Below are 57,671 nucleotides of genomic sequence, written 5' to 3'. Positions count from 1 at the left end.
TATAAACCAGAAGAAAGGATTTGGGAAATTAAGGTTACTGGATTTGAGTTAATGGAAAATATGTGGAAACGTTCAGATACTACTTGGTTCAGAAAAGATTTCTTTTTATCAGACGTGCAATTGGGCCTAGAAAAAGCTGGTTTTAAAGAGATTAGTTATTACAAGCTCAAAGATTTTGGATCTGACGATAATAGTATGGCTTGCTTTGTTTGTCGAAAGAAAGCAATATAAGGTGCAATTTAAAATGTAGAGATGAGATATATACCTTCAAATAAATAATAGGGTTACACATATATAAAATTAGATTGTTATGAATTGGACTGTTAGATAGTTCATACCCAATCTAATACGAAAGCTTTAGGATGGATACAGGTGCAAATCATGGATCAAAAATACTCTAATTTATCACCCGCTAAAAAAGCCCTTCTAGAAAAATGGAAGGGAGGAAGGTTTCAAGTCGATACTATTCCAAAACGTCAAGTTTCTAAGAATATTCCTTTATCTTTCTCCCAACAAAGATTATGGTTTATTGACCAACTTTATCACGGGAGTTATTTTTATAATATTCCTATTGCTTTTCATATCAAAGGACAGTTAAATATTATAGTCCTTCAACAAAGTTTGAATGAAATCCTCAACCGTCACGAAGTTTGGCGCACAAATTTTACACTTGTAAATGGAGAGCCAGTACAGAATATTGTGCGCCAACTAAATTGGGATTTACCCATTATTAATTTCGAGCATTTGTCTGGTAAAGATTGGGAATCAGAGGTTAAAGAACTTGCAATAGAAGAAGCAACAAAACCCTTTAATTTAGCTTCATGTCTTTTAGTCAGAGCCGCTTTAGTACGCTTAAGTGAAGAGGAACACGTTTTGCTTGTTACCATGCACCACATTATCACCGATGGATGGTCTTGTGGTGTGTTCCTGCGGGAGTTGTCAACACTGTACGCTGCTTTCTCTACAAATCAGCCCTCTCCCTTACCTGAACTCCCCATTCAGTATGCAGATTTTACCATTTGGCAGCGCGATCGCATCCAAGGTGAATTCCTCGCAACCCAATTAAATTATTGGAAACAACAACTCAAGGGTGAGTTACCTGTACTCCAATTACCCACAGACCGTCCGCGACCTAACGTTACTACTTTTACTGGTGCTAAACAGTACTTTACATTCTCCACAGTTTTAACTAATGCACTCAGACAATTAAGCCAGCAAGCAGACACAACTTTATTTATGAGTTTGCTGGCAGCATTTAACATATTATTATATCGTTACACAGACCAAGAAGATATCTTAATTGGTTCTCCAATTGCCAACCGCAACCGCGCAGAATTAGAAGGGATGCTAGGTTTATTTGTTAATACTTTAGTGTTACGTAATAAGCTTAGTGGTAATCCCAGTTTTTGCGAATTTTTACATCGAGTGCGTGAAGTGACTCTCGATGCTTATGCACATCAGGATTTGCCTTTTGAGATGCTTGTAGAAGAACTACAACCCGAACGCGACTTAAGTAGAAATCCACTTTATGAGGTTATGTTTGTCCTACAAAATACTCCAACGTCTGTGGAACAAGTGTCTGGATTAACTTTGCGTACTTTAGACTTTGACAGTGGTACAGCTCAACTAGATATTTTCCTATCTATGTCTGAATCTGAAGAGGGATTAACAGGATGTTTGGAGTACAATACGGATATTTTTGATTCAACAACAATTACCCAATTTATCAACAACTTTGAGACCCTATTGGAAAATATCGTTGCAAATCCAGAGCAACATCTCAGTGAATTGTCTCTACTAACTCCTTCTGAGCAAGAGCAACTATTATTTAAGTTTAATCAAACTCGTACAGATTATCCCCAAAATGCATCTCTGCATAAATTATTTGAGCAGCAAGTTGAACTCACACCTGACTCTTTAGCACTAATTAGCGAGTCAGAGCAATTAACTTATCGTCAACTTAACCATAGAGTTAATCAACTTGTACATTATTTACAAAAACAGGGTGTAAAAAAAGACACTCTGGTTGCTCTATGTCTAGAACGCTCCATAGATATGGTAGTAGGAATTATAGCTATTCTGAAAACTGGCGGTGCATATATTCCTCTTGACCCAAGTTATCCAGTAGAGCGTCTAAATTTTATGCTCTCTGATTCTCAAGCATCGCTGTTAATTAGCAACCAAGAGATATTAAAAATAGTATCATTATCTTCGAGTAAAATCGTTTGTTTAGATATCCACAAAGACAAAATTGCTCAAGAAAGTTTGGAAAATCCTATTGACATCTCTGCATCTGATAATCTCGCCTATATTATTTACACTTCTGGTTCAACTGGAATACCTAAAGGTGTTCTTGGCACTCATCGCGGTACAGTCAACGGCTTACACTGGTTATGGAAAACCTATCCTTTTACCGAAAAAGAAGTTTGTTGTCAAAAAACAGCCATTAGTTTTGTAGATTCTGTATGGGAAATTTTTGCTCCTTTGCTTCAAGGAATTCCTACAGTAATTATTAGCAATGCAACTGTACTAGACCCACAATTATTTATAGAAACTCTAGCGCATCACAAAGTTACTCGGATCATACTTGTACCTTCATTTCTACGCTTACTTCTTGATAATTATAGCCATCTAGCCAAGAAGTTATCACAGCTAAAACTCTGGATAAGTAGCGGAGAAGTACTTTCTGTTAAGTTAGTTAAAACTTTTCAAGAATTAATACCATTTGCGAGACTCATCAATCTTTACGGCTCATCGGAAGTTTCCGCCAACGCCACTTACTACGACACTAGTTTATTGCAACAAGCAACCAATGTACCTATTGGTCGTCCGATTGACAATACCCAAGTTTATGTGCTAAATCGTGATTTACAACCAACACCGATAGGAGTTGTTGGTAAACTTTATATTGGTGGTGACGGATTGGCAAAAGGTTATTTACATCGTTCAGAACTAACTGAAAGAAGATTTATTAGTAATCCCTTTATTCCCGGAAATAAACTTTACAAAACAGGCGATTTAGTCCGATATATTAAAGATGGTAATATTGAATATTTAGGTCGAGATGATGAACAAGTAAAAATTAGAGGCTTTCGAGTAGAATTAGGTGAAGTTGCGACTGTTATTGCACAACATCCAGACGTACAACAATCGGTTGTAATTGCCAGTAGTGATGCTCAACAAAATCAGCGTTTGATTGCATATCTGGTGACAGATAAACAGGATATAGCTACACAATTGTTGCCAGAATTGCAGCAAAAGTTGCCTAACTATATGCTACCGTCTACTTTTGTTGTACTGGATAAACTTGCACTTACGCCTAATGGTAAAGTAGACAAACTTGCGCTACAAAATAACGAAATTACACAATATAATAGTAATAAATCGTTTGTTATTCCTAGAAACTTTACGGAATTAGCTTTAGTAAAACTTTGGGAAAACCTTCTAAATACTAGACCTATTGGGGTAATAGACAACTTTTTTGACTTGGGTGGACATTCATTTTTGGCTGTCCGCTTGATGGCTCAGATTCAAGATAAATTTGGACATAATCTTCCCCTGTCTACTCTTTTTGAAAATCCCACAATTGAAAAACTAGCGACTATTGTTAGTCAGCCATTCCGTCAAACTTCTAATTCTCATCTAGTAGCAATTAACTCTTCTGGTGACAAAATACCTTTCTTCTGTGTACATGGTGCTGGTGGAAATATTAGCCCATACTTTAATTTATCCAAGAGGCTTGGTGAAGATTATCCACTTTATGCTTTGGAAGATACTCTAGAAAAAGAAAAACCAGAAGTTATTTCCGTAGAAGAAACAGCAACTCGTTACCTACTAGAAATCCGTAAAATACAGCCAAATGGCCCTTATCTTTTAGGTGGTCATTGTTACGGCGGTGTACTAGCTTTTGAAATAGCGCAACAATTACAAAAACAGGGACAAACAGTAGGTTTATTGGTTGTTATCGATGCCATATTATCAGAAACACGCATTGAAACTACAGACGATGATGATGCAAAATTTTTACTTCGCATAGCTGAATCAATAAAAACTGATAATAATATAGATTTTTCAGTACCTTTTGAAGAACTTCGAGATTTGCCATTAACTGAGCAACTTAATTTAATTAATCAAAAGGGCAATTTCATCTTTAGTGATGCAGAAATTGAAGATTTTCTCCGTTATTACAAACTTTTTAAAGCGCATGTTCAAGCTATGCGGAATTATGTGCCTGAAGTGTATCCTCAATCTATAACTTTATTTCGAGCTAACAAAGAAATAATTCATGACTTTGATAATCCCGAATGGTATACTAATGACCCCTTACTAGGTTGGGGTAAATGTTCTAGTCAACCTATTCAAGTTATTGAAGTTCCCGGCGATCATTTCTCGATTTTTGTTGAACCTCATATTCAAGAATTAGCTAAACATCTCAAAGATTGTATCGATAATGCTGTATGCGTTCTAAATAATGGGAGTAAAAGAAGCTGATGAAACTACCCCCAGGGCCGAAAACTCCTTCTTGGTTAATCGGTCTGCAATTCGAGAGCGATCCCTTTGGTTATATGGACGCTATTTTCAAAGATTATGGTGACATAGTTACTCTAATGTTTGGTTCTACACTAACAATTTATGTCAGTAATCCTTTAGGAATAAAGGAGATTTTCACAAACACTAAGGAAATTACAGCTAGGGGCGAATTGAATTTGGGTTTCGCCTTGATGACAGGAAATCAAGGAGTTCTCCAACTTGATGGTTTAATTCATAAAAATCGACGCAAATTGTTAATGCAAAGCTTTCATGGAGCGCGGATGCAAGCCTGTGGGCGACGTATCTGTGAACTCACAGAAAAGATTATCAGTAAACAGACATTTGGAAAGCCTTTTGTTGCATACCAAACAATTGAAGATATTACCTTACGAGTGGGTATAGAAGTTGTAATGGGTTTAACTGAAGGAAAGCTTTCTGAAAAAATTAAGCATTTGTTTATTTCTATTATGAGATATGGACAATCACCAATAGATAAGATTCTGAGGAATATTTTTGGAGAAAGAAATTTAGGTCGATGGAGTCCACAAGGATATCTCCTCTACCTTCAACAAGAGCTTTTTCAATTGCTATTGACTGAGGTTGAAGAACGTCGTAAGCAAGCAGATTTTTCACGCGCTGATATGATTAGCGATCTGATCTTTGCTGAAAATGAAACAGGTCAATCATTAAGCAATCAAGAAGTACGCGATCTGTTATTATCCCCCATATTTGCAGCTGGTGATGCTTCTGGAACTGCGATCGCTTGGTCTTTGTATTGGATTCATCGTTTACCTGCTGTGCGATCGCGTCTACTATCAGAACTTGACAGTCTTGGCGAAAACCCTGACCCCATGAGCATTTTTGCACTACCGTACTTAAATGCTGTTTGTAATGAAGCTTTGCGAATTTACCCAACTCAGTTATTTGCATTTCCTAGATTGGTAGAGTCTCCAGTTAAAGTAATGGGCTACGAGTTGAACCCTGGAACAATACTACTTGCTAATATTTATTCGACACATCAGCGTGAAGATTTATATTCACAACCAAAAGAATTTCAGCCAGAGCGCTTTTTAGAAAAACAATATTCTCCCTACGAATTTCTACCATTTGGTGGTGGTTCTCGTGTGTGTATTGGCGGAACTTTTGCCCTATTTGAAATGAAACTGATATTAGCAACTATTCTTTCACGTTACGAATTAGAGCTAGTCAGTCAGCGTCCAGAACGCCCCAAATTTGGAGGTTTGATTTGTTACCCAGCTAGCGGCGTGAAAATGGTTGTGCATGGTCTACGTCAAAATAAAGGACAGCTACAACCACTTGTTTCTGGCTCGTTTTAGCAATCGGATTTATAACCCGTTTTTTTCAAGCTAAAAATATATTTCATTATCGAGGAAGTAAATATGACAAAGAATAATAAAGGTGCTGTCGTTATAACTGGAGCATCCACAGGCCTTGGCCGAGCAACCGCGCTTTTACTAGATAAGCAAGGATATCGAGTTTTTGCTGGAGTCCGCACAGAACAAGCTGGTGAATCTTTAAAGCAGGCTGCATCTGGAAATTTAATACCCATTATCATAGACATCACAAATGCCCAAGAAATCAAATCAGCTTCAGAATTTGTCTCATTGGCGCTCGGTAATGAAGGATTATTCGCATTAATTAATAATGCATATTCTGGGGTAGACGGGCCATTAGAATGTATTCCAATAGACGATATCAGATGGAATTTTGAAGTAAATGTTATCGGTCAAATTGCAGTCACACAAGCTTTTTTACCAATGCTCCGACAAGCGAAAGGTAGAATAATTAATATTAGTGCTATTTGTGGTAGATTCGCCATACCATATAGAGGACTTTTATCTACTTCCAAAATTGCACTTGAGGCAATTACAGATACTTTGCGAATTGAATTACGTTCTAGTGGAATTGAAGTACTATCCATATTACCAGGGGGAATAATTACCCCAGAACAGGCTGACAAAGTAGAAGCTGATTGCCAGAAAGTTTTAGGTAATATGTCAACCGAAATGAAAGCTATATATGGCAAAAATTTCAGAAAATGTATGGAAAATTCCGTAAAAGGAAATCGCAGTGAAGGTTTACCAGTTGAAAAAGTTACAGCAGTAATATTGCAGGCTCTTCAAGCTCCGAAACCCAAAAGAGAATATTTTGTTGTGCAATCACCGTGGCAGATAAAGCTGTATGCATTGTACAAAAGATTAGTACCACACCAGTATTTCTATGACAATCTTTATAAGGATATATGAAAAACATTAAAATTACTATTTTACACTTCTTTCCTTGTTGTTAAATAATATCTGTAGCAGAGTATAGTAAATATGCAAACTTAATATACTCATTAATTACTCACAGCAGATTATCGTTTTTGTTCCTTAGTTTCTAAAGCTAATGGAAAAGATCCAATTAGTACAGCAGATACTTGCGATTATTAATTAATAATGGGGATTTTACAACCTTGGTCGCAATAAATCTTTGAAAAAATCCCACTATTAGAGAGTTGCTGGGTTTATTCCAGGAGTTAGCAAAGGAGATGGAGTTAGAAGCAGTATCGCGTTAAACCTTTAGTTAAGGTTAAGTAACCTGTAACGACCCAAAAATCAAAAAATGACTTTACAAAAACAATCTCAAATCACAAATGAAATCCTTCAAGGCGATCTGATCAAACTGATGTTTAAGTTGTCTATTCCCAGCACTCTGGGGATACTGATGCTGAGTTTAAACACTTTTATTGATGCTTTATTTGCCGGAAGATTCATTGGTGAAACTGCTTTAGCTGGTATCTCACTTGCACTACCACTTACAAGTATAGTCAATGGATTTGGTCTTTTGGTTGGTGTAGGTTCTGCTTCAGTTCTCAGTCGAGCTATTGGTTCAGGAGATATTAAAACTCAGTCTAAAATATTTGGTAACCTCACAGTGATGGGTGTTGCAATCTCCTTGTTTATTACAATTATTGGTTACAAATTTGGTGAAGAATTAATTCTATTTATGGGAGGAAGTGGTGAAGTCGCTTCTGAAGGCACAAAATATTTTAAAACTTATATTTTAGGTTCAGTTTTTTTGATAATAGCAGAAGCTTGTATCGAAGTCATAAAATCAGAAGGAGAAATTAGGTTAAGCACAATATTTAACTGGGTTTTCGTTATTGTTAACATTTTATTAAATTATATATTTACCAGTGTATTTCATTGGGGAACCCAAGGCATTGCTCTTGCTACAGTTGTGGCGATGGTTGTTTATAGTATTATCAATTTAGCTTATTTTATTAGTGGCAAAAGTTCTATTCCAGTTAATCTTAAAAAGTTAGCGATCGCCATATATTTACTACCACCAATCTTATCAGTGGGAATCTCAGCACTATTTTATCCAGCGATGATATTGGTTCAAGAAGCTGTGATGTTTAATTTAATTTCCGATTACGGAAAAAATAGTGATATTGCTTTCTTTGGAGCAACAATGAAAGTTGTTTCATTAGTTTTTATTCCTGTCGTTGGTTTTGCACAAGCATTACAACCTGTAATTGGTATGAACTATGGTTCCAAAAATTATAGCAGGGTCAAAAAAGCATACTTAATTTTTGCAATAATTGGAGTTATCGTATTACTACCCATTTGGCTGCTTTTACAATTATCTCCTAGTACATTTTTAGGCATAATTTTGCCAGGAATTAATTTTACAAAAGATGATATACTAAATTTTAGAGTTCTTAATATGTTAACACCGCTATGGCCTTTAGCATATTGTGGCAATACTCTATTTTTATCTATAGGTAAAGGTAAGATTGTATTATTAGCTATATTTTTAAAAAGCATAGTTCTAAACGTACCAATGATGCTTTTATTATCAAAATTGATCGGTTTAAGAGGTATATATTTTGGCTCATTATTTGCAGATACCTTATTTATGTTTTTAGTTTTTATTTTAACATTTATAGAATTTAATAATTTATCTAAACTTAAACTTATCTGATATTTTTATTAATTTATATTGAGATTATATTAATACTCAATATGAAGCCTTAAGGTCTTACTTTACGGTGCAGAATTTGATTTAACTATCATTATTGAGTAACAGTAATCCATCTATTTCACAACTTTTTATTACTCAATGGAGAGTTTTCATGGTGACATCTTCTATTTCTCAAGAACGGGTGTGGTTTATTACTGGTAGCTCAAGCGGTCTTGGTCGAGCTTTAGCAGAAGCAGTACTAGAAAAAGGTGAAGCGGTAGTTTTAACAGCACGAAAAGCTGAGAAAGTTGAAGATTTAGCTTCAAAGTTTCCAGGTCGTGCCATCGTGGCGCAACTTGATGTTAGGAAACCTGAAGAGGTAAGGGAAGCAGTAAAGCAAGCAATTGCTTACTTTGGACGTATTGATGTACTTGTTAACAATGCCGGGGTTTCCACTATTGGGACAATTGAGGAAGTCAGCAATGAAGAAGTTCGTCGTCTATTTGAAACCAACTTTTTTGGTGTTTTAGAAACGCTACGGGTAGTGTTACCTTATATGCGACAACAACGTAGCGGACACATTCTTAATGTTTCATCAGTAGGTTGCTTTTCCACTGCTACTGCCTGGGGATTCTATAACAGTAGTAAACTTGCGCTAGAAGGAATTTCTGGAGCATTGCTAAGTGAAGTTGCTCCATTCGGCATTAAGGTTACAATTGTTGAACCTGGTGCTTTCCGTACAGATTTTATTAAACGTTCTGTTGCTGTAATTGATACTCAAATTGAAGATTATGAAATATCAATTGGAAATATACGTCAGAATATGTGGGATCACGATTTAAACGCACTTGGTGATCCAAAAAAAGCAGCTTTGGCAATGATTAAAGTGGTTGATAGCGATAACCCACCTATCAGATTGGCACTGGGAGCAGATACGGTAGAAACTATTGAAAGTGTATTGCAGTTTATGAAAGCAGAATTAGATGCTTGGAGAGAAGTATCTATGAGTACTGATGTTGACGAGGTTGTAATGAATAAAATCTCGCTACCGTAGAGTTATCTATGAAGGTAACTGTGCTTACTCCTGGATTTCTCACAAGTTTTGCGTAGCTTGCCGCCGTAGGCATCACTATTACCAAACCTTTATCAGGCTTAGATTTTGAGCGTTTTAGACACTGCACGAATCACAGCAGTATGTGAACGGGGTATTTTATCTCAAGTCTAAGTGGCATAAGCGTTTTGGGCTAATCGTTTAAACCTTTGTGAGAAATCCGGGTTACTGCCTGTGGACGCGGCCTAAGCATCCCTATAACTTACTGTTTCTGGTTTTCTTCCTGATTGTACTTTCTCCGTAGTAACAAAAGAGGGATTATAGTACCCAGGATGGTGGAGGGTTCAGGGACAGATTGAAACTGTAAATCATCTATAGCAAAGTAATCCCCTTTAATTTCAAAGTACTTGATATCATTGCTAGCTCTGGAAAAGCCTGCGTAAGTGTTTGCTCCTTGGGGGGCAGTAAATGATTCGAGCAAATTATCATTACTGTCATAAATACTGAGGATTTCAGGGCCCCCTACTGAATCGGCAATTCCAATTCCTACCTGATTGGCTAAATTGGTAAATTGGAACTTAATTATACCATCATATCCTGAGTTAGCATCAGTACCGCGTTCGCCGCTAGCGCCAGTTGTAATATAGTTAGGTTGGCTTTGGGAACCTTGGTATCTGGCAAAAGTTCCTAGTCCTTCTAGCTCTGTAACGGAAGTCACACCTTGAGCGACATAATCACCGACACCAATTAGAGTACCTGAGGGCTGATCATCAAAATTGATCAAAGTACCAAAAATTGGACTTAGGGATGGACTAGGTGTTCCCACGAACGAAGCTGCTTGCGATGGACTAGACAAGAGGGTAGAAGCGACAGCAACTCCAAGACCAAATGCGATGCCAAAGTTAGTATTGTTTTGTTGAGTCATGAATTTATCTAAATAACAACTGACTATTGACTATATTCATTAAACCAGATTCATTCCACTTTGAAACCGTAATTTTGCGAAGTTATTCTTTCGGATGCGCTTCTGTGTGATACAAAAAAGATGTAGTTAATTTACTTAAAAATAGCTGTAAAAACTCGCTTACAATTTACTCACTCAGAAGTAGCACTCAGGTTTTGGTATGAAACGTTCAAATCGCCTGGCTTGGATGGGAGCGATCGCACTCGCTGCGATCGTTTTGCTTAGTCTTTTTGCGGCTCCAAATAATACTAAAATTAACACTGGCTCTACTTATAACCGCGCCTCCGATGGCTATGGTGCTTGGTATGCTTTTATGCAACAGCAGGGAATTTCTATCAAACGCTGGCAAAAGCCTTTTAGTGACATTCTGCCAGAAAACAACCCTGTTACCTTCCTACTGGTAAGCAGCGATCCAAGGCAGACGACACTGGATAGTCAAAAGCGCGAATGGGTAGAAAAAGGGAATACTTTGGTAATTTTGGGCGCGGCGGCGCGGGTTACAGAAGCGCAGTTTAGCACTATGCAAAAATCACCCCAAGGCAATATTAAAATTGATACACGTAGACGATATAAAAAAGCTAACTCCCAGCAAGTTGATTTAGGCGATCGCTTTGGTGCTATTGTCTGGGAACAAAATTACAAAAAAGGAAAGGTGATTTTTTCTACCACTCCTTATTTAGCCGCCAATGCCTACCAAGATTATTTAAGTAATTTCAAGTATTTAGCCAATTTGGTTAATCAAAAAGGGAACACAGTATTTGTTGATGAATACATCCACGGCTATAAAGATGCCGATGTCAGAAAGAAAGAAAGCGAAGCAGATTTATCTAGTTTTTTTGCTAAAACTCCTGTATTTCCAATATTGGTGCAAGTAGGTATCCTGCTATTAGTATTAATTTGGGCGCAAAATCGCCGCTTTGGCAAGCCAGTAGCTTTAGATACACCAGTTGTAGATAACAGCGAGGCATACATCCAAGCTTTAGCCGGAGCGTTGCAGAAAGCTGATACCACCGACTTTGTTGTAGAAATGGTAGGTAAACAAGAACAACTACAACTCCAAAAAGCCTTGGGATTAGGGCAAATACCTTTAGAACGTGAAGCCTTGATCAATTTCTGGATAGAAAAAACAGGCGCAAGTGCAGCAGAACTAGATGCAGTTTTAAAGCTACAATCTCGCAAACAACCCATCAGTGAACGAGAACTGTTAAGCTGGTTGGGGAAATGGCGAAACATTAGGGGAATTCATAATTTATAATTAATTTTTTTAATTATGCATAATATTTCTGCGTTAGTTATTTATCAATAAAAAATATGAGCGAAACCCATCCTATCTTAATTCGCCTCGGTCAAGGTCTTAATCAAGTAATTGTCGGACAATCAAGCCTAATACAACAACTATTAGTAGCACTGCTAGCGGGTGGACATGTAATTTTAGAAGGAGTACCGGGGACTGGTAAAACTTTGCTAGTAAAAGTGTTGGCGCAGTTAATTCAAGGGGATTTTCGTCGGATTCAACTAACACCAGATGTTTTACCTTCAGATATTACTGGTACAAATATTTTTGACTTGAATAGCCGCAATTTCACTTTAAAAAAAGGGCCAATATTTACCGAAGTGCTGCTAGCAGACGAAATCAACCGTACTCCTCCCAAGACACAAGCGGCGCTACTGGAAGCGATGGAAGAGATGCAGGTAACATTGGATGGTGAAAGTCTGCCCTTACCAGATTTATTTTGGGTGATTGCAACCCAAAATCCCCTAGAATTTGAGGGGACTTATCCTTTACCAGAGGCGCAGTTGGACAGATTTTTATTTAAGCTGATGGTAGATTACCCCGATCAAGCTGCCGAAAAGCAAATGTTACTGAATCGTCAGGCGGGTTTTGCAGCACGGCGTTTGGATATTAGCCGTTTGAAACCAATCGCAACAGTAGCCGACATTTTGCAAGCACGACAAGCAGTTAAAGAGGTTAAAGTATCAGAAGCGATTGTTGATTATTTGTTGGCGTTGGTGAGAACATCGCGTCAATATCCTGATTTAACTTTGGGTGCATCACCTCGCGCCACCGGTGCTTGGTTGCAGACATCTCAAGCCTTAGCGTGGTTAACTGGAAGAGATTTTGTAACGCCAGATGATGTTAAAGCAGTTGCATCGCCACTGCTACGTCATCGCCTCATTTTGAAACCAGAAGCGATGCTGGATGCTTTACAAATGGATGCGGTAATTGCGTCGGTAATTAATCAAGTACCAGTTCCCAGATGAAAAAATTACTTACCCCCAGTCCTCAGAAGCGATCGCATTTAATCCGAGTGCGATCGCGCTAGCTATAATTTAAAATCTTTAAATGCTTCTTCTTGCCAATAAAACACCAATTTGGACGCAAATCATTCCGACGATCGCACTACCAACCCAGTAAATTAACAGCATTGTTATATCTTCCTTATCTAAAAAACCTTTTGATTCCAAACCATAGGTAGAAAAAGTAGTATATGCACCGCAGAAGCCTGTTGTCGTCATCAGGCGAAGTTCCGGCGAGATGATGCGGATATTCTCGGTTGCTAAAGTCAAAATATAAGCAATCAATAAACAGCCAGACACGTTAATCAAGAATGTGCCGTAAAAGCCAAAATTTGTTCCAAAAATAGCTTTTGTCAGTTCAGTTATATAGAAACGACCCAACGCTCCAAAAATCGCCCCGATCGCTATAGCTAGGGAATAACGTCCTTTTAAAAAACCCATTGCTTTTTACCTAAAATTGATTGTGTATCGTTTTTCGGAAGCTACATTTCAACCATCTTTATTACTTTACGAAAAGCTTGGCGATCGCTATTCCAACAATCACTGCTCCCAAACCTAAAATTGCACTCCCAGCCCAATAAAAAGCTGTGGCAACGATTCGTTTGCTACGCCATAGGGTTAAAGTATCAAAGCCATAAGTTGAAAATGTGGTGTAAGAACCTAAAAATCCAGTTCTAATGAGTAAATCCAATTCCTTGGGATAGCCTGTAATTCCTTGGGAAATTGTGAAAAAGAAACCCATTGCTAAACATCCAGTCAAATTAATAGCAAATGTTGCGTAGGGAAATTTTGTCCCCAATTTAGCTTTTGTCCATTCTGTAATATGAAACCGAGATAACGCCCCAGGAACCGCACCTGCTACGATTGCTAAAACATTAGTTATGTCTGACATTATTGATGATTTATTCTGTGCTAAAGTTTGTTTATTGTAAAGCAGATAAAACTCCCCACCCACGTAGATAATTTCAAAAATCAAATACGATTGCTATAGATGATTCAGAAATTGTCTCTACAAATAAAAATGCTGTGTCACAGTTACCTAAAATACACTGGAAATAGGCTTTTGGATCGCAACTTCACGATCGCGTAGGCGTAGCCCGTCGTAGACATCGCACCTCTACACTTTAGGCTTTTGGAAAGTAGACCAAAAGGAGGCTAAAACTAACCGCCTCCACAAGTTATAAAGTATGTGTAGATAAGACAGCAAGTATGTTGAGGAAAAAATCTCTATGACAAGCTACCAAGAAACCATACCTAGTAATGAATCCATTAATGAGCTAATCGCCGAGACGGCAAGCATTAACCATCTGGAGGTAATTGAGAATGTCATCGATTCTTTGGAACAAGATGACAGTGCGATGGTTAAGCGCACTCCAGAGGGTGGTTATCTCTGGAAGTTTAAGTATGGAAGTGTGGAAGTATTTGTCCAACTCAACGGGACAACCGATGAAGACACCATCACAGTTTGGTCTACGGTGCTAAATTTACCTGCCAAAGATGAACCTAAGTTAATGCGGTATCTTTTGGAGTTAAACTGCTCTAGTACTTTTGAAGCGCGTTTCGGTATTATTGAAAACCAGGTGGTTGTGATATCGACACGTACCTTAGCTGAGTTATCTCCTGGCGAAGTGTCTCGACTCATTACCATTGTGGCAACGATCGCTGATAATAACGATGAAGCTTTACAAACTGAATTTGGTGCAACTTAAGGAATTTTGGATTTTAGGTCGCACCTTTGGTATGCTTTCAGCGCAACTTGGATTTTAGATTGGACAACTACAGCATCGGATGCATACTAATCAGGTTTGGCGACTAATTCCTTTGCTAGAGGCAGACGGCAATGTGCAGATGGCGATTGACCGATGGTTGCTAGAACAGCACTATTCGGGAAAGCACCCGTCAACTCTGCGCTTTTATACCTGGTCGCCACCTGCCATTTCTCTCGGCTATCATCAACGCCAATATCCTGAATATTGGCAACATTTAACTTGGCAAGGGCAAAAACTGGATTTAGTGCGGCGTCCCACCGGTGGACGAGCAGTGTTACACCAAGGTGATTTAACTTACGCTGTGGTCACATCTGGACTTACGGGTAGTCGCCTCCAGGTGTACGAAAAAATTTGTGAGTTTTTGATTCAAGGGTGGCGATCGCTCGGCGTAGAATTACATTACGGTACAGAAGGGCGAGGTTACATCCACAACCCTAACTGTTTTGGTACTGCTACCAGTGCAGATTTAGTTTTGCCAGATAGTACCAAACTCATTGGTAGCGCTCAACTGCGGCGTGGTGCGGTAATTCTGCAACATGGTTCCATCCGTTTGCAACCCGATGCTGAACTGTTCCATAAAGTATTTGGTGTAGAATCTTTTACGACTTTACAACTGCCCCAAAATCTGAATGTAGAAAAGATTATTGCAGCTTTAGTTGCCGCAGCTAGTAATTGTTTTGATATGCAAATAGAGTTGAAACCACTCTCGCAATCTGAGTGGGAAGCAATTTTAGCGCATCAGCCCTAAATCTTGAGATTTGTTGAGTCAGCCGATTGATTTGCACCTAGATTTATGATTGTGGGTAAGATTTACTGGATTTTAGACTGTAGGTAATTATCTCAATAATTCTGGCGAATCTGCAAAGGTTTTTTTCTGCATACCAATTAAAAAGCGTCTGGGAGTGTTGCCGTGTTTCCACCCCAAACGCTTTTTATTTTTAACTTGCTCCTCACACAATTAGATAGTATCACTGCTTCAATCAAAAGGCGAGTATATTGAGTGACACTTTCAAAACTGCACCTACAATCCAATTTTTCTATTTTTATATATAAATTAAAAAATGCCTGGGAGTGTTTCCGTGTTTCCACCCCAGGCATTTTTTATTCTCAACTTGCTCCTCACACACAAATAAACATTATCACTACTTCTATCAAATGGCAAGTATATTGAGTGAAATTTTTTGACAAATTAAAAAGCGCTTGGGAGTGTTGCCGTGTTTCCACCCCAGGCGCTTTTTACTTTTAACTTGCTCCTCACACACGACTAAAACATATCATTAATTCAATCAGAAAGCAAGCATATTATGTGACACTTTATAAAGTGGACATATTGCGGAGACTGATTTAGTGTAAAAAGTGACGTACACCAGTTAATACCATCACCAAACCCAGTTCGTTAGCAGCTTTGATAGAATCTTTATCGCGTACACTTCCCCCTGGTTGGACAATGGCTGTAATTCCTGCTGCTGCGGCTGTTTTCACAGAATCATCGAAGGGGAAGAATCCATCGCTGGCAAGAATTGCACCAATGGATTTTTCTCCAGCTTGTTCTAGGGCAATTTTCACTGAGCCGACGCGATTCATTTGACCAGCACCTACTCCTAGTGTAGTGCGATCGCTTGTCACAACAATGGCATTAGATTTCACATGCTTGCAAACTTTCCACGCAAACAGTAATTCGGCTAATTCGCTGTCGGTAGGTTGACGTTCGGTAACTATTTGCCATTGATTGGTGTCAGCAATTATATCATCGCTAGCTTGGACAAGAAAACCACCTGCGATCGCTTTCACTGTATCCTTAGGGCCACTGCTCAAATCATCTAGAGTCAAAACCCGCACGTTGGATTTCTTAGCCAGGATTTTTTGAGCTTCTGCATCACAACTTGGTGCAACCACACATTCTAAAAATGTTTTAGTTAACTCGCTAGCTGTAGCCGCATCAATCGGACGGTTGAGTGCGACAATTCCACCAAAGGCAGAAGTAGAATCAGCATTGAAAGCTTTTTGATACGCTTCTGAAATGCTGCTTCCCAATGCTGTACCACAGGGATTTGTATGTTTAATAATCGTTGCGGCTGGAGTATCAGTGAATTCAGCAATGATTCGGCGTGCAGCTTCTAAATCAACTAAGTTATTGTAACTAAGTTCTTTGCCTTGCAGTTTTGTCGCAGCTGTCCATCCTGTTGGAGTAGTACCAGTTTGATACCAGGTGGCGGGTTGATGGGGATTCTCACCGTAACGCAGAGATTGTAATTGTGTGCCGCTAAGGGTATATTGCTGTGCTTCTGAGAGGTAAGATGCGATCGCTTGATCGTAACTAGCAGTGTGCGAAAATCCTTTTAATGCCGCCTTTTGCCGAAACTCTAGAGATGCTTCGCCGTTATTTTGGCGCAATTCCTGTAAATACTCGTCATACTGTGCTGGATCGCATAATACAGCCAAATGAGCGAAGTTTTTCGATGATGCCCTTAACATAGCCGGGCCACCGATATCTATTTGTTCAACAGCTTCTAATAATGTTACCCCTGGTTTAGCGATCGTTTCCTCAAAAGGATATAGATTCACTACCACTAAATCAATCGGGCGAATTTGGTTATTTTCTAAATCTGTAATATCTTGGGGAACATCTCGCCGCGCCAAAATCCCGCCATGAATTCGGGGATGTAGCGTTTTGACTCGACCACCTAAAATCTCTGGTGAACCTGTATAATCTGCAACTTTGGTAACAGGGAGTCCCGCATCTTTGAGTGCTTGGGCTGTTCCCCCACTGCTGATTAAATCAAAGTCGAATTCTTCAACCAAGCTACGGGCGAGGTCAATTAAACCAGTTTTGTTAGATACACTCAGCAGGGCTAGACGCGCCATTGATCAATTCCTTAAAAGTAGGCTAGAAGCGAAGGATCTCAAGTTTTGCATAAGCCTTGGTTCACTTCAAGACCATGAGGAATAATATTGACTCGTGTAATTTATATGCTTACATCCCCCATCAGCACTGTCGAAAATGCTGAAAATAAGGACTAAGTAGGCTTAGTCTTTAATATTTGCGATCGCCTAAACTAAAATTAAGCATCTTTTACCCAATGGTGCGGGATGTATTTCCAGCTACACGCTTGCGCGAACGAAGCCTTGGCAATCTCACAAAAATGCTTCCCCGTAGAAGTACCACAAGGGCGCACTGGCTTCTTTGTGGCTCTGCGGTTTAAAAGTAATTTTTCTAACCACAGAGGCGCAGAGAACACAGAATAAAGAGCTTAAAGAGGAATTTCTAGTCTAAAATTGTTATTCACCTTGAAAGGGCTACTAATAAGACTTATGCATTGACAAACCAACTAAATTATGGACTGTGGTTTTTAGACATTCAAGCTTGATTTTTTACTCTATTTCAACAGTGGCTACGGTTTTTACTAGCCCACGCTACTGATGAAGGATGATTAAAATACTCCTAAAGCTAATTGTTTTTGTGAATCCACACGCTCATTAATTTATATAGTGTCTAATGTTTAAGACTTAGATAATACCAGATAGTTTGATAAGTGCTACCTAAAAACAAGTTAAAGGGGCAATCTTCAAAGAAAAATTCGTAACCCTCAAGGATGACATGAAAGAATGTCGAAACGTCAATATTTGGCGAATTTTTGGGCGTTCAAACAGCGTTAACTGCACTTAATTTACTCGAAAAATCGATTCAGGTAGGAAAAAATTATGGCAAATATCATTGGAATCGCAGGGAATGATACCCTAGTGGGCACTAACAGCGCAGATACGATTGATGGTAATGGTAATGGTAACGACTCATTTGTTGATCAGGACAACGATAGTCTAACTGGTGGCGGTGGCAACGATAAATTTGTCTACAACTTAAACTATTACTCTAATAGCAACACCGATACTATTACTGATTTCGGTGGCGTAGGTAAGGGTATAACTCCCTCAGCAGAAGTCATTGCCGAAGTGGATACCATCCAATTCCAAGGCTATTATTTTACTCCTCAATATCTGCTGCTTACTCAAAACGGCAGCAATCTGGAAATCACCTTTGAAGGGCAGGCTTTTTCAAAAGTCATCCTTCAAAACTTCCAATTAGAAAACCTGGATAATCTGCCAGCAATTTCTTCACATCCTGCTATTGGCAATATCCTGTTTAATGGACAAACCAGCATCACCGACAGTTTTGATGTGTTTAATGCCAACTCTACTCAAACTAACCTGTTCAATAAGAACACAGTGACATTCCTTAATGACCTTGACAACAACATTACAGGTTTCGACAACTCAAATGATGTGGTGAATGGTCAGGCGGGTAATGACAAAATTGATGCCTTGAGTGGTAACGACCTGCTGCGCGGTGGTACGGGCAATGATACTCTCATTGGTGGTGAAGGGAATGATGCCCTCAACGGTGGTGAAGGGGATGACTCCCTCAACGGTGGTGAAGGGAATGATGCCCTCAACGGTGGTGAAGGGGATGACCTGTTGTCGGGTGATGCGGGCAATGACAACCTTCTTGGTGGTACGGACAATGATACCCTTCTTGGTGGTAGTGGTAACGATCGCCTGGATGTTGGTTCTTCAAATCTTGATTTTTTTGTCGGAGGCAATCAGCTGCTCTCTGGGGATGATGGCAACGATACTCTCTCTGCTTCAGGCTACGAAAGCCGCAGTGGGAACAACAATTACTCATCTGGTAATAACACCCTCAACGGTGGCGCTGGTGACGATTACTTGATTGTTAACTTTTCAAAAGGCAATAACCTGCTCAATGGTGATGACGGCAACGATACTTTCTTCTACGATTACAGTGGCAATAGCAGCAATGATACGATCGATGGAGGTGAAGGTGACGATTTGTTGTCCTATAACACCAATGACATTTCCTACTATTATGCTAGGGAGGGAATCACTTCAACTTTTAATCCTACTACTAATATTGGCTCAATTACGCTAGGCACGACACTGGTTAGCTACAAAAATATAGACCGATTAAATATCGTAGGTACACAGTACGATGACTTGATTGTGGGAAGCAACGGTAACGATACGCTCGACCCGGGCTATAGTGGCAATGATACGATAGATGGGGGCAAAGGTGACGATTTGTTGTCTTATACCGCCAATAGTAGCGAGGCAATCACTTCAAGTTTCGATGCTACCACTAATACTGGCTTAATTACGGCGGGCACGAATCGGGTTAGTTATAAAAATATTGAACAATTAAATATCACAGGTGGATTCGCCGATGACTTAATTGTGGGGAGCGACGGGAATGATACGCTCGATCCGGGCAAGAGTGGAAATGATACGGTAGATGGGGGAACAGGTGACGATTTGTTGAGGTTTTTTAGCTATGCTAGCGAGGGAATTACTTCGACATTCAATGCTACTACTAATACTGGCTCAATTACGGCGGGCGCGAGTGGGGTTAGCTACAAAAATATCGAGCGATTAGATATCACAGGTACACAGTACGATGACTTGATTGTGGGGAGTAATGGCAATGATACGCTCAATGCGGGCAGCAGTGGAAATGATACGATAGATGGGGGCACAGGTGATGATTTATTGTCTTATACCCCCAATTATGGCGAGGGAATCATTTCAACTTTTGATGCTAGCACTAATACTGGCTTAATTACGGCAGGCAGAAATCAGGTTAGCTATAAGAATATCGAACGATTACAGATCGCAGGTACAAACTACAATGACAATATTGTGGGGAGCAATGGCAACGATACGATAACAGGAAACTATTCTTACGATGTCGGATACCGTGAAACTTCTATCATTGAGGTTATTATTGGCAATGACACAATAGATGGAGGCGCAGGTGACGATTTATTGATCGTCCATGATAGCGGTGATTCCGAGGGCAAGGGAATCACTTCGACATTCAATGCTACTACTAACACTGGCTCAATTACGGCTGGCATTCATCAGGTTAGCTACAAGAATATCGAACGATTAGATATTATAGGTACGCAGTACGATGACTTCATTGTGGGGGGCAATGGAAATGATACCCTTTCCGGGGGTTATGGTGGCAATGATACCCTCATAGGTGGCAACGGTAATGATAGCCTAATTGGAGGATCTGGTACTGATACCTTTGCTTTTAATAGTTTTAATGAGGGCGTTGATCAAATTTATGACTTCAACGCGACTAATGAACTCATTCAAGTATCTGCTGCTGGTTTTGGTGGCGGCTTATCACTAGGTTCACTTCAGACAAGTCAGTTTAGCGTCGGAGCATCTGCAACCACTAGCACACAGCGATTTATTTACAATGATGTTACTGGTGCATTGTTCTTTGACCAAGATGGCAGTGCAAGTGCCTTTACTCAGGTACAATTTGGACAACTTTCGAGTGGGTTGGCACTAACGAAAGACAATTTTGTGATTGTTTAATTGTGATTAGCGCTCTATCACTCTAAGCAGAGAAAAGAGGAAATGATCGGATTGCGAGGTGTCTCAAATAGCAACTCGCATCCGATTTATCAATGCAATTATAGCCAGCGATCGCGCGTGGAGTTCTTTCCCAGAGGAGTTTGTAAACAATATTGTTACTCCTTTCCCCAAAACCGACGATGTAGGCATTCTTTAGGCAAGCAACAAATGCCGCTAAATACTAAGTCCACTTGAAGAGATAGGATCTATGTACAAAAAGAGAATTTTAGGAGTAAACCTCTGTCTTTACAAGCTATCACCGTTAAGAGAGATTCTCAACCCCCCGCAGGCTTAATTGTCACTTTGCATGGTTGGGGTGCTAATGCTGAGGATGTAGCATCTTTGTTACCCTTGCTCAACTTACCCAATTACCAATTTGTATTACCCAACGCACCTTATCCTTATCCCTATTCTCCAGTAGGGAAGGCATGGTATGACCTGCGGGTGGAGAATATGTATCAAGGATTAGCAGAAAGTCGGCAACTGCTAATAGATTTTTTGCAATCTTTAGAAAGTACCACTGGCGTACCTTTATCACGTACCATTTTAAGTGGATTTTCTCAAGGCGGGGCAATGACTTTAGATGTCGGCTCAAAATTGCCCCTAGCAGGTTTAGCTGTCATGAGTGGGTATTTACATCCTGATGCAGTAACCGCAGATCAAAAAGGGATTCCGCCGACTTTAATCAGCCACGGGAGATATGATGAAGTTGTGCCCCTACAAGCTGCTGTAAAGGCACGAGAAACCCTCAAGTCTCTAAAGGTGGCGGTAGAATACCACGAATTTGATATGGGGCATGAAATAAATTCACAAACGTTAGAGGTGCTACGAAATTTCGTTGTAAATACAATTGCTTAGTCAGGATTACGAATTTTTTATAAATTCTGGTACAAATTCTGACAATTTTCACGAAAATAATGACTTCTAATGAGTAATATATATTGGGTGGCTGCGAAAGAGCGCAACTTAACCCATGCTGAAGGCGAGTGCTGCATAAGGGAGGGGCAAGCATTATGACAACTCTAAGCATTTCCAGGAAAGAAATTGCTGCCATGACTGTGGCAGAAGTAGAAGAACTGGCTACACGTCTGGAGCTAGATAATTATAGTAATGCTTTTGAGGGTTTAAATGATTGGCATTTATTGCGAGCGATCGCATTTCAGCGTCCAGAGTTAGTTGAACCCTATATCTACCTCTTAGACTTGGAACCTTACGATGAAGCGTAGTTGAGAGTTAGGAGTTAGGAGTGCTAACTATTTAGTACTAATTTTTGTAACTACTTACTCCTAACTTTTTACCATGCCTAATCTAAAGTTGAACAAGGTTCTAATTGCTGTAGGTGGCGGTATCGCCGCCTACAAAATCTGTGCATTAGTTTCGATGCTGTTTAAAACTGGGGTGGAGGTTCGAGTTATCCTCACCCATTCGGCGCAAGAATTTATCACGCCTTTAACAATAGCCACCCTATCTCGTCATCCCGCCTACATAGATGATGATTTTTGGCAACCAACTCACTCTCGTCCTTTGCATATTGAGTTGGGTGAATGGGCAGATGTCATGGTAATTGCCCCCTTAACAGCTAATACATTAGCAAAGTTAGCCTACGGTATGGCGGATAATTTACTCACAAATACCGTGCTGGCTTCTACTTGTCCCGTGCTTTTAGCACCTGCAATGAATACAGATATGTGGGAACAGCTATCAGTGCAGCGAAATTGGCAACAGCTATTGATAGATAGCCGATATCATGGGATGAATACAGCATCGGGATTATTAGCGTGCGATCGCGTCGGTGCTGGTAGATTAGCAGAACCTCCAGAAATTTTGGCTCACATCCAATCGCTGTTACACACTCAAGGTAAACGAGATTTGGTAGGTAAACGAGTGTTAATTAGCGCCGGGGGAACGCGAGAGTATCTTGACCCAGTAAGGTTTATTGGTAATCCTTCCACAGGTAAAATGGGATTAGCTTTAGCACAAGCGGCACTTCACCGAGGCGCAAGTGTCACCCTAGTACATGGCCCAGCTAATTGGGATGTACCATTAGGAGTGCAAGCTATTCCCGTTATTAGTGCTGAACAAATGCAGCACGCCATGCTGGAATATTTACCCAACGCTGATGTAATTGTCATGTCAGCAGCCGTGGCAGATGTGAAGCCAAAAGATTATAGTACAGAGAAATTACCCAAGCGATCGCTCCCCCAAGCCTTACCCTTGGAACCAGTACCGGATATAGTCGCCCAATTAGCACAACATAAACAGCCGCATCAGATATTGATTGGTTTTGCAGCACAAAGTGGGGATATTGTCAAGCCTGCATTAGAAAAATTACAGAGTAAAAAACTTGATGCTATTGTTGCCAATCCCATCGATCAACCTGATAGTGGTTTTGGGAGCGATAATAATCAAGCCATATTTTTAGATAATCAAGGGCGGCAAGTAGCGATCGCACCTTGTTCTAAATTGGAAATGGCCCATAATTTATTTGATTTTGTCATCAATTGATTAGGTATTAAGTAGAGACATGGCATTGCCGTAACCGTACAAGGAAACTACTACCTTGAATTGGGTAGAACCCGTATGCTCTATGGCTTCAAGTCACTTTTCTAGATTTTACAATATAAGTAAGACATAAAGATAACGCTTCAATTATATGAAAATCCTCTCATCAGAACTAGTCCATTTGGGATTTGGCAAATATGTGCGTTCTGACCAAGTGACAGCAGTTATACCAATAGAAGAGGAGCGAGGCCCAGGGCGACGAACCTTTGTTCATGTTCAAGGGCAAAGCGATCCAATTATCGCCTCTCGCGCTGAAGATACCATCATCCGTGATTTAGTACAGGAACCACGCGAAGTTACCCAAGCCCGTCAGCAGCAAGAAATTCTTCAAGATTTATTGGTTAATTTAGCTAATGTTAATTCAACTGTGCGCCGAATTAACCGTGATGAAGGCAGTTTGGATCTTGATTTGTTAGAACGACGAATTAAGCAAGTCCTGGAAAATTAATTGCAGAAGTCAGCAAACTAAATAGCGGAGAAAGATATTGCTGAATACTATTACAGACCAAGTTTCAGTATCAGAGACACAAACAAGATCGCCAAGGTTGTGGATACCTGAACGGGTACTGTTTACACCTGCTGCCCTAGATGAAGATTGGGGGCAGCAGATTCTTAAACGTGTGCAGTCACTCAACTTACCAATAGAAGAATTATCACAGAACCGCCTAAAGGGTCTGCGCGGTGAATCTGAGCGGGATACCTACAACATCGCCAAGCGTACCTTAGCGGTGGTTACTGCACCACCCAGTTCTTTTAAACTAAGTCCCATTCCACCCTCTGCGGATTGGCAGTTTCACCTTGCCGAAGGTTGTCCGGCTCACTGTCAATACTGCTATCTAGCTGGTAGCTTGTCGGGGCCACCTGTCATTCGCGCTTTTGCCAACTTACCGCAGATATTAGAGAACTTAGCTAACTACGAGCAACAGGGGAAAAACACAAGTTTTGAAGTTAGCTGTTACACAGACCCATTGGGTATTGAGCATTTAACTGGAAGTCTTGCTGAATGTATCCGTTACTTTGGCACTCGTACCAATGCACATCTACGTTGGGTATCGAAATTTGATGCTGTGGATGGATTACTCGACCTACCACACAATGGGAATACTCGCTGTCGGATGAGCGTTAATGCCGCACCGATTTCTGGTAAGTTTGAAGGTGGCACGGCATCCGTAGCATCTAGACTGAATGCATTGCGACGGTTGGCGTTACCACAAAAGCGTGGCGGTGGCGGTTATCCAATAGGCTTGGTGATCGCGCCAATTATGCCGATAGATGATTGGCAGATGCATTATAGTCGTTTGTTTGACCAGATAAACGAGGCACTGGATTTTGACTGTAACCTTACTTTTGAGCTAATCTCGCATCGGTTCACACCTGGGTCAAAAGAAGTGTTACAAACTTGGTATCCGCAATCCAAATTAGAGATGGATGAGGCAAAACGCAGCGTCAAGCGTAATAAGTTTGGTGGGACGAAGTACGTTTATGAGAAGGACACAATGAAGGCGTTGCGTAGCTTTTTTGAGAGTGAGATTAGTAGGCGCTTTCCAAAAGCTGAAATTCTTTATTGGACTTAGAAGAATACTTCGCTCATATAGAGTTTGAGCAAATTAATTATTGGGTTAGAGAGCGATCATATAGATGCGATCGCTCTCTTTTCAGCTTGCTCAGGTGAATTAGGCTAAAGCCCTAACACATCCTACAAAAGAATTACTTTTTAAATCAATTCCAGATGCAATCCTCAGCCCCCGCTCCCTATCCCCACCTTATGAGTACATTGAAGGTGGGGAGTGCGATTCGTTAAAACCTAGTGGTCTGTCCCAAAAATTTTGATAGGTTTGTAGTAAGCACTTCAGTGCTTAAAAATCCAGGACTAAAGTCCTTACTACGAACTTTTTTACCCCTAGCGTGGGTTTGGCTACGCCCACGCAAAGCGGGATAATTTGGGCAGATTACAGGCGGCGTTATACATTAATAAGTGTATCTGCAATACCGGACTTGTTCTGGCTTAGTCTCAATAGCAAAGGTTTGGAGATGTTTACTTTATCAGAAACTTCTATCCTGGCGGCAATCCTACTGGTAGCTTTAGGCATTTTGGGCTGGGGCTTTTATCGCGCCAGACCTTTTGGTAAACTGGGAATCTTAGCCTGGTTACAGTCGGTGGTGTTGATGACTCCCTGGCTGCTGTTTTTTGGATTGTTTGCCGCAGGGATTTACATCAATATAGCGGGTATATTGTTCTTAGTGGTGACTTCCGCCGGATTGTACGTCTACTTGGGCAGACAGTTACGCGCAGCTGGGCAAGATGCCATCCTCAAGCAACGTGCTACAGAAAGACTTGCTGCTGCTTCCTCACTTGAAGCAAATTCCCCACAACCAAAAGTAGCAGAACTGAAACCGGAGATCCCACCGATACCAGAAGAAGACTTGAATGCAGTTAAAGGAATTTTCGGTATCGATACATTTTTTGCTACAGAAACGATCGCTTACCAAGATGGAGCCATTTTCAAAGGTAATTTGCGGGGAGAACCAGAAGAGACTCATAATCGTCTAACTGCAAGTTTACAGCAACGCCTTGGTGATCAATATCGCCTGTTTTTAGTGGAAAATACAGACGGTAAACCAGTGGTAATCGTCCTACCCAGCCGTAATGATCCCCGGCCGATGTTGTTATCGCAAAAAGCTTTTGCAGGTATTCTGTTAATAGCGACCATTGCCACAAGTTTAGAAGCTGCGGGATTACTGCTGAATTTTGATTTCTTTGGCAATCCAGGGCGGTTTCAAGAAGCTTTGCCCATAGGGGCTGGGATATTTACAATTTTAGTAGCTCACGAAATCGGTCATTGGTTACTTGCTCGGCGTCACCAAATCCGCCTTAGCTGGCCTTTCTTTCTGCCGGCTGTGCAAATTGGTTCTTTTGGTGCAATTACCCGCTTTGAATCTCTGTTGCCCAACCGCAAGGTATTATTTGATATCGCCTTGGCAGGGCCAGCCGCAGGTGGCATCGTTTCTTTGTTAATGCTGGTGACAGGCTTGGTGCTTTCTGGCCCAGGTAGTTTATTTCAATTGCCAAATCAGTTTTTCCAAGGGTCGATTTTGGTGGGAAGCTTGGCGCGAGTTGTCCTTGGTTCGGCGTTGCAGTCATCCCTGGTAAGTGTTCATCCCTTAGTAGTGATTGGTTGGCTAGGGTTAGTAATTAACGCTTTGAACTTAATGCCAGCCGGACAACTCGATGGTGGGCGGATTATTCAGGCGATTTATGGACGCAAAACCGCAGGACGAGCAACAGTAGCAACTTTAATTTTACTGGCGCTAGTGTCTCTCGGTAATACTCTTGCCATGTACTGGGCGATCGTGATTTTCTTTTTGCAACGAGATCAAGAACGCCCCAGCTTGAATGAAGTCACTGAACCCGATGATGCTAGAGCCGCTTTGGGGCTTTTGGCTCTATTCTTGATGATTACCACGCTTCTACCTCTAACTCCCGGCTTGGCTGGGCGTTTGGGAATAGGATAGTGCTTATGGAGCCTACACCCAAACAAGCAATATCCGCAATTCGGGTGTGCGCCCAACTTACTAGAGTTTATAAAGGAATAGACCTTGTAAGATTAGACGATCGCACCAGAAATGTTTATATTTTGGCAAATAATTTAATCGAAGCTGAGGTAACACCAACTGGAAAAATTCTTTGGTTATGACAAAACCTAACTTTCAACAAATGCCTTTAGAGCAGCTAAGAACTTATATTTTGGAGCATCGCAGCGACGATGAAGCATTCCATATCTACATCGACAGAAGACGTGCCCAATCTCCAAAATAGATCCCAATGACAATTGAGGAAGCGGAGGCTGATTTACAGAGACGGTTTGGACAGCAGGCTAGTTAAAATAATTCGTAATTCGTAATTCAGTTTTGTAACGGGGATTGAGCGCAAAATCGGAGCAGTCTGAGTGACGATTAGAAGTGTGAAGGATAAAGTATTAACTTTAATCCTTCATGCTTTCTTATGGTTTCCAACCTGCTAGCAAATTCGGGTAAGCCGTTGGTGTAGGGAAAATTTTCTGGAAGGCAGTCTGACGCTCTTGAGGCTTTTCTTTACTCATATTCCAAAGGGTTTCATAGAAAAAGAAAGAGACTCCGGCAAAATTGCGATCGCGTACTTTTTGCACTTGTGTCTGAATCTGCTGCATCGGCACAGATCGGTTTTTCAACCCAGCCAAAATGCCCACACTGACTGGAATATGGCTTTTTGCTGCTTTCACTTCTGGATATTCTAATTCGCTGATAAAAACATTCAAGTCATCACGATATATCTGCAAAACTAAGTCTTCAATAATTCCCATCCGTTCCCATTTCTGCCAGTCTGCTAAAAAGAAATCGTAGGAAAAACGTTGAGGATTAGGAGCAACTGAAACCAGGCAATTTTTCTTAGTAGCTTTAATGGCTGTAAATACCCGCTTCATAAACTCGGTGATTTTATTAGCTCTCCAACTCACCCATTCTGGATCTTTAAAGTTTTTGGAGGGAGCTTTCCCACGATGTTCTTTTTTGTAAAGTGCCACTGTATACGCATCGTAACCTAATTCTGATGGTAAGCCAAAATGGTCATCAAATTGAATACCATCAATATTGTAGTTTCTAACAATTTCAACGATTAAATCTTGGATAAACTGTTGTACTTCTGGACGAAAGGGATTTAGCCAAACGCGATTATGTGTCCCTTCTTTGACAATCCGAGTTCCATCACTGCGACTAGTGAGCCATTGAGGACGATTTTTAGCTAATAGAGAATCTGCTGGTGCCATGAAGCCAAATTCAAACCAGGGAATCACTGTTAAGCCTTTTTGATGTCCCACATCCACAATTTCTTTGAGGATATCTCGCCCTTTGAGTCCGGGGGTAGGATCGAGCGATCGCCCAATAACTTTGGCTGCAACTTTGCTAGGATACAATGTATATCCCCAATTCCAAACTGCCGGATATATGGTGTTAAAATTGAGTTCATCAAGGCGTTGCAAAGATCCCTTGAGGCGATCGCGCTCAAATAACACATCACTATCAATATTTGTTAGCCATACTCCTCTTAACTCAGATGCTGGCGTTCGCGGCAGATTAATTTGAGCGTTCAAAGGGAACGATAGCATCATCGTAGCAGTTACACTCAAGGAAGTTACAACGGCAAATAAAAGAGATTTTCTACTTTGGCGAATATTCAACAAAGAAGGAAACTCAACACACCACTTGACAAACCTTTTTATCATTTGCTAAAAACATCATCCAATTATCAACAATCAGCATGAATAGCGATCGTTTCGATTGTAAGCGCTTACAATCGAAACGATCACTGAGGTTTATGGGAACTCCAAAAATAAATTAGCCAATTTATTCAAATGATATTTTTCTTTTCCCCCTGCTCCCCTGTCTACACAGCGATTGATTATTTTTTTTATTGGAAGTCCCTTATGATTTGGCGCTGGCTATGAGATCATTCCAAGCTTTGACTGCTGCTTGTAAATTCTTTGGCAGGTTATTTCGAGAAATATCGTTGTACTGAACTGTACCTTCAAGGCTGGTAAGAGTGTAGGTGATAAAATCAGCAGAACCGCTAGGGGCTGGGTAACTCAGATTTTTGAACTTACTAAATTTAGAACGTTCTAGCGATCGCACAAATTGTTGCACCTGTTGCACAGAAACGCGGCGAACACTACGCTCAGAATCATTAGCATCACCAATCCGCACCCGAATCAATTGGCCGTCTTTGAGTAAAACAGTCTCGTAAGTTCTGCCAGTAATACCACCACCGGAAATTTCTCGAAATACTACATATTGATCTAATGGTGGTGGTAACTGGCTAACTGGAATTTGCACAGGAGTTAGTGGAGTTGAGCTAGCCTTTTCATTCAGCCTGAGTGCGGAACCTGTTTGATTGGTATGATAAACCAAAGTTTGTTCATTAATGCCTACAACCACCCGCCAACCTGGTACCAAAGCTTGGGTGCAGAATTCATCAGCATTAGCTAATTCTAAACAGCCATCTTTCCAAGTTTGCTGTTGAAACTCAATGATTCTTAGCTGAGAAATTGGCTGTTGCAAACGTTTGGAGGCGGCTTGCAAAACAGCATTTTTTACAGATGCAGGTAATTTATTTGACCGATTGTTTGAGGGAGTGTTTGCCGAAGCTAAACGTAGCGATCGCTCGTTACTATTGGTATGATAAATCCAGTTTTGTTTGTCATTTAGAACTTTATTGCTTGTTTCTAACGATAAGTTTGGAGTAGCGCCCGTAGCACCTTTAATAAATGTTAAATCACTAGCAACAGACAAAATTCCAGTCAAAATCAAAACAGTGAAAATTCGCGCTTGATTGGGGTTAAAGTAGTCTTTCAGCATTAATTTCATAGTAAGATTTAGTGAAGAGTTATAGAACTCATAAATAGTAGCCAGTCAATGATATATAATAAAGTATACAATTCAAAACTTCACAAGTTGGTATTGATTTAGTACCTGTCTTCTAAAATAGATATAAAGACAGACGCTAATGTAGTAATTGTTTGTTCCTTATAGCTATTCTCATTTGAATCAGGGACACACCATTCCCCTATCCCTACGAGTATTTGTGTTCACTGTGGTTAATTCTTTTTTCTGTAGCTTACCCATGCGGGAAGCCTTATACAGCAAATTGTAAATTTGGTAAGGTACAGATAATCATAATGGGCACAACATTTTGTGACCCTACCCGTGTACTTCATTTACCTGAAATAAACTTTATACGAATTTTGGATAAAAATACACTTAATCAAAACGCCCTATAGCTCTACGGCAATCAAGTAAGAACTTAGAAGCTCAGGCTTCATTAGATGAGAAGTTCCTTGGAAAAGATAACTCACACCTCTGGCTGGGAAAATAGATTGCGATAAAAGCTTGCAATAGTTTCTGCCTCACCTTCGTAAGCGAGAGTTCAATAAAAGTAATTTTAGATAAAGAATGCTACAGAACCGTAGTGGAGATTTTGCTTGGCTCAACCTACGTATACAATATTTTGCAAGTAATCTCAGGCAATATTAAGCGCTAATCGCTTGTTGTTCAGCTTCAACTAACTGATTGTGAGGTACATCAAATCTAATAGTACTAGCTGCCCAGTCTTTTAAATCGGGTGCTAGCCAAACTAGCTTACGCAGAAGTTCATCATTGACCCACAACACCAAAGGAAACTGGAACTCTTTCCGAAACTGATTTCGCATAATGTTGGTACTGATGATTAGTTGGTTAATTTCTATTACAGATTCTAAACCCCGTACCATCAGAGCTTCGGGTTGAGTAGCACCAATCGCAGTTGTAATAGCTGTATACAATGTGTCTGTTGCAGATGAAAGCAGGATTTCGTGGATATCTGCTGATGAAAATTCTGTTAACACATTCAGCACTTGCTGCTGCCTTTCAAGACTGTTACAACAAGCTAATATCAGTGAGAACTCCCCACCAGAAACCATCATCGCCCTTGCCAGCCTCTTAGTGGCTGCTGTGCTGCTAGTTGTGCCGTTTTCCGAATGACTTAAGCTGATCATTAAAAAATCCTGCTTTTAATTTTAAAAATGTCTGAGCAATATTCAGTTATTCTACTCTATGAATTTTTATTCAAAAGTGTTAAATGGGTAATTTGGACGAGATTTTTATTCTAATACTAAGCATAATACTAAGCATTACCTAATGAAGGAGTATATTCTGTATTATCCCATACATACAATTAAAGAATAATATAAAGATAGTATCAAAATCATGTAAGGAAAAGATAATAGAAGCAAAAAGAAGTTGGTGGCGAATTAGCAGTTGAATTCTCCCTGTATTTTTCTAGATTTTGGCATCTACCAATCATTAAGTAATTATTTTGTAACATAAAGTAAAAAAAATGCTCAGTATTTAGTTTAACAATAAAGATTGGGAAGTGGGAGAAAAACCATTTCGGGGCAAGTGGAGAGTGTGGAGTAGTGAAATGGGATTAGCCCAAGATGCGAAAATCTTCTTCGGTAAAAATTAACTCATCCGTTTGATAGAACTGTAGATTGAAAATGTCGCCTCGTTAGTCAGAGGGCAAGGAATTGTTAACTTTCTAAGATCAATTCAGAACATCTAAAAATTTAACAAGTCATGCATTAAGACAAATTTGCAGGGAAAATGAAACATGATGAGCCACACCATGCAATTCAAAGACCGGAGGTTTGCGGGTCAAATTTTGGCTAAAGAGTTAGCCGCTTATACTAACCGCCCAGATGTTCTGGTATTAGGGCTACCAAGGGGTGGTGTACCCGTTGCCTTTGAGATTGCCAAAGCATTAAATGCTCCAATAGATGTTTTGGTGGTGCGTAAATTGGGTGTGCCCCATCAAGAAGAACTAGCTATGGGAGCGATCGCTTCTGGTGGTGTGCGGATAGTCAATGAATATATAATCAGCCTGGCGAAAATATCCGATGAAGTAGTTGCTAGGGTGGCAGTGCAAGAAGAACGGGAGTTAGAGCGGCGAGAACGGCTTTATCGTTCAAATCGTCCCTTGCCGAATTTGCAAGGACGCACGGTCATTTTAGTAGATGATGGTTTAGCCACGGGTGCAACTATGTGGGCTGCTGTTGTGGCTGTCCGAAAGCAGCAACCCGCTCAGATTGTGATTGCTGTACCTGTCGGCGCACCCGAAACTTGCCATGAGTTAGAAGCTAAGGTAGATAAAATTGTTTGTATCTTGACACCTAGCCATTTTCAAAGCGTTGGTCTTTGGTACAAAAACTTTCCCCAAACTACGGATGAAGAAGTCTGCGACTTACTCGCAAAAGCGCCAGAGGGTACTTATTGCTGGGGAGACAAGCCCATCCATACATATTGAAGAATTCTTCAAGAGTGAGAAACGAAGGAGGTGCTGTAGTCATAGCCATGAGTTCAGTATCATTCCCACTCTGCTACAATTTTATCCTTTATATTTTCTGCTGAGATAAATCCATTAAATTTGCCAGCTTGTAAACTACCCGCGCCCCGACATTACCATCCCACTCACCATCACCGACTTCGCAGATATCAAAGCCAATAATTTTTCTCCCACTATTGACTAATTCCCGGAATAGACAAAAAGTTTGCTCTAATTCCAACCCACCTGGAACAGGGGTACCTGTACTCGGACAGAGTTTAGGATCTAGACCATCTGCATCAAAGCTAATGTAAACATACTCAGGTAAATGACTGATAATTTCTCGGCATAAATCAATCCAAGTTGTTCCAGAGTAAAGCTTTTGTTTAATGGCTGGGTCGTAATATGCAATAATGCGACTATCAGATTGCTCAATCATTTGCACTTCGTCATGACTAATATCACGCAAAGCCACTTGCACTAGCTTGGAAATTTGCGGGATTTTCATCGCATTAAACATAATCGACGCATGAGAAAATTCAAATCCCTCATACGCATCACGTAAATCTGCGTGGGCATCAAGGTGCAAAATGCCATAGTTTGCGTACTTAGCCGCTAATGCTTGGAAATAACCTAACGGCGAACTATGATCTCCACCAATAACTGCAACTCGCTTACCCTTGTTAATTGCTTGCTGACAATTTTCAAACAGCCATTGATTTACCTGTTGACAAACTTGATTAATTTCTGTGAGAACAGGTGTTAAATCTGGTGTATCAGAGAGTTGTTTACCTTGGGCTAATCGCTCAATAATTTTTGCTGCCAAGGCGCGGTAATATGTATTCTTCTCTAAAATATCTTGGGGAATTTCCACCATGAAAATTCCCTGCTTCCAACCATCAGGGTTATCAAAATCGAACAAATCTAGTTGAGTCGAAGCATCGAGAATACGCTGCGGACCGTTAACAGTGCCTGCGCCATAAGAAACAGTGACTTCCCACGGCACACCAAAGACAATCAGGTTTGCAGACTCATAATCGCAGGGCAAACCGAAGAGGTTGCCATTTACTTCACCTATGCCGCTAGGATTGTAGTCTTGTAATTGATTACTCATCGATTATCTTCTCGATTTACGTGGATAGACAGCACGCCGCCCAATACTTGTCGGGTTTTGGGGAAAAGGGAAAGGGGAAAGAAAAAACCTTTAACCTAAACCCAGTAACCTTTTCCCTAAACCCAATGCCGAGTTAAAAATTCTTAACCGAGCAGTATTGGCACGCCGCCTAATGGACATCTGCATTCTAATAAAAATTTTTCCCAGACGGTAAACTACAGCGCCTTTATTACTTGGTCGAAATTGCGGCGATACACTTGTTGGGTGTACTTTTGCCATGCTGCATGTTGGCAGGAGGAGATATACGCACTAATTGCTTGAGCGCATCAGGAAAACCTGCTTTCTCTAATTCCTGCAAAGCTAAGTCAATTAAAGAACTTTTAGACTTTCCTTGCAACGAGTCTAAAGGCAAAGCAAGATGTATTATGTACCCAAGTTCACCAGTTGGCCTGCGAAATAATATTATCCTAATGTTATTTATACAAACAGAGTTTTCAGATATTTCATCATTAGTGATTGTTATAAGTGGTGAGCCTTGAAAGAAATCTTCTTCTAGTTTCGTGCATAGTCATTGCTGAATGCGATCGCAGTCCGTCTAAATGAGTAAAACTAAACTATGGATTAGTGTCAAAAATAATTTCATTTTTTTGGCAATGGGCTTAAAGCACGTTAAACTACTAAGAAGTTAAACTACTAAGAAATTCAAGTTAAGGATGGATTTATATGCGCTTACCAATTGCAATTACTGCCATTTTAGTCGCGTTTTTGGGTTTGAGTACACCTGTAATATCTCAACCTCCTATACAGGTATCTCAAAAACCAACGTCTAATAGTTTTGCTTTAGAACAATTTAAGAGTAATTCCCGATTATGGAGACAGAAAAACATCTCTAACTATCGCTATGAATTTACTAGAAGTTGCTTCTGTTTTCCCAAAGCCACAGAACCAGTGATTATTGAAGTACGTAATGGAGTCACAACTTCCATTACTTATAAATATAGTAAACATCCAGTAGATACAGGATTATTTGAAAAATATAATACAATTCCTAAACTCTTTAATATCATTAGAAATGCGTTAATTCAAAGAGCAGACAACTTGACTGTACAATATAACCCAACACTTGGCTATCCTACTCAAATTAACATTGATTATGATAAGCAAAGAACTGATGATGAAATATTCATTACAATTAGTAATCTGCAACAAATCAAGTAAATATAGCTAACGAAAACATTCATATAATAGAAAATTCCTGACTTGTCAAAAAAGGCTAGTTCAGCCATTTTCTATCTAAAAGTTGGGGCAGCAAAATCAAAAATATTGAAAGATAACAACCTGCCCCTTAATTTAAGTAGTGTTCTATCAGCAAATATTTAGGGTAGGTTGCTTTTATTATTTTGTAGAAGTAATATCAGGTTCATTGGTATTAACTTTAAGTTTAAACGTTTAATCCACCTCTCAATCCCTCCCGCTTGAGGGGAGGGGAGACAAAGCATAGCTTTGGCGGGATGGGGTTCTTTGAGTTTAGTAATCACCCGAACTTGAGATAAATTCTATTTAACACTGTAAATTCAGGTTTTTATCAACAAAGTTGTGAATTTTTCTTAGTGGGGATTTATTAGATTGTCAAAAACAGTGTCATCCCTAGACTGAAAAAAATTCCACACAACCATAGAATACTATTCACCTCAAATTTTGTGTTTTATGCAAAAAACGAATAATTTCAAAATTGGTATTCTAAAATTTAGCAGCCAGGATCAGATAAACCCCAAAACCCTTTCTAGATGAGACTTTCAGCAAATCAAATATTCAGTTTTAGTAATGATAATTATTACAAGGCGGAAGTTCTAGTGATGTGGTAATTGCCTGCGGTATGAGTGCAGGAACTGCTTCAGAAATCGCCTTAGCTTTGAATAGTTAGCCCACGAGCCAGATAATCTATCCATACCACCTACTACAAAGCGATCGCTACTTGGAAGTAGTTCTGTCTGTGCTTGGGTGGCTGACTTAGGTATCAAGTTAGCAAATCCGAGTTCTTCTGCTGGTGAGGCGAAAAAATTTTCTACCATCATCCTCTCAATAGGCGTACCTAACTGATGTTTCGTCTTGACTCGACCACCCAGGCGATCGCTAGCTTCCAATACCGTAACATCGTATCCCTTAGTTTTTAATAGCCGTGTAGCACTTAACCCAGCAAAGCCTGCTCCAATGACTATCACTCGACCTTGACCAGAACCCGCATTTTAACCTGAAATACGAGCGTTTGGGCTATCGGCAAGCATAGCTTTTCTTTACTCGCTATATCTAATTTACAAGAGCTTAACTGTTCGCTTCCTCACGCGCCTTGAACTAAAGTTCTTTGGCTTTTAGCTAAAGTCTACTCAAGTATACTAAATTTATAGCGTATTCTTGTTCATAGTTGGGTTGCTAACGACTATTTACACTCAACTTAGTGACCAGTCTTTATATCCCTGAGTATACTTTGTTTCTAACTCCTGATAAAATCGGCGAACTGAGAGTATTATGTGCCGTCATCATTTGTATCATAAGGTATGGTCTATTTTTTAAAGATTTAATGTTTTAAGGGGTACAGATTGTATTTTTTCTGCAAAGAATAGTCCATTTTATAATATTTCAGAAAATTTACACGAAAATAAGCGTAGGCTATTCAAACTTTTAGTTAATCAGTGTAAGCTAATTATGTAAATATGTTTATCGCAAAACTATTTAACCACTCAGATTAGTTCTGCTAGAGGAGGTGCAACAAAATATACATAATTTTTTGTGTATATGTTTAAAGAGACTAAACATGACTGTAAAAAGATTGAGTTTAGTAGCTTCTAAGCATAGCAAACAATATTGTTGAAATGAGATTTTCTTAGTAGTGAAATCTCAAAAAATCATAATGTGCTTTATAGTTTTTCTCGTCTCTTGACTGTAGCCTCCCCCAAGCCAGCTTTTTAATGCTGTAGGTTATAGGCTCTAGACGGAAGCATCCCCACTAAACTGATTCTGATTCCTTGGCAAAGCTGGAGACGCTTTGCTTCTAAATTCTCTTATTTAACCTCTTGCTGAAAACACAAATCTTGTGGCTGCCTAAGACACCGCAAGGATTGCTATTTTGCGAGTAAATAAGCTTGGCTATGCAAACGTTTAGCCCAATATATTGGTATTCACATTAGTGATTGTCAAGATCAAGAGTTCAGTTGCAACGAGTGGCGCTGCTTCCCAAATAAAAACACTTTGTTATATAAAAATACTCCTTTCTTCATAAGAAGTTTAGGGTTTACTTGCAAATATAAAAGTATAAAGTAATACTTTTTATTATTTTTTTCAATTTAGACCAATAGCTAAATTTCGTCTTGGAGGTTAGAAAATGCCACCCGTGCTTTCTGGGGAACATATAGGCGAAAGGCTCTTGTACACCTTGGGTGCAAAGCTTTCAGAAAAAGAATTACAAAACTTTTTGGCAACAATGGAAATTGTGGAGCCACCACTAGCAAAGCAGTTCTGGCAATCTGCACAGACGAATCCTGGTATCTACATTATCCTTACAGGTAAAGTCCGACTATTGGATAGCTCGGAAAATTTAATCACTACCTTTGGTGCATGGTCTGTTTTCGGCGAATTGACTCTTTTTCCTGAAGCTGACTTTAGTCCTTATGTAGTCAGAGCTTCGACAAGCTTAAAACTGGGCTATTTCAGACAAGACGCACTGCAAACATTGATAGACAAGTATCCTAATATTCGCGATCGCCTTTTTGCCCGTGCAGAACTTTGGGATTTGCTATTGTTATGTCGCCAAACCTCACAATTACCGTGCCATACTTCACTTGTACCAGGGATGCTCAAAGCTTTATCTCTCTTTGAGCGACAGCATTTAGAAACTGGTCTAACTACGCAAGTATCCCAAGATTCTGAGTTATGGCTATTGTACAGAGGTCAACTGCGGCATTCTGAAGGTCATTTTTTGACGCCAGGCACAATCTTTGCCCAACCAAAACAAGGTGATTGGCAGGCAACTCAACCAACAATTGCTTACATTCTCAAAAACGACCATCGGCAAGCAGCACTAGAATACTTGCCGGAGTTAGGGAATTGGGGACTGGGGAGTGGGGAGTCGGGAGAGACGCGATTAATCCCGCCTGTAGTAAAGAGTCGGGAAAAAACTTCCCAATCTCCAAAATCCAAAATCATTCCTTTTCCCCAGCGAGATCAGCAGTCACAACAACAACCAAAAAAAGCACGTTTTTACTTTCCCAGTCCCCAGGTGCAAGTGGGGCATTGGTGGAAACGCCTGACTAAGAGCTATCCCTTCTATGCCCAACAAAGCGCTGCTGATTGTGGCTCTGCTTGCTTAGTAATGATTGGTAACTATTGGGGCAAGCATTTTAGTATCAATCGCCTGCGGGATATGACCAACGTCAACCGCAGTGGTGCATCTCTAAAGGCTATGGCAACAGCAGCAGAAAACCTGGGTTTTGCCACCCGTCCGGTGAAAGCCACTCTTGATAAATTGGTAGAACAACCTTTACCTGCAATTGTCCACTGGGAAGGCAACCACTTCATCGTTGTCTATGAAATCACCAAAAAGCGGGTGATTGTATGTGATCCGGCTCTTGGTCAACGCAGCCTGACAAAAGCTGAATTTCAAGCAGGTTGGAGTGGTTATGCATTGTTACTGGAACCTACAGCTTTATTACAAAATACTAAAAACGAAAATACAGGTTTCTGGAAGTTTTTTCAGTTAATTAAACCTCACTATCGGGCACTATTAGAAATCTTTGCAGCTTCAATATTAATCCAAATATTTGGACTGGTAACGCCAGTCTTCACTCAGTTATTGCTCGATAGAGTACTTGTGCAACGTAGCGTTACAACCTTAAACGCCATTGGTTTGGGGATGATAGTTTTTGGGTTATTTGGTGTGGCTGTCAATGCTCTACGCCAATATCTTTTATTTCATACTGCCAACCGCGTTAGCATCGCTCTACTCGTAGGTTTTATCAAACATACCTTCCGCTTGCCCCTTTCTTATTTCGAGTCGCGTTTTGTTGGGGATATAGTCTCGCGCATCCAAGAAAACCAGAAAATTCAGCAATTCCTTACCGGTCAGACACTCTCCATTTTGCTGGATATGCTGACATTGGTAGTTTATCTGGGCTTGATGTTCTCCTATAGCTGGCGCATGTCATTATTCGTGCTGTGTACAGTACCGCCATTTTTTATCTTGGCGCTGGCTAGCACAAATATTTTGCGCCGCATCTCCAGAGAAATTTTTAATGCAGGCGCTAAAGAACAAAGCTATCTCATAGAATCCCTAAGTGGAATTCGTACCGTCCGCTCATTGTCAATTGAACAGACTGTGCGCTGGCGTTGGGAGGAACTGCTGAATGATTTAATCAAAAAAGGCTTTAATGCTCAGATAATTGGTAATCAGCTGCAAATTCTCAGTGGCGTTATCCAAACTTTTGTAAATACTGCATTGCTGTGGTACGGAGCGACTCAGGTAATTAATGGCGAACTGACGATTGGACAATTAGTTGCTTTCAATATGTTGGTGGGTAACGTCTTGAGTCCTTTCCAGAGGCTATCTATGCTGTGGAATCAATTGCAAGAAATTGTGATTTCCACCGAACGCATAAATGATGTGTTGGAGGCGGAACCAGAAGAAGACTTAGAAACTAAACCTCGGAAGGCGTTGGGTAAGCTTCGTGGTCACATTAGCTTTCATAATGTCACCTTTCGCTATCACTCAGAAAGTGAGACTAACGTCTTAGAAAATCTTAACTTTGAAATCCAGCCAGAACAGATGGTTGCAGTGGTGGGGCGCAGTGGTTCTGGAAAAACAACCCTGAGTAAATTGATTTTAGGTTTATATCCACCGACAGATGGCAAATTACTAATTGATGGTCGTGACATCACTAGTGTTTCGTTGCGATCGCTCCGTTCTCAAATCGGTGTTGTAGACCAAGATACCTTTCTCTTTGGTGGGACAATTCGAGAAAACATTGCGATCGCTCATCCAAATGCTTCTTCAGAAGAAATTGTCCAAGCAGCAAAATACGCCGGAGCCGATGAATTTATTCAAAAACTACCGATGGGTTACGAATCCCAAATTGGTGAAAGCGGCGGTATGCTTTCTGGTGGACAACGCCAACGCCTAGCGATCGCTCGTGCTTTGCTCGGAAATCCTCGATTATTACTATTTGATGAAGCCACCAGCCATCTAGATTCCGAATCAGAGCGAATCATTCAAAACAACCTCAAAACAATTCTTCAAGGACGCACAAGTGTAATCATTGCCCATCGCCTCTCTACAGTCCGCAACGCTGACTTGATTCTGGTTTTAGATCAAGGCGTTTTGGTAGAAAGTGGTACCCACGACGAATTAATCGCTAAAAAAGGTCATTATTACTACCTGAATCAACAACAAATGGCTCAAGTTAGTTGAGATTGGGCATTGGGCATGGGGCATTGGTTATTTCTCCCCCTGCCTCCCCTGCCTCCCCTGCTCCCCCTGCCCCCTATTCCCCACTCCCCACTCCCCACTCCCCACTCCCTATCCACTGTTATTGAAACTAAAACTATGCCATCTCCCAATAGATCATCCCCAGTTCCTCAAAATGAAACAGATGAATACCAAAGTTACACACAGCAAGAGGAATCTGTAGAAGTTGCTGAGGCAGAAAGTAACAGTCAAGACTTGTACTACGGTACTGAAGCATTGCTCAATGCCTTACCTCGGATTTGGACTCGTGGTTTGTTGTATGTACTCATAGGCTTTGCTGGTCTTTTTTTACCTTGGGCAACTCTCTCGAAAGTAGATGAGACTGGTAGTGCTAGAGGGCGTATAGAACCTAAAGGCGCAACTCAAAAATTAGACGCTCAAGCTGCTGGGAGTGTCAAAACAGTTATGGTCAAAGAAGGAGATACAGTCAGAGCCGGCCAGGTTCTAGTAGAACTAGAGTCTGATGTCCTGCAAACGGAACTGCAACAAAGCATGAGCAAATTGCAAGGGCTACAAAATCGGCAATCGCAACTGGAATTGCTCAAAAATCAACTCCTAATGTCAACTAACCTTTTAGAGCAACAAAATAAATCCCAAGAATTAGAAAAAATAGCTCAAGTTAACCAGGCGCAGCAAAACCTAGATGCCAAACTGAGTAGCTATGACCTCCAAAAGTTAGAAAAACAAGCATTAGTTAAGCAAGCCCAGCAGCAGATTTACACCACTCGCGATGATAAGCAATCGGCTAAAAACCGTTTGAGTATAGATTCTAGGCAAATTGAACGCTTTAGCAAACTCGTTTACGATGGTGCAGTTTCTGCAACGCAAATTGATCAACTTAAAAAAGAACAACAAGAAAGTAAACGACTCTATAGCAGGGCTGTATCAGATATCAAACAAGCAGAATTCCGTTTAGCGGAAGAACTAAATCGTTATCAAGTAACTATCAAAACGTTAGAGTCGGATATCAAACAAGCAAAACTGCGACTACAAGAGGAACAAAGTAGCTATAAAAGTTTGATGCAAGCCGGGAAACTAGCTGTAATGAAAAATCAGGAACAGCTAAAAGACCTACAGGCGCAAATAACAGCAGTGCAATCAGAAGTCGCTCAGACTAGAAGCCAGATTACATCTATAAAAGTTCAAATACAGCAACGAGTGGTGCGATCGCCAATTAATGGGGTGATTTTTGAATTACCCACCACGAAATCGGGAGCAGTAGTACAACTCGGCCAAAGGATTGCCCAAATCGCACCCAAGAATGCAGATTTCGTACTCAGAGCTAGTATGCCTAATCAGGATAGTGGTTTTTTGAAGGTAGGAATGCCAGTTAAAGTCAAGTTTGATGCCTATCCCTTCCAAGACTATGGCATCGTACCAGGGAAAGTTACTTGGATCTCTCCTGACTCGAAAATTACCCAAACACCGCAAGGGAACATCGAAAACTATGAATTAGAAATCACCTTAGAGCAGCAATATGTTGAAAATGGCAACAAACGTATCCCATTAGGTGCCGGTCAGACAGCAAATGCTGAAGTGATCATTCGCCAACGGCGGGTGATTGATTTTGTTTTAGATCCGTTCAAAAAACTGCAAAAAGGCGGTTTAGAGATTTAGTCAACACTTCCATTTCGCGCATATCAAGTTTGCCTTCGACCTACCAGGTTGAGAACTCACCCTAGAGAGCTACAGCATTAATTCACAAGGTTATTATATGCATCCAATTGACCTAATGAGGAAATATGGCTGGTCTTACCCCAAGCTAGCCGCAGAGTTTGGAGTTTCAGAAGTTGAAGCTAGACGATGGGGATTTAGAAAAACTGCCAGCAACTACCGAAATCCCCCGTTAATGTCTTACAAACTAGCAGAAAAAATTGATAAAGAATTATCAACTAAATCTGTATCTGCATAGAACCATTGTGACCTAGACCCCGCTTCAAAATCGGGTTTGAATAATAAATAAGTTAAGCATCAAAACTCCATCCTATCTATGTTTGAGATAAAGAATACTCTATGAAGGAATCTGTATCATGTCGGAAAATTTCACTATTTCAACCTCAGATATCATTCACAGCCTCAAACTTTCCTGCCAGATACCTGATGTAGTGGAGGCGATCGCTTCCCAAAGCATTATTACCAAAGCAGCTCAAGAGCTAAGAATTACAGTCACACCAGAAGAACTACAGCAAGAAGGAGATGCCTTAAGGTTTGCTAAGAAGCTTGTCAAAGCTAAAGACACCTGGACATGGCTAGAAAAACATCACCTGTCTGTGAATGAGTTTGAAGAATTAGCCTACAACAAAATCCTTTCGCGGAAGTTGGCAAATCATCTATTTTCTGATCAACTCGAAAAGCACTTTTATGAACACCAACTAGATTATGTCGCCGCCGTTACCTACGAAGTTGTCTTCGAGGATCGAGACTTGGCTTTAGAGCTTTTTTATGCCCTAGAAGAAGGCGAAATCAATTTTCCTGAAATTGCTCGTTTATATATTCCAGAACCAGAACTCCGCCGTGCTTATGGATATCAAGGACTTCGATACCGCAAAGATTTTCGTCCAGAGATTGCAGCAGCTGTATTTGCTGCTGCACCACCAAATGCTCTCAAACCGATTACGACTCCCAAAGGGGTGCATTTAATTTGGGTAGAAGAAATTATTCAACCCCAATTAGATGAACAATTGCGCCAAAAAATCATTACAGAGTCATTTTCTCATTGGTTAAAGCAACAAATTAACGCTATGAAAATTGTCACTCAGATAGACTCGGATGCAAACGTGCGATCGCAGGAGGAATTGCTAGATACGTCCTTTACTAAAACTAAATAGGCTATTAAATTTATCTGGTTAAAGGTAGATATTTTTAAGCTTTAAACATTTTACCGATGCTAGTATATTTGTTTAAAATTTAATAATTTCTTCTTTTTAGTATTTTGTGAATATATCCACAAATTACCAACTTATTGTTTAAAAAATAAGTTTAATATTCGTAAGTCTTGCTAGGCAGTAACTAAAGTTATTATTGCCTAAAATTATTTTGCCTTTTTTAAATTAGCTCATACTATATATGAGCTTTTTTTATACTTAAATACATTAGTTTTTTAAATTACAAACTCATCAAAACAAATTGACTTTTCCATGAAAGAATTGTAGTATTTGTATAACCAGTAACAGACTGGTTAAAACAAAGTATTCCTAAAAAAGTTGCACTTTTCAGGAGAAACTCAAATGATTATTTGTGATCTCAACTACTTGGAAAAATTCTTGGAGGGAATTTTTGGTGGTCGTGGTACTAACATTGCCAACTTCTACGCTGCAACCAAGGCAGTTACAGCTGATGTTAATGAAACCTTCACCAAGACAATTACTACTAACTTGGGTGGTTTAACAGGAAATGTTGCTGAATTAGTTGTTAGCGCTGATGCTACTGGCGATAATACCTTCTCCAGCGTCATTGGTGGTGTACAAACCGAAGAGAATCGCTCTGAAACTTTCGTTAATGCTATTTCTGCTACCATTCAGAATCCTACCAACCAACCGGGAGGAGGGATGAGGACTCACTAACCCACATTTTTAAACGTGGGATTGAAAACTTGGACACTGCAATTCTTCTGCTACGCGTTTTGAAAAACATCTTTTTTTTGAGTGAGCTTCAGACTCACAGTTAAAGTTTAAAATCATTTTGTGTTTCCTATTAAGACTTATCTTTCGCTTTTTCGCTGAAAGAAATCATTGAACCCCAACTACAATGAGCAGTTGGGTCAAAAAACCATTAGAAAATGATTTTCTGATTGGTTAAAGCAACAAATGAAGGCTATGAAAACAGTTACTCAGATAACAGTACGCTTGGGTTAAGGCTAAAATACTTTATCAAAGTCAGTTTTTTTAACATACAGGACTCCGATTTGATTTTTGAAAAAATACTGAGACTGAAAAGCCCGTTTTATCAGGGTTTTATCTGAGAATATTGTTCAGAAATCAGATATGAGTCCTATAGATGCAAATGCATCAGCATTGACTTAGATAGGTTCAGATGCAAATGTGCGATCGCAGGCTAAATTCCTAGATATATTTAGTAAGGCTTAATAGATTATTAAATTTCAAATGTTTTTAGCTGACTATCTGATCTGATTAAGGTAGATTTCTCTAGCGTATTGTTTTCTTAAAAATTTAATATGTTTTCGTTTTTTCTATCTTTGTAAATAGATCCGAAAAATGCTATTTTAGCGAAATTATAAAATTACTTTAAATCGCTACAAGCATTGTAGGGCAGTAATAAATTAAATTACTGCCTAGCTTTAACATGCCTTTTTTTTAGGTATTATTAATGCCTATATATAGTCGTTGCAAGCTTTTCAAATATTAGTTTTTTTAATGGAAAATTCTTCAATTTTAGTATTGACTTTTTTGATAAATGTTTTATAGTAATTATGTGGCTAACAAAGACAACTTTGTCACGCCAAAGATTCCGCAAATAACTTACAAATCTCAGGAGAAACTCAAATGATTATTTCTGATCTAAACTACTTGGAAAATACCTCTGAAGAAATTCTTGGTGGTCGTGGTACTAACATCGCCAACGTCTACACAGCAGACAAGAGAGTTACAGCTGTTGTTAACGAAAGCTTCACCAAGACAGTTACCACTAACTTGAATGGTATCCAAGGCAACACTGCTGAATTAGTTGTTAGCGCTGATGCTACCGGAAACAGAACCTTCAGCAGCGTTATTGGTGGTGTTCAAGTTGAAGACAATCGCTCTGAGACTTTCGTTAACGCTATTGCTGCTACCGTCTAATTATCTGGTTAACAAAGACAACTTTGTAACGTCAAATGATTCCGCCCAAAAACTAAACTTTTCAGGAGAAACTCAAATGATTATTTCTGATCTAAACTACTTGGAAAATACCTCTGAAGAAATTCTTGGTGGTCGTGGTACTAACATCGCCAACGTCTACACAGCAGACAAGACAGTTAGAGCTGTTGTTAATGAAAGCTTCACCAAGACAGTTAACACTAACTTGGCTGGTATCCAAGGCAACACTGCTGAATTAGTTGTTAGCGCTGATGCTACCGGAAACAGAACCTTCAGCAGCGTTATTGGTGGTGTTCAAGTTGAAGACGATCGCTCTGAGACTTTCGTTAACGCTATTGCTGCTACCGTTCGCTAATAATTGATCCAACTGGATTAGTTAAGCTGAAGCCAAAAAACAAAAGCAGGTTAGAGTGAGTGAAAAAACCAACACTCCATAGCAATTGTTTTGTTGGGTTATCTTGTACTCTACTCAACCTACTGTTGGATGTTCAAAGATTGCTGAAAACTATAAACCAAGATAGTTTTCAGCAATTTTCTAAATTAGACTCAATGTTAACACAGTTAATTAGACACTTGCAAGACTTACTTCTTTGTGCAAGGTGATATCTGTTTGTTAATGTAAGAAGTCTCTTGTCAAGTCGAGTAATGCTAGGGTAGCGCCTCCAAAGTTCAGCATCTAAACAAGTACCATGCTTGGTAAACCAAAACATTTTTAGAAGTCTTACCATCTGGACATTTCAGCTAAAGCCAGGGATATCACAAAACTCACAAAACAACGTTAACTTCAGCATAAGAGACGATACCCATAGTTACCTTCAAGCGGTAAGCATTACCCATACCATCAAGCTTATCGTTCTATTACTAATGGTGTTTGCTTCCTGATTCGTAAGGGCGCAAACCCCTACTATTACGTTCGTTTTCAGTTTGTGGCTTACTCATACTTGAGCTTTAGTATCATAACTATCTGTCAAAGAATAGGAAAGGGGACAGGGGGCACAAAGCTTAGGAGAGAACGCCATAAATAAATTTATATGTCTGCTGAAACTTGGACGTATTATTTCCTGTCGTAATGCATCTTGAAATAAATATTTAACATTAAGTAAGTGGGCGCTAAAAAATACAACTACAATTAAGAAATGTAAATCGCTTAAAAGCTGATATTCAAAGCGTTTCTGGTGCTTTACATAAATTTACACAGTTCGGTTTAATTGTGCCTACTTACTTAACCTCAATAAATTTATTTGCCCTGAAACCCTCTTGGTAGGCGAATTACACCATCTTTTCCACTGTTTTCTGCTCCTTTCTCCTCTCTCGTCAAGTTGGTATATATTATATCTAGCAAGTATCTAGCAAGTTCAAGAGGAAATCTAATGAGCAGAATTTTTTTAACAGGTCTGTCCTATGTCAATATGAGTGGTGCCGGCGGCAGCGTCAACGTCAGCATTTCTTCCCCTACAGGTTTAACCATTAACAGGAGTGAAGAAGTTTTCGTACCCAGAGCAACATCCAATAGAATTAGTGTGCTAGCTACGAATTCCTACACTAGAGATAACACGAACGATTTGCTATTAGGAGGTCAAAATAACGGTACTTTCGTCAGCAATTTAGGCACTGATACACTTACCAGAGGTACTAATCCCAGGTTATCTCTAGGTACAACAACAAATTCTGCTTCTGGGCGTAGTAATGTCATCGCTGATTTGAATCCATCTTTCGGTGATGTGAGCGGGATACAAACAAATAATAACCTGTTAAGCAATTTCGGATTTACAGGCTTCAATTCGATAGGTGATAGTTTCATGTGAGGGGCTAATTTAGCCTATTTTTAGGACAGTTTTGACAAATATTTTTGGGGAAGACAATGATTTAGCAATGAACCTAACCCTCCAAAATAGCTGAGAGGATGTTTTAAAAGTCCTATTGTTGCTATCAAAACGTTTTAGATCCTTATAAATCCCTCTTTTTAAAGGGAACTTTGATTCCGGTTTCCCTTTTAAAAGGGTGAGCCAGTGCGGGAAAAGGGGGTTTTCACGCCACTTCCTTCAAGACAACGGAGTGGCTCCCCATGACCGACTGACATCGATTAGGGGGGATCGAGAAGTGTTTAAAATCACAACAAAATACTTTTAAAACATCTTCTTAGGATGATTACCCACTACACATTGGCAACTTCAACCAAGAATTTGCGAGGTAAAAAAATATGGCAACTCTAGAAATAAATGACAGCAACAATATAGGAGGCAATAATAATGCTGATAAAATCGCGAATCTTTTTAGTCGTAGTAACGATATCTTGACCGGGAGAGACCGTAATAACAATACATCTGGAGGTGGGAGTCTTTTATTACAAGGAACTAGCGGCAACGATCTATTAAGTGTCCCAGGAGGAAACACTAATACCAAGGATTACACGATTTTTGGTCTTGGTGGCAACGATACTTTGACTGGGGGAGGTGGTAATGACAAGATATTTACAGGTATCAGTGGTAATTCCCTACTGAATGGGGGAGATGGGAATGACAGATTGTTTGGCAACCTCGGCAATGACACCCTGAATGGGGGTAGCGGTGATGATGAACTGAGTGGAAGTCTTGGTGATGACTTGCTCAATGGGGATAGCGGCGATGATACCCTCCTTGGAAGTCTCGGTAATGACACCCTAAATGGGGGACTCGGAAATGATAATCTCTCCGGAAGTGCAGGGGATGACTTGGTTTTTGGGGATGCTGGCAATGACACCCTCGATGGAGGTCAGGGTAGTGATGTAATATTTGGGGGCGATGGTAATGATAGTCTTACTGGAAGCCTTAGCGGCTCTCCTGATGCTCCTCAAGGATTCTTTGAGGACTATCTTGTAGGCGGTGCTGGTAGTGACACTCTGAATGGATTTGGCGTTACTGGAGGAACATCAAAAGGTGATGGGACAGTAGAATTATTTGAGAGAGATCAATTAATAGGTGGCGGTGCGGTTGACGGAAACGGCACCGTCACAAATTTTTCTGGCGATGGCGTGAAAGATTTCTTTGTGCTTGGGGATGCGAAAGGCGCTTTTTATACAGCTGCTGGCGACAAGGACTATGCTACTATTTTGGGCTTTGAGAAAGGTATTGATGAGTTGCAACTTAGTCCAGCTGTAACTTATCAACTTGAAACAGCTTCTCAGATAACTCAGCTTGATACTTTAATTTTCGCCAAACTTCCTGGCGGTAATGAGCTAATTGCGATTGTAGCAGGCGTTAACCTGATTAACTAAGTATAGCTCATCATCAATAGAGGATTACTATTTGATTTTTGAACGAAATTAAGTATTGTAGAGTGTGTTAGAACGGAGTTCGTAACGCACTATGAACACGAGTTTGATGCGTTACGCTGTCGCTAACACATCCTACGTATATTTTCTCCAAATCAAACCGGATTCCTATAGAGAAGAAAATTAACAATACCTTGTTTGTGGTCAAGAGTAGTGTATTGTAGTATGGATGCGATCGCCCTGCTTGAACCAAGAATATAAATAATATTTAAGTAGGGCAGGTAATAGTAAAATTTGCAACTTTTGGAGATAAAAAATATGGCAACCTTACAAGGAACTAGCGGCGATGATACCCTAAATGGGGGTAGCGGTAACGATAGCATCAATGGAGGTCTTGGTAACGATTTGCTTTTTGGCAATGGTGGCAATGACACCCTCAATGGAGATCAGGGTAGTGACGTAATATTTGGGGGCGATGGTAATGATTTGTTGCTTGGAGGCCCTAGCGGATCTCCAAATGCTCCTCAAGGATTCTTTGAGGATTTTCTCGTAGGGGGTGCTGGTAGTGACACTCTCAATGGATTTGCCCCTGGTAGAGGAACATCATTTGAGAGAGACGTCTTAGTTGGTGGCGGTGCGGTTGACAATCAGGGCGAGATCACAAATACGAATGGCGATGGCGTGAAAGATTTATTTGTGCTTGGGGATGCGAACAACTCTTATTATATATCTGCTGGCGACAATGACTTTGCTACTATTTTGGGCTTTGAGAAGGGTATCGATCAGTTGGGACTTAGTACAAGTGTGAGTTATAAACTTCAAACAGCCTCTGTGATAACTCAGCTTGATACTTTAATTTTCGCCCAACTCCCTGGCGGTAATGAGCTAATTGCGATTGTAGCAAACGTTGACCTGACTACATAGGTATGGCTCATGATCGTATCCGTTCAATAAATCGAGGCAACTACCAGTTCAAGAACGATTTTACGCTATTTGAGGCTTGTGACTGAGCAATTTACCTCGGATTATTGAGCGGTTACTCATCATCAACAGAGAATAAAATTAACGATACCTTGTTTGTGGCCAAGAATAATTTAGATGCGATCGCCCTGGATAATTGACATGACTCCTGAGATTATGAGATTGTGCGATCGCTATGCCTAATTCCACAAAATAGGTATGCATACACTCATACATCTTTGTAGACACAGTACTTAACAGTAACAGAAAATATTATGCAGCCACAGACATTCTTTTTAAAGCCAACTGTAAATCAAATTCCTAATCCCAATCCTAACTTTGCTAACGCTAAAGGGTCTGCTTCTTTCTCAAACTATAGTCAAAAGCCCTCAGGAACTTTGACTACCACTCAGATAAAAAACTTGGTTGAAAGTGGCGTTGCTATTGCTACAGTTCAAGCCGCAGCTGTTTTTAACACTGACCCGACTTTTTCTTCGCTCTTTAGTGACGTTACTGGCATGGGATTAGATGGTTCTTTTACAGGAACTGCCAGTAGTGAAATGCAAGTGGTTGCTAGTTTTAAAGTTGCTGCTCATAAAACCTTTTCTTTCAATTTCTTGACAGACTTAGCACTAAAAGCTAAAGAAATTGAAAATTATGCTACTGAATATAACGAGGCTAAGGGGAAAATTGGTTTCTTAGCACTAGATACCACAAATCCTAATAAACCTAAGGTATTAGATTATTTCGGTATCCAAGGGAAGTTAATTTCCTCTGAGCGTATTGCTGATTTGGAATATAGCAAAAGTAGTAATGTTACTATTAAGAGTCGCCCGCAAACTATTGATATTGACCGAAATAACGGTGAGGACTCTGTTATAGGGAAAGTTCTTGGTAGTTATAAAAAAACCTTAGAGCATGACACCAACATAACACTAGTAGAAATGAATGCTAGTAATATTACTTTTGTAGGAGATAGTTTAATCAATAATTTAGGTAAAGATGTTATTTATGGCACCATTTTGAAAGATAATCTTAAAGGAACTTACAGTGAAGACAAAATTTATGCCAGCTTAGGGGATGACAAACTGGATGGAGGGAGAGGCAATGATATCCTCGAAGGCGGTGAAGGGAATGATACTCTAATTGGAGGTGAAGGCAATGATAAACTTCATGGCGGCTCGGGTAATGACGTTCTGATTGGTGGTGAGGGTGATGATGTTTTAGTTGGTGGCGACGGCTCTGACAAATTTGTTTTCAACTTTAACGATAGCTTGCCGACAAGTAAGCTTGGTGACGTCCAAAATTTACTAGTTGGCCTTGGTGTTAATATCAATTTCGATAATCTTTTCAACGTTAGCGATCGCTTTTTGAAAACTGAGTTTGATGTCATTCAAGATTTTAAAATTGGTATTGATAAGATTGAATTTACGGGTTTGCATGATACTGACGCTGAGACTTGGTTAAATGATATGTTTTATCAAGGAAATATAACTGATAGTAAGGATGGTCTCCTTTTGAGTTTTAAGTCTGGAGATACTCAACAAACATTACTGCTATCAGGTGTAACTTCTAACCAGTTTTGGTCTGATTCGTCCGTATTTTCGATCGTATTTTCTTAGAGTAATTTTTTCTCAGCGCTCTCTGCGCCTCTGCGCTTTAAAAGTGATTTATTTAACCTTACTAGACGCAGAGAACACAGAGTAAAGAGGTTAAAGAGGAATTAATTTATTGACCAAAATTTTTACCCGTAATGAGCTAATTGCGGTTGTAGTATACGTTGTGACCTGGTTAACTAGTACAGCGCGGCGTAAATCAAGCTACCATTTTAAAAGTTGCAAAAGCCTTGATATACAAAACTTTTGAATGCGTGACTTCCGCCTTGCGATACTAAGTATAGCTCATCAATAGAGGATAAAAGTAACAATACCTTGTTTGTGGCCAAGAATAATTTAGATGCGATCGCCCTGGATAATTGACATGACTCCTGAGATTATGAGATTGTGCGATCGCTACGCCTAATTCCACAAAATAGGGTTGCATACACTCATACATCTTTGTAGAGACAGTACTTAACAGGAACAGAAAATATTATGGCCTCACAAACACTATTTTTACAGCCAACTGTAGATCAGATTCCTAATCCCAACCCTAACTTTGCTAACGCTAATGGGTCTACTTCTTCTTCAAACTATAGTCAAAAGCCCTCAGGAACTTTGACTACCACTGAGATAAAGGCGTTGGTTGAAAATGGAGTTGCTATTGTTACGGCTCAAGCCGGAGCTATTTATGAGAGTGACCCAACTTTTTCTTTGCTCTTTAGTGACATCACTGGCATCGGATTAGATGGTTCGGGAGCAGGAACTGCCAATAGTGAAATAAAAGTGGTTGCTAGTTTTAAAGTTGATGCTCGTAAAACCTTCTCTTTCGATTTCAATGCAGACTTAGCACTAAAAGCTAAAGAAATTGAAAATTATGGTACTGAATATAACCAGGCTAAGGGGATAATTTGTTTAATGGTACTAGATACCACAAATCCTTATAAACCTAAGGTATTAGATTATTTCGGTATCCACGGTAAATTAATTTCTTCTGACCAGATTGCTGATTTGAAATCTAGCAAAAGTAGTAATGTTAGTATTAAGAATATCCTGCAAACTACTGATATTGACGGCGATAATGGTGAGGACTCCCTCAAAGCACAGAGCGTTGGTAGTTATAAAAAAACTTGGGAGCGTGACATCAACATAACAATAATAGAAATGAATCTCAGTAATATTATTTTTTTAGGAGATACTTTAATCAACAATTTAGGTAAAAATGTTACTTATGGCACGGTTTTGAAAGATGATCATCAAGGAAGTAACTGGGGAGACAAAATTTATCTCAGCTTAGGGGATGACAAGGTGGATGGAGGGAAAGGCGATGATATCCTCGAAGGCGGCGAAGGGAATGATACTCTAATTGGAGGTCAAGGCAATGATAAACTTCATGGCGGTTCGGGTGATGACGTTCTTATTGGTGCTGAGGGAGATGATGTTTTAGTTGGTGGCGACGGCTATGACAAATTTGTTTTCAACTTTAACGATAACTCGTTGGCAGGTAAGCTTGGTCGCACCCAAGATTTAGTAGCTGGTATTGGTGTTAATATCAATTTCGATAATCTTATAAATGTTAGCGATAAATTCTTGAAAAGTGAGTTTGATGTCATTCAAGATTTTAAAATTGGTATTGATAAGCTTGAATTTACGGGTTCGCATGAGAATGACGCTGGTACTTGGTTAAATGACATGTTTTTTCAAGGAAATATAATTGATAGTAAGGATGGTCTCCTTTTGAGTTTTAATACTGGAGACACTCAACAAACATTACTGCTATCAGGTGTAAATTCTAACCAGTTTTGGTCTGATTCGGCCGTATCTTCGATCGTACTTTCTTAGAGTAATTTACTAATACATACTTTCCGTAACTCGTAATTCGTAATACCTTTTTGCTATGGTTTTTAGACAATAGCCGTGAATTTTGAAATTGATTATGACTAATCCTACAGAACTACTGCGATGCCTACGGCGGGCTGCGCCTCAGCCCAAAGGATAGCAACCGTAGAATCACTCAGAGGACGCGATCGCTTGCGGGAAGTTCTCAATCACCTTGGCTTCAAATTGCTGTAAACAAGCAGAAATTGCTAGAGTCAGTGCGACACAGTTCCTTTAGGTCGGATTGGAACACCAGAAGAGTTTGCCAATGTTGCTGTATTTCTGAGTTCACCAGCTGCATCATTTTTGAATGGAGTCATGCTGCAAGTAGATGGCGGAGCTATTCAGGGTACATTTTGAGCAGTTTGACAACTAATTCTATGATGAGGTTGGTAATTTATGGTTGCAGAGGCATACGGGTATCATTTTTTATTGATGGTTTTAGTTTGTGTAAATTGACAAAATTTGTCTGCCTATCATGGCTAATGCCACTCCAACCATGACAATGAGTGTCACCTTTCCACCAGGAACGAGTGGTTGATTTATGCTATTTGAGTTTTTTTGCTCTTGACGTTGCTTCCAACTCATTAATGCCGGAATAATTCCACCTAAAACTGAAATACTAAATGTTCCCGTGTAATCTAGAGCAGTAAAAAAGATGCTGGGATTAAGGGTTCCGAGAGTCATTGGAGGGAAAAGAACCAACGAATAGAGGGGTAGGCGACTAGAAAGTTTGCCTTGTGCAATTAGGAAAATATCTTTAAGCAAATCCAGCAATCCGTACACAAATCCAATGAATGATGTAGCGATCGCAAACTCTGAAAAAATGGATATTAGCACTGCTAACCATTCCCCCGCACCACCTGCTCGGAGAATTTGCAGTGGATCAAAAACTGTTCTACCGTTAGATGTGCTATGTAGCATATCGGGACTAATGCTTCCTAAAATTACGGCATTCCACGCCAAGAACATAATTAGAGGAATTACAGAACCAATAAAGATAGACTGACGAATTTTGCGGGCATCTCCTTCGAGTTGCGTCACAACCAAGGGCACAACATTTTGGAAAAATAACGCCACAGACATCACTGAAATGGCACTACCAAGGGCACTCCAGTTTTGAAATAACAGTTGGGTACTCTGAATGTGTCCTCCTGCCAATAACAATAGTCCCAAGAAGGAAACGATGACAATTCCCACAAAGGCGCTGTTTAATTTCTCAATAAACTTTTCTCGCCCAAGATACATAATGCCACCAAATAAGAGCGTGAAAGTCGTTGTGCCTAACCACTTAGGCAATATCTGCCCACTCCAGATTTTTGCCATTGCAGCTCCTAAAATCTCGCCACCTTGGGCGATGTATGCCACCAAGAGAGCATAGTGCATGAATAAATATGCCCCACCTGCAAGTCGCCCTCCCACCTTACCAAGAATCTTCTCAACAACTGCCAAAAAACCTATACTCGGATGCCCTTCTGTTCGCATTGTGTTTAAAGTTACTTCTGCAACCAGTAACCCTGAAACTAAAGCGTAGAGCCAAACAGCAATCAGCCCAGATGTTGATGGCACTATACCAGACGGCAGAGTAACAGCTGGTAAGGCGAGAATCCCAGCCCCAATAGTAGTTCCCGCAATCAATGCAGTACTCCCCAATACACTACCAGGTTGATGATTGAGTTTTTTTCCATCAAATTCGAGATGAGAAAACAACCGAGTGACTTGCTTTGAATCTTTGGGAAAAGTCTTTATGGTAACCATACTGAATATCCGTACTTAAACCAAATAATGTTAACATCTGTAAATATTCTTGGTCAAAACCCTGATATTCCTGCTTTTTCAGCTAGATATTTCTGATAAATAAGCGTAGGCGTAGCCCGTCGTAGACATCGCTACTTCATTATCAACACAACCTTAATAACATAAATGTCACTTATATCAGCCGATCCAATAGCCGTTTAACTGAATAAATGCCCAATTTGCATAGAAACTTTGCTGGGAATTTAACTTTTCAATTCAATCCCCCTAGAAAACAATTTACCAACTTGTGCCAAATCTACATTTCCACCGCTAATGATGACACCAACCCTCGCCTGTGGTGCTGTCACTACACCTTCGAGTAAGGCTGCTGCTGCAAGTACTCCCGTAGGTTCAACGACAATTTTCAGGCGTTCCCACAAGAAAAACATGGTGCGAAGAATTGCTTCTTCCGATACCGTCACCATATCATCGACGTAATGCAGCACTAAGGGGAAAGTAATTTTACCAAGGCTGGGAGTCCGCGCACCATCGGCGATGGTATTAGGATTTTTGACAGTTTGCAGGGTTTTGGTGTGAAAGGAGCGGGTAGCATCATCGGCAAGGGCTGGTTCTACCCCGATAACTTTACAATTGGGTAAAAGTGACTTGGCTGCGATGTCTAACGACAAGCCGCTTCGCGTCTACGCACATCCTGAAAGTAAGCCGCCACCGCCACAACAAACTAATAATAAGTCTAATTTACCAACTTCTTGGATCAGTTCTAAAGCAGTTGTTCCTTGTCCGGCGACTACATGAGGATGATCGTAAGGGGGAATCAGAGTAAGATTGCGATCGCTTGCTAAATCTTGGGCTAATTCTTCTCGGTTTGTTTCTTGGCGATTGTATAAAATTATCTCTGCACCATAGCTACGAGTAGCACTTTGTTTAACAGCAGGTGCATCATCAGGCATGACAATGGTGGTGGGAATATTTAAGAGTTGTCCAGCTAAAGCGATCGCTTGGGCATGATTTCCCGATGAATAGGTGAGAACGCCTGTTTGTTTTTGTGCTACCGATAGTTGCGTTAAGGCATTGTACGCCCCTCTAAATTTAAATGCTCCCGTGCGTTGAAAGTTCTCGCACTTAAAGAATACTTGGCTATTGGTGCGATCGTTAACAATTCTAGAAGTCAGTACAGGCGTGCGGTGGGCAATCCCCAAAATTCGCTTTTGTGCTGCTTGCACATCAGTTATGGCAACGGAATTATGCTGTGGCATTGATGACGATATTAAATATTTTTGCTCTTGTTTATATAGATACAGATTTTTATATTTGTGCCAAATATGCTTGATTGAAACATACTCATTTCAGGTGGATAGCATCATTTATTGTCTGCTTAAAAATAACTACCTCAAATATTATATATTGCTGTAGTTATTTTTAAAAAACTTAAATTAGCTAACTTACGTTTGCCATTTTTTTAGCATGAATCAAATATCTGAAAGTCGGCAAAAAAAAACTGCTCTAATTACAGGAGCGGCTAGTGGAATAGGCTATCAATTAACCCAGATTTTTGCTCGTCATAGTTATAATCTTGTGTTAGTAGATAAAAATGAACAAAAGCTTACTGAAATTCTAGATGAATTTCCGCAAAAGTTTGGCATTTTTGTGAAAATTTTTGCTCAGGATTTATCTATTCCAACATCTCCAGAAGAAATTTTCACAGAACTACAGCAAGCATCGATAAAAATTGATGTGCTGATTAACAATGCTGGCTTTGGTACTTATGGAGAATTTAATGAAACAGACCTCACCACTGAACTGAAAATGCTCCAGGTAAATATAGTGAGCCTGACTCATTTAACTAAGTTACTGCTCAAGGATATGGTAAAGCAAAATTATGGAAAAATATTAAATGTGGCCTCATCTGCTGCTTTTCAACCAGGGCCTCTAAGGGCAGTTTATTTTGCTACTGAAGCCTATGTATTATCATTTTCTGAAGCGATCGCTAATGAATTAGAGGGCACAGGTGTCAGCGTGACTGTTCTTTGTCCAGGGCTAACAGCATCGGAATTTCAACAACCATCAGCAATGGAAGATTCAAAGATTCCTAACGTTAACAGAATGATGGATATGCAAACCCTTGCTAAGATTGGTTATCGGGGCTTAATGAAAAACAAAACTGTTATCGTTCCTGGTATGAGAAATAAGCTATTGACTGAAAGCGTAAGATTTACACCCAGAAATTTAGTAACAAAGGTCGTGAGAAGTATACACGAACTCAAAAAAAATAGGTAATCGGTATCTAGCGTTGCAGAACAGTGGGATGAACTGAGGCAGGGTAAGAATTTGGGAGGTTGCTAGATCATCTCGCTTTCTCTGCAACTGCTTTATTTTCAACTAAATTGCAGGAGTCAATACGGTTCAGTTAAGCCCAAAAAAACCCCACATATTGGTTGTGGGGTTTGTTGGGTTTTACTTCGTACCCCTACGAGGAAGCAAGCTACGACCCAAGCTTCTTGAGATATATGCCATGAGATAGATGCTTCTTGGATATATATATGCAAAAAATTTGGGCAGAAGTATGTGGAGCATAAAAATAGTTAAAAACTACAGATAAAAAAGTTTTGTTGCTTACGTAGAAACGTTAGTATGTTCAGGTAGTGCTACCTGAACAACTATGTAGAATAGGAATGCCTATAGGATAATCTGCAATCTCTAGTGGAGCCTTTAAAACAAAGAAATGAGGTTTTTATAATTTAGTAATACTAAGTATATTTTCATAAACTACTTTATATATTTTGGACTTTGATTTGGTTTTACCGTCTACAAATTGTCTCAATAAATTTTTAAGTATATCTATTATTTATTACTATCTTTGGGATTCCCAATTCCCTGACTATAGTAAGATGTGCGCTCACTATCTCAATCGTTAGTATACTTATTAAAGAAAAATCCAGTTGACGGAAAGAGGTAAGTAATGGCAATTAAATTGAAAGTTCCAGATATTAAAGGTGATGAATGCGCCAAGAAAATAACTAAATCTATTCAAACTATGGAATCTGATGCCAAAGTAGATGTGGACGTTAATGCAAAAACCGTAGCTGTAGACACTGCGGCTTCTGAAGAGACAATTAAACAGATAGTTCAATCTGCTGGTTATACTATCGAGGGCTATTAATTAGATTTCTAAATTTCTTCAGAAATTTAGATCGAGTAATTTAGCTAGCCTAATTGCTTAGTAATATATTCGCCGGGTTTACGGGTTGAGTATTATTAATTACTCTACTTAATAGAGAATTGAAAGCGCAGGTAGTTTATGAAAACCCGATCAA

At 39.9% G+C, this 57,671-nt stretch carries 50 protein-coding genes and 2 pseudogenes (1 of these 52 cut by a window edge); 38 read left to right on the top strand and 14 right to left on the bottom strand.

Annotation, left to right across the window (positions count from 1 at the left end; all coding sequences use genetic code 11):
* The 6 genes from CDC33_RS09875 to CDC33_RS09850 form a co-directional block, all read left to right on the top strand.
* Positions 1-231 carry the final stretch of a class I SAM-dependent methyltransferase gene (locus tag CDC33_RS09875; RefSeq protein ID WP_109008333.1) on the top strand. The gene continues 525 nt to the left of window position 1, outside the view, so 231 of the gene's 756 nt are visible here — the last part of the coding sequence; its start codon lies off the left edge, out of view; it ends in the stop codon at positions 229-231.
* A gap of 150 nt (positions 232-381) precedes the next feature.
* Positions 382-4,491, top strand: a complete 4,110-nt coding sequence (locus CDC33_RS09870; protein ID WP_109008332.1) for a non-ribosomal peptide synthetase — start codon at positions 382-384, stop codon at positions 4,489-4,491.
* Positions 4,491-5,867, top strand: a complete 1,377-nt coding sequence (locus tag CDC33_RS09865) for a cytochrome P450 (RefSeq protein WP_109008331.1) — start codon at positions 4,491-4,493, stop codon at positions 5,865-5,867. The genes CDC33_RS09870 and CDC33_RS09865 overlap by 1 nt, the downstream gene beginning before the upstream one ends.
* Positions 5,868-5,930: 63 nt before the next feature.
* Positions 5,931-6,797 (top strand): SDR family NAD(P)-dependent oxidoreductase, encoded by an 867-nt coding sequence (locus CDC33_RS09860; RefSeq protein WP_109008330.1) that lies wholly within the window; start codon positions 5,931-5,933, stop codon positions 6,795-6,797.
* A 358-nt stretch (positions 6,798-7,155) separates the two neighbouring features.
* Complete coding sequence (locus CDC33_RS09855) at positions 7,156-8,520, top strand: MATE family efflux transporter (RefSeq protein ID WP_109008329.1); 1,365 nt, start codon at positions 7,156-7,158, stop codon at positions 8,518-8,520.
* Between the two features lie 151 nt (positions 8,521-8,671).
* Positions 8,672-9,553: an oxidoreductase gene (locus CDC33_RS09850; protein WP_109008328.1), complete on the top strand. Its 882-nt coding sequence runs from the start codon at positions 8,672-8,674 to the stop codon at positions 9,551-9,553.
* 259 nt (positions 9,554-9,812) lie between these two features.
* On the opposite strand, the gene CDC33_RS09845 is transcribed toward CDC33_RS09850, so the two are convergent.
* The gene (locus CDC33_RS09845; protein WP_109008327.1) at positions 9,813-10,475 is read right to left on the bottom strand and encodes a hypothetical protein; all 663 of its coding nucleotides are present in this window, start codon (positions 10,473-10,475) and stop codon (positions 9,813-9,815) included.
* A 199-nt stretch (positions 10,476-10,674) separates the two neighbouring features.
* On the opposite strand from CDC33_RS09845, the gene CDC33_RS09840 reads away from it, so the two are divergent.
* Both CDC33_RS09840 and CDC33_RS09835 read left to right on the top strand, forming a co-directional pair.
* Positions 10,675-11,769: a DUF4350 domain-containing protein gene (locus CDC33_RS09840; protein WP_109008326.1), complete on the top strand. Its 1,095-nt coding sequence runs from the start codon at positions 10,675-10,677 to the stop codon at positions 11,767-11,769.
* Between the two features lie 56 nt (positions 11,770-11,825).
* Positions 11,826-12,776, top strand: coding sequence for an AAA family ATPase (locus CDC33_RS09835; RefSeq protein WP_109008325.1), 951 nt, complete (start codon positions 11,826-11,828; stop codon positions 12,774-12,776).
* Positions 12,777-12,854: 78 nt separating this feature from the next.
* On the opposite strand, the gene crcB (CDC33_RS09830) is transcribed toward CDC33_RS09835, so the two are convergent.
* Together crcB (CDC33_RS09830) and crcB (CDC33_RS09825) are read right to left on the bottom strand one after the other, a co-directional pair.
* Positions 12,855-13,253: a fluoride efflux transporter CrcB gene (gene crcB / locus CDC33_RS09830; protein ID WP_109008324.1), complete on the bottom strand. Its 399-nt coding sequence runs from the start codon at positions 13,251-13,253 to the stop codon at positions 12,855-12,857.
* 61 nt (positions 13,254-13,314) lie between these two features.
* Entirely contained in the window at positions 13,315-13,788 is a 474-nt protein-coding gene (gene crcB, locus CDC33_RS09825) for a fluoride efflux transporter CrcB (protein ID WP_369694293.1), read from the bottom strand.
* Positions 13,789-14,041: 253 nt separating this feature from the next.
* Here crcB (CDC33_RS09825) and CDC33_RS09820 point away from each other — a divergent pair, with 253 nt between their 5' ends.
* Positions 14,042-14,521, top strand: coding sequence for a YbjN domain-containing protein (locus CDC33_RS09820; protein ID WP_109008323.1), 480 nt, complete (start codon positions 14,042-14,044; stop codon positions 14,519-14,521).
* A gap of 79 nt (positions 14,522-14,600) precedes the next feature.
* Entirely contained in the window at positions 14,601-15,329 is a 729-nt protein-coding gene (locus tag CDC33_RS09815; protein WP_109008322.1) for a lipoate--protein ligase family protein, read from the top strand.
* A 596-nt stretch (positions 15,330-15,925) separates the two neighbouring features.
* Here CDC33_RS09815 and purH read toward each other — a convergent pair.
* Entirely contained in the window at positions 15,926-17,446 is a 1,521-nt protein-coding gene (gene purH / locus CDC33_RS09810) for a bifunctional phosphoribosylaminoimidazolecarboxamide formyltransferase/IMP cyclohydrolase (RefSeq protein ID WP_109008321.1), read from the bottom strand.
* 837 nt (positions 17,447-18,283) lie between these two features.
* Between purH and CDC33_RS09805 the strand changes: the two genes are divergently transcribed.
* The 10 genes from CDC33_RS09805 (at position 18,284) to CDC33_RS41195 (ending at position 27,401) form a co-directional block, all read left to right on the top strand.
* Complete coding sequence (locus CDC33_RS09805; RefSeq protein ID WP_109008320.1) at positions 18,284-20,983, top strand: beta strand repeat-containing protein; 2,700 nt, start codon at positions 18,284-18,286, stop codon at positions 20,981-20,983.
* Positions 20,984-21,041: 58 nt separating this feature from the next.
* Complete coding sequence (locus CDC33_RS38545; RefSeq protein ID WP_181373955.1) at positions 21,042-21,179, top strand: hypothetical protein; 138 nt, start codon at positions 21,042-21,044, stop codon at positions 21,177-21,179.
* A 98-nt stretch (positions 21,180-21,277) separates the two neighbouring features.
* Positions 21,278-21,880, top strand: a complete 603-nt coding sequence (locus tag CDC33_RS09800; RefSeq protein WP_369694386.1) for an alpha/beta hydrolase — start codon at positions 21,278-21,280, stop codon at positions 21,878-21,880.
* Positions 21,881-22,035: 155 nt separating this feature from the next.
* Positions 22,036-22,248, top strand: coding sequence for a protein IsiD (gene isiD, locus CDC33_RS09795; protein ID WP_100897932.1), 213 nt, complete (start codon positions 22,036-22,038; stop codon positions 22,246-22,248).
* Between the two features lie 73 nt (positions 22,249-22,321).
* Positions 22,322-23,527 carry a bifunctional phosphopantothenoylcysteine decarboxylase/phosphopantothenate--cysteine ligase CoaBC gene (coaBC, locus tag CDC33_RS09790; RefSeq protein WP_109008318.1) on the top strand — a complete coding sequence of 402 codons (1,206 nt, stop codon included), beginning with the start codon at positions 22,322-22,324 and terminating at the stop codon, positions 23,525-23,527.
* Positions 23,528-23,675: 148 nt separating this feature from the next.
* Positions 23,676-24,032: a hypothetical protein gene (locus CDC33_RS09785; protein WP_100897934.1), complete on the top strand. Its 357-nt coding sequence runs from the start codon at positions 23,676-23,678 to the stop codon at positions 24,030-24,032.
* A gap of 103 nt (positions 24,033-24,135) precedes the next feature.
* Entirely contained in the window at positions 24,136-25,158 is a 1,023-nt protein-coding gene (locus tag CDC33_RS09780; RefSeq protein ID WP_109012516.1) for a spore photoproduct lyase family protein, read from the top strand.
* Between the two features lie 457 nt (positions 25,159-25,615).
* Entirely contained in the window at positions 25,616-27,097 is a 1,482-nt protein-coding gene (locus tag CDC33_RS09775; RefSeq protein WP_109008317.1) for a site-2 protease family protein, read from the top strand.
* Between the two features lie 5 nt (positions 27,098-27,102).
* On the top strand, positions 27,103-27,279 hold the full coding sequence (locus CDC33_RS38540) for a DUF6888 family protein (RefSeq protein ID WP_181373954.1): 177 nt from the start codon (positions 27,103-27,105) through the stop codon (positions 27,277-27,279).
* Positions 27,276-27,401, top strand: a complete 126-nt coding sequence (locus CDC33_RS41195; protein ID WP_280524405.1) for a DUF6887 family protein — start codon at positions 27,276-27,278, stop codon at positions 27,399-27,401. The genes CDC33_RS38540 and CDC33_RS41195 overlap by 4 nt, the downstream gene beginning before the upstream one ends.
* 184 nt (positions 27,402-27,585) lie before the next feature.
* Here the strand turns inward: CDC33_RS41195 and CDC33_RS09770 are convergent, their stop codons facing one another.
* The 3 genes from CDC33_RS09770 to CDC33_RS09760 form a co-directional block, all read right to left on the bottom strand.
* Complete coding sequence (locus CDC33_RS09770) at positions 27,586-28,842, bottom strand: glycoside hydrolase family 10-like protein (protein ID WP_181373953.1); 1,257 nt, start codon at positions 28,840-28,842, stop codon at positions 27,586-27,588.
* Between the two features lie 199 nt (positions 28,843-29,041).
* Positions 29,042-29,980, bottom strand: a complete 939-nt coding sequence (locus CDC33_RS09765) for a DUF8738 domain-containing protein (RefSeq protein WP_109008316.1) — start codon at positions 29,978-29,980, stop codon at positions 29,042-29,044.
* A 662-nt stretch (positions 29,981-30,642) separates the two neighbouring features.
* Positions 30,643-31,146, bottom strand: coding sequence for a 3'-5' exonuclease family protein (locus CDC33_RS09760; RefSeq protein WP_109008315.1), 504 nt, complete (start codon positions 31,144-31,146; stop codon positions 30,643-30,645).
* A gap of 629 nt (positions 31,147-31,775) precedes the next feature.
* Between CDC33_RS09760 and CDC33_RS09755 the strand changes: the two genes are divergently transcribed.
* Entirely contained in the window at positions 31,776-32,453 is a 678-nt protein-coding gene (locus tag CDC33_RS09755) for a phosphoribosyltransferase (RefSeq protein WP_109008314.1), read from the top strand.
* A gap of 88 nt (positions 32,454-32,541) precedes the next feature.
* On the opposite strand, the gene speB is transcribed toward CDC33_RS09755, so the two are convergent.
* Both speB and CDC33_RS37740 read right to left on the bottom strand, forming a co-directional pair.
* Positions 32,542-33,585, bottom strand: a complete 1,044-nt coding sequence (gene speB / locus CDC33_RS09750) for an agmatinase SpeB (RefSeq protein ID WP_109008313.1) — start codon at positions 33,583-33,585, stop codon at positions 32,542-32,544.
* A gap of 90 nt (positions 33,586-33,675) precedes the next feature.
* Complete coding sequence (locus CDC33_RS37740) at positions 33,676-33,864, bottom strand: hypothetical protein (RefSeq protein WP_146195795.1); 189 nt, start codon at positions 33,862-33,864, stop codon at positions 33,676-33,678.
* A gap of 444 nt (positions 33,865-34,308) precedes the next feature.
* Between CDC33_RS37740 and CDC33_RS09740 the strand changes: the two genes are divergently transcribed.
* Positions 34,309-34,803 carry a DUF6174 domain-containing protein gene (locus tag CDC33_RS09740; RefSeq protein ID WP_109008312.1) on the top strand — a complete coding sequence of 165 codons (495 nt, stop codon included), beginning with the start codon at positions 34,309-34,311 and terminating at the stop codon, positions 34,801-34,803.
* 658 nt (positions 34,804-35,461) lie between these two features.
* Complete coding sequence (locus tag CDC33_RS41635; protein ID WP_369694385.1) at positions 35,462-35,509, top strand: hypothetical protein; 48 nt, start codon at positions 35,462-35,464, stop codon at positions 35,507-35,509.
* 166 nt (positions 35,510-35,675) lie between these two features.
* Here the strand turns inward: CDC33_RS41635 and CDC33_RS41630 are convergent.
* Positions 35,676-35,807, bottom strand: a pseudogene (locus CDC33_RS41630) (FAD-dependent oxidoreductase); the annotation flags it as partial.
* A gap of 1,157 nt (positions 35,808-36,964) precedes the next feature.
* On the opposite strand from CDC33_RS41630, the gene CDC33_RS09730 reads away from it, so the two are divergent.
* The 10 genes from CDC33_RS09730 to CDC33_RS09685 all read left to right on the top strand — a co-directional run bounded on the left by CDC33_RS09730 (position 36,965) and on the right by CDC33_RS09685 (position 49,087).
* Positions 36,965-40,042, top strand: coding sequence for a peptidase domain-containing ABC transporter (locus CDC33_RS09730; RefSeq protein ID WP_109008310.1), 3,078 nt, complete (start codon positions 36,965-36,967; stop codon positions 40,040-40,042).
* Positions 40,043-40,177: 135 nt separating this feature from the next.
* Positions 40,178-41,716, top strand: a complete 1,539-nt coding sequence (locus CDC33_RS09725) for a beta-barrel domain-containing protein (RefSeq protein WP_109012514.1) — start codon at positions 40,178-40,180, stop codon at positions 41,714-41,716.
* A 97-nt stretch (positions 41,717-41,813) separates the two neighbouring features.
* Positions 41,814-42,011: a hypothetical protein gene (locus tag CDC33_RS09720; RefSeq protein ID WP_109008309.1), complete on the top strand. Its 198-nt coding sequence runs from the start codon at positions 41,814-41,816 to the stop codon at positions 42,009-42,011.
* A 118-nt stretch (positions 42,012-42,129) separates the two neighbouring features.
* Positions 42,130-42,927 carry a peptidylprolyl isomerase gene (locus tag CDC33_RS09715; RefSeq protein WP_109008308.1) on the top strand — a complete coding sequence of 266 codons (798 nt, stop codon included), beginning with the start codon at positions 42,130-42,132 and terminating at the stop codon, positions 42,925-42,927.
* Between the two features lie 399 nt (positions 42,928-43,326).
* Entirely contained in the window at positions 43,327-43,662 is a 336-nt protein-coding gene (locus CDC33_RS09710) for a hypothetical protein (protein ID WP_109008307.1), read from the top strand.
* A 939-nt stretch (positions 43,663-44,601) separates the two neighbouring features.
* Positions 44,602-44,895, top strand: a complete 294-nt coding sequence (locus tag CDC33_RS09705) for a hypothetical protein (protein WP_109008306.1) — start codon at positions 44,602-44,604, stop codon at positions 44,893-44,895.
* Positions 44,896-44,971: 76 nt separating this feature from the next.
* A complete protein-coding gene (locus CDC33_RS09700) occupies positions 44,972-45,268 on the top strand; it encodes a hypothetical protein (protein WP_109008305.1) in 297 nt (98 codons plus the stop codon).
* Between the two features lie 1,015 nt (positions 45,269-46,283).
* Positions 46,284-46,718, top strand: a complete 435-nt coding sequence (locus CDC33_RS09695; protein ID WP_146195794.1) for a hypothetical protein — start codon at positions 46,284-46,286, stop codon at positions 46,716-46,718.
* Between the two features lie 395 nt (positions 46,719-47,113).
* The gene (locus tag CDC33_RS09690) at positions 47,114-48,166 is read left to right on the top strand and encodes a calcium-binding protein (protein ID WP_109008303.1); all 1,053 of its coding nucleotides are present in this window, start codon (positions 47,114-47,116) and stop codon (positions 48,164-48,166) included.
* Positions 48,167-48,481: 315 nt separating this feature from the next.
* On the top strand, positions 48,482-49,087 hold the full coding sequence (locus CDC33_RS09685) for a calcium-binding protein (protein ID WP_109008302.1): 606 nt from the start codon (positions 48,482-48,484) through the stop codon (positions 49,085-49,087).
* Positions 49,088-49,225: 138 nt separating this feature from the next.
* Here CDC33_RS09685 and CDC33_RS41190 read toward each other — a convergent pair whose 3' ends face one another.
* Entirely contained in the window at positions 49,226-49,348 is a 123-nt protein-coding gene (locus CDC33_RS41190; RefSeq protein WP_280524404.1) for a hypothetical protein, read from the bottom strand.
* Between the two features lie 50 nt (positions 49,349-49,398).
* Here CDC33_RS41190 and CDC33_RS41185 point away from each other — a divergent pair, with 50 nt between their 5' ends.
* Positions 49,399-50,745, top strand: coding sequence for a calcium-binding protein (locus CDC33_RS41185; protein WP_109008301.1), 1,347 nt, complete (start codon positions 49,399-49,401; stop codon positions 50,743-50,745).
* Positions 50,746-51,013: 268 nt separating this feature from the next.
* On the opposite strand, the gene CDC33_RS38535 is transcribed toward CDC33_RS41185, so the two are convergent.
* Entirely contained in the window at positions 51,014-51,166 is a 153-nt protein-coding gene (locus tag CDC33_RS38535; RefSeq protein ID WP_181373952.1) for a hypothetical protein, read from the bottom strand.
* Between the two features lie 50 nt (positions 51,167-51,216).
* On the opposite strand from CDC33_RS38535, the gene CDC33_RS41180 reads away from it, so the two are divergent.
* Positions 51,217-52,563: a calcium-binding protein gene (locus CDC33_RS41180; RefSeq protein ID WP_109008300.1), complete on the top strand. Its 1,347-nt coding sequence runs from the start codon at positions 51,217-51,219 to the stop codon at positions 52,561-52,563.
* Positions 52,564-52,842: 279 nt separating this feature from the next.
* Entirely contained in the window at positions 52,843-52,959 is a 117-nt protein-coding gene (locus CDC33_RS41625; protein WP_219930089.1) for an SDR family oxidoreductase, read from the top strand.
* Between the two features lie 81 nt (positions 52,960-53,040).
* Here CDC33_RS41625 and CDC33_RS09660 read toward each other — a convergent pair whose 3' ends face one another.
* Both CDC33_RS09660 and CDC33_RS09655 read right to left on the bottom strand, forming a co-directional pair.
* Positions 53,041-54,357, bottom strand: coding sequence for an amino acid permease (locus tag CDC33_RS09660; RefSeq protein ID WP_109008299.1), 1,317 nt, complete (start codon positions 54,355-54,357; stop codon positions 53,041-53,043).
* Between the two features lie 242 nt (positions 54,358-54,599).
* Positions 54,600-55,613, bottom strand: a pseudogene (locus CDC33_RS09655) (threo-3-hydroxy-L-aspartate ammonia-lyase).
* 208 nt (positions 55,614-55,821) lie between these two features.
* Here CDC33_RS09655 and CDC33_RS09650 point away from each other — a divergent pair.
* Positions 55,822-56,634: an SDR family NAD(P)-dependent oxidoreductase gene (locus CDC33_RS09650; RefSeq protein ID WP_109008298.1), complete on the top strand. Its 813-nt coding sequence runs from the start codon at positions 55,822-55,824 to the stop codon at positions 56,632-56,634.
* 682 nt (positions 56,635-57,316) lie between these two features.
* The gene (locus CDC33_RS09645; protein ID WP_109008297.1) at positions 57,317-57,517 is read left to right on the top strand and encodes a heavy-metal-associated domain-containing protein; all 201 of its coding nucleotides are present in this window, start codon (positions 57,317-57,319) and stop codon (positions 57,515-57,517) included.
* Positions 57,518-57,671: the final 154 nt, after the last annotated feature.

Source organism: Nostoc commune NIES-4072 (genome assembly GCF_003113895.1).
Classification (GTDB): domain Bacteria; phylum Cyanobacteriota; class Cyanobacteriia; order Cyanobacteriales; family Nostocaceae; genus Nostoc; species Nostoc commune.
Note: the sequence above shows the minus strand (reverse complement) of the source record. Positions and strands in the feature narration are given on the sequence as shown.

Coding starts and splice junctions, on each gene's coding strand:
- CDC33_RS09870 (WP_109008332.1), top strand. CDS start 382: ATGGATCAAAAATACTCTAATTTATCACCCGCTAAAAAAGCCCTTCTA.
- CDC33_RS09865 (WP_109008331.1), top strand. CDS start 4,491: ATGAAACTACCCCCAGGGCCGAAAACTCCTTCTTGGTTAATCGGTCTG.
- CDC33_RS09860 (WP_109008330.1), top strand. CDS start 5,931: ATGACAAAGAATAATAAAGGTGCTGTCGTTATAACTGGAGCATCCACA.
- CDC33_RS09855 (WP_109008329.1), top strand. CDS start 7,156: ATGACTTTACAAAAACAATCTCAAATCACAAATGAAATCCTTCAAGGC.
- CDC33_RS09850 (WP_109008328.1), top strand. CDS start 8,672: ATGGTGACATCTTCTATTTCTCAAGAACGGGTGTGGTTTATTACTGGT.
- CDC33_RS09845 (WP_109008327.1), bottom strand. CDS start 10,475: ATGACTCAACAAAACAATACTAACTTTGGCATCGCATTTGGTCTTGGA.
- CDC33_RS09840 (WP_109008326.1), top strand. CDS start 10,675: ATGAAACGTTCAAATCGCCTGGCTTGGATGGGAGCGATCGCACTCGCT.
- CDC33_RS09835 (WP_109008325.1), top strand. CDS start 11,826: ATGAGCGAAACCCATCCTATCTTAATTCGCCTCGGTCAAGGTCTTAAT.
- crcB (WP_109008324.1), bottom strand. CDS start 13,253: ATGGGTTTTTTAAAAGGACGTTATTCCCTAGCTATAGCGATCGGGGCG.
- CDC33_RS09820 (WP_109008323.1), top strand. CDS start 14,042: ATGACAAGCTACCAAGAAACCATACCTAGTAATGAATCCATTAATGAG.
- CDC33_RS09815 (WP_109008322.1), top strand. CDS start 14,601: ATGCATACTAATCAGGTTTGGCGACTAATTCCTTTGCTAGAGGCAGAC.
- purH (WP_109008321.1), bottom strand. CDS start 17,446: ATGGCGCGTCTAGCCCTGCTGAGTGTATCTAACAAAACTGGTTTAATT.
- CDC33_RS09805 (WP_109008320.1), top strand. CDS start 18,284: ATGGCAAATATCATTGGAATCGCAGGGAATGATACCCTAGTGGGCACT.
- isiD (WP_100897932.1), top strand. CDS start 22,036: ATGACAACTCTAAGCATTTCCAGGAAAGAAATTGCTGCCATGACTGTG.
- coaBC (WP_109008318.1), top strand. CDS start 22,322: ATGCCTAATCTAAAGTTGAACAAGGTTCTAATTGCTGTAGGTGGCGGT.
- CDC33_RS09785 (WP_100897934.1), top strand. CDS start 23,676: ATGAAAATCCTCTCATCAGAACTAGTCCATTTGGGATTTGGCAAATAT.
- CDC33_RS09775 (WP_109008317.1), top strand. CDS start 25,616: ATGTTTACTTTATCAGAAACTTCTATCCTGGCGGCAATCCTACTGGTA.
- CDC33_RS38540 (WP_181373954.1), top strand. CDS start 27,103: ATGGAGCCTACACCCAAACAAGCAATATCCGCAATTCGGGTGTGCGCC.
- CDC33_RS41195 (WP_280524405.1), top strand. CDS start 27,276: ATGACAAAACCTAACTTTCAACAAATGCCTTTAGAGCAGCTAAGAACT.
- CDC33_RS09770 (WP_181373953.1), bottom strand. CDS start 28,842: ATGATAAAAAGGTTTGTCAAGTGGTGTGTTGAGTTTCCTTCTTTGTTG.
- CDC33_RS09765 (WP_109008316.1), bottom strand. CDS start 29,980: ATGAAATTAATGCTGAAAGACTACTTTAACCCCAATCAAGCGCGAATT.
- CDC33_RS09760 (WP_109008315.1), bottom strand. CDS start 31,146: ATGATCAGCTTAAGTCATTCGGAAAACGGCACAACTAGCAGCACAGCA.
- CDC33_RS09755 (WP_109008314.1), top strand. CDS start 31,776: ATGCAATTCAAAGACCGGAGGTTTGCGGGTCAAATTTTGGCTAAAGAG.
- speB (WP_109008313.1), bottom strand. CDS start 33,585: ATGAGTAATCAATTACAAGACTACAATCCTAGCGGCATAGGTGAAGTA.
- CDC33_RS37740 (WP_146195795.1), bottom strand. CDS start 33,864: ATGGCAAAAGTACACCCAACAAGTGTATCGCCGCAATTTCGACCAAGT.
- CDC33_RS09740 (WP_109008312.1), top strand. CDS start 34,309: ATGCGCTTACCAATTGCAATTACTGCCATTTTAGTCGCGTTTTTGGGT.
- CDC33_RS09730 (WP_109008310.1), top strand. CDS start 36,965: ATGCCACCCGTGCTTTCTGGGGAACATATAGGCGAAAGGCTCTTGTAC.
- CDC33_RS09725 (WP_109012514.1), top strand. CDS start 40,178: ATGCCATCTCCCAATAGATCATCCCCAGTTCCTCAAAATGAAACAGAT.
- CDC33_RS09720 (WP_109008309.1), top strand. CDS start 41,814: ATGCATCCAATTGACCTAATGAGGAAATATGGCTGGTCTTACCCCAAG.
- CDC33_RS09715 (WP_109008308.1), top strand. CDS start 42,130: ATGTCGGAAAATTTCACTATTTCAACCTCAGATATCATTCACAGCCTC.
- CDC33_RS09710 (WP_109008307.1), top strand. CDS start 43,327: ATGATTATTTGTGATCTCAACTACTTGGAAAAATTCTTGGAGGGAATT.
- CDC33_RS09705 (WP_109008306.1), top strand. CDS start 44,602: ATGATTATTTCTGATCTAAACTACTTGGAAAATACCTCTGAAGAAATT.
- CDC33_RS09700 (WP_109008305.1), top strand. CDS start 44,972: ATGATTATTTCTGATCTAAACTACTTGGAAAATACCTCTGAAGAAATT.
- CDC33_RS09695 (WP_146195794.1), top strand. CDS start 46,284: ATGAGCAGAATTTTTTTAACAGGTCTGTCCTATGTCAATATGAGTGGT.
- CDC33_RS09690 (WP_109008303.1), top strand. CDS start 47,114: ATGGCAACTCTAGAAATAAATGACAGCAACAATATAGGAGGCAATAAT.
- CDC33_RS09685 (WP_109008302.1), top strand. CDS start 48,482: ATGGCAACCTTACAAGGAACTAGCGGCGATGATACCCTAAATGGGGGT.
- CDC33_RS41190 (WP_280524404.1), bottom strand. CDS start 49,348: ATGCATACCTATTTTGTGGAATTAGGCATAGCGATCGCACAATCTCAT.
- CDC33_RS41185 (WP_109008301.1), top strand. CDS start 49,399: ATGCAGCCACAGACATTCTTTTTAAAGCCAACTGTAAATCAAATTCCT.
- CDC33_RS38535 (WP_181373952.1), bottom strand. CDS start 51,166: ATGCAACCCTATTTTGTGGAATTAGGCGTAGCGATCGCACAATCTCAT.
- CDC33_RS41180 (WP_109008300.1), top strand. CDS start 51,217: ATGGCCTCACAAACACTATTTTTACAGCCAACTGTAGATCAGATTCCT.
- CDC33_RS09660 (WP_109008299.1), bottom strand. CDS start 54,357: ATGGTTACCATAAAGACTTTTCCCAAAGATTCAAAGCAAGTCACTCGG.
- CDC33_RS09650 (WP_109008298.1), top strand. CDS start 55,822: ATGAATCAAATATCTGAAAGTCGGCAAAAAAAAACTGCTCTAATTACA.
- CDC33_RS09645 (WP_109008297.1), top strand. CDS start 57,317: ATGGCAATTAAATTGAAAGTTCCAGATATTAAAGGTGATGAATGCGCC.